At 69.9% G+C, this 57452-nt stretch carries 53 protein-coding genes and 3 tRNA genes (2 of these 56 running past the window's edge); 12 read left to right on the forward strand and 44 right to left on the reverse strand.

Going from position 1 to position 57452, the window contains the following annotated elements:
- Window positions 1-931, reverse strand: the 5' portion of a protein-coding gene (locus HW274_RS09940; protein WP_075254734.1) for a glycosyltransferase. The gene continues 224 nt to the left of window position 1, outside the view; the window shows 931 of its 1155 coding nt (coding positions 1-931); it begins with the start codon at window positions 929-931; its stop codon lies beyond the left edge, outside the window.
- Window positions 932-1221: 290 nt separating this feature from the next.
- Between HW274_RS09940 and wecB the strand changes: the two genes are divergently transcribed.
- Together wecB and HW274_RS09950 are read left to right on the forward strand one after the other, a co-directional pair.
- Window positions 1222-2304: a non-hydrolyzing UDP-N-acetylglucosamine 2-epimerase gene (gene wecB / locus HW274_RS09945; RefSeq protein ID WP_075254735.1), complete on the forward strand. Its 1083-nt coding sequence runs from the start codon at window positions 1222-1224 to the stop codon at window positions 2302-2304.
- Window positions 2305-2333: 29 nt separating this feature from the next.
- Window positions 2334-3452: a glycosyltransferase family 4 protein gene (locus tag HW274_RS09950; RefSeq protein ID WP_075254736.1), complete on the forward strand. Its 1119-nt coding sequence runs from the start codon at window positions 2334-2336 to the stop codon at window positions 3450-3452.
- Here the strand turns inward: HW274_RS09950 and HW274_RS09955 are convergent.
- From HW274_RS09955 to HW274_RS09975, 5 genes are all read right to left on the reverse strand, one after another.
- The gene (locus HW274_RS09955; protein WP_075254737.1) at window positions 3446-4795 is read right to left on the reverse strand and encodes a lipopolysaccharide biosynthesis protein; all 1350 of its coding nucleotides are present in this window, start codon (window positions 4793-4795) and stop codon (window positions 3446-3448) included. The genes HW274_RS09950 and HW274_RS09955 overlap by 7 nt on opposite strands.
- Before the next feature lie 26 nt (window positions 4796-4821).
- A complete protein-coding gene (locus tag HW274_RS09960) occupies window positions 4822-5889 on the reverse strand; it encodes a Gfo/Idh/MocA family protein (RefSeq protein WP_070510357.1) in 1068 nt (355 codons plus the stop codon).
- 1 nt (window position 5890) lies between these two features.
- Window positions 5891-7024: a DegT/DnrJ/EryC1/StrS aminotransferase family protein gene (locus HW274_RS09965; RefSeq protein ID WP_075254738.1), complete on the reverse strand. Its 1134-nt coding sequence runs from the start codon at window positions 7022-7024 to the stop codon at window positions 5891-5893.
- Window positions 7024-7680: an acyltransferase gene (locus HW274_RS09970; protein ID WP_185988729.1), complete on the reverse strand. Its 657-nt coding sequence runs from the start codon at window positions 7678-7680 to the stop codon at window positions 7024-7026. Before HW274_RS09970 ends, HW274_RS09965 begins: the two co-directional genes overlap by 1 nt.
- A gap of 220 nt (window positions 7681-7900) precedes the next feature.
- The gene (locus tag HW274_RS09975) at window positions 7901-9307 is read right to left on the reverse strand and encodes a glycosyltransferase (protein WP_081376275.1); all 1407 of its coding nucleotides are present in this window, start codon (window positions 9305-9307) and stop codon (window positions 7901-7903) included.
- Between the two features lie 253 nt (window positions 9308-9560).
- Between HW274_RS09975 and HW274_RS09980 the strand changes: the two genes are divergently transcribed.
- Window positions 9561-10277 (forward strand): glycosyltransferase family 2 protein, encoded by a 717-nt coding sequence (locus tag HW274_RS09980; protein WP_075254769.1) that lies wholly within the window; start codon window positions 9561-9563, stop codon window positions 10275-10277.
- 23 nt (window positions 10278-10300) lie between these two features.
- Window positions 10301-10714: a DUF2304 domain-containing protein gene (locus tag HW274_RS09985; RefSeq protein ID WP_075254740.1), complete on the forward strand. Its 414-nt coding sequence runs from the start codon at window positions 10301-10303 to the stop codon at window positions 10712-10714.
- 42 nt (window positions 10715-10756) lie between these two features.
- Here HW274_RS09985 and HW274_RS09990 read toward each other — a convergent pair whose 3' ends face one another.
- Entirely contained in the window at window positions 10757-11710 is a 954-nt protein-coding gene (locus HW274_RS09990) for a glycosyltransferase family 2 protein (RefSeq protein ID WP_256692519.1), read from the reverse strand.
- A gap of 119 nt (window positions 11711-11829) precedes the next feature.
- On the opposite strand from HW274_RS09990, the gene HW274_RS09995 reads away from it, so the two are divergent.
- Window positions 11830-13101, forward strand: a complete 1272-nt coding sequence (locus tag HW274_RS09995) for an LCP family protein (protein ID WP_075254771.1) — start codon at window positions 11830-11832, stop codon at window positions 13099-13101.
- A 15-nt stretch (window positions 13102-13116) separates the two neighbouring features.
- Window positions 13117-14613: an LCP family protein gene (locus HW274_RS10000; protein WP_185988730.1), complete on the forward strand. Its 1497-nt coding sequence runs from the start codon at window positions 13117-13119 to the stop codon at window positions 14611-14613.
- An 83-nt stretch (window positions 14614-14696) separates the two neighbouring features.
- Here HW274_RS10000 and galE read toward each other — a convergent pair whose 3' ends face one another.
- The 3 genes from galE to HW274_RS10015 form a co-directional block, all read right to left on the reverse strand.
- Window positions 14697-15686 carry a UDP-glucose 4-epimerase GalE gene (gene galE / locus HW274_RS10005; protein ID WP_075254742.1) on the reverse strand — a complete coding sequence of 330 codons (990 nt, stop codon included), beginning with the start codon at window positions 15684-15686 and terminating at the stop codon, window positions 14697-14699.
- A gap of 99 nt (window positions 15687-15785) precedes the next feature.
- Complete coding sequence (gene purE, locus HW274_RS10010; RefSeq protein ID WP_185988731.1) at window positions 15786-16337, reverse strand: 5-(carboxyamino)imidazole ribonucleotide mutase; 552 nt, start codon at window positions 16335-16337, stop codon at window positions 15786-15788.
- Window positions 16338-16411: 74 nt separating this feature from the next.
- Window positions 16412-17707 (reverse strand): 5-(carboxyamino)imidazole ribonucleotide synthase, encoded by a 1296-nt coding sequence (locus tag HW274_RS10015; protein WP_075254744.1) that lies wholly within the window; start codon window positions 17705-17707, stop codon window positions 16412-16414.
- Between the two features lie 66 nt (window positions 17708-17773).
- On the opposite strand from HW274_RS10015, the gene HW274_RS10020 reads away from it, so the two are divergent.
- Genes HW274_RS10020 through HW274_RS10030 form a run of 3 tightly spaced genes read left to right on the forward strand, consistent with a single transcriptional unit; the run spans window position 17774 to window position 20411 of the window.
- Complete coding sequence (locus tag HW274_RS10020; RefSeq protein ID WP_075254745.1) at window positions 17774-19045, forward strand: hypothetical protein; 1272 nt, start codon at window positions 17774-17776, stop codon at window positions 19043-19045.
- A gap of 40 nt (window positions 19046-19085) precedes the next feature.
- A complete protein-coding gene (locus HW274_RS10025; protein ID WP_260679055.1) occupies window positions 19086-19670 on the forward strand; it encodes a GtrA family protein in 585 nt (194 codons plus the stop codon).
- Between the two features lie 9 nt (window positions 19671-19679).
- Window positions 19680-20411 (forward strand): VTT domain-containing protein, encoded by a 732-nt coding sequence (locus tag HW274_RS10030; protein ID WP_075254746.1) that lies wholly within the window; start codon window positions 19680-19682, stop codon window positions 20409-20411.
- 58 nt (window positions 20412-20469) lie between these two features.
- Here the strand turns inward: HW274_RS10030 and HW274_RS10035 are convergent, their stop codons facing one another.
- The 4 genes from HW274_RS10035 to HW274_RS10050 all read right to left on the reverse strand — a co-directional run bounded on the left by HW274_RS10035 (window position 20470) and on the right by HW274_RS10050 (window position 24677).
- Complete coding sequence (locus HW274_RS10035) at window positions 20470-21546, reverse strand: sensor histidine kinase KdpD (RefSeq protein WP_075254747.1); 1077 nt, start codon at window positions 21544-21546, stop codon at window positions 20470-20472.
- A gap of 86 nt (window positions 21547-21632) precedes the next feature.
- Complete coding sequence (locus HW274_RS10040; RefSeq protein WP_075254748.1) at window positions 21633-22304, reverse strand: response regulator transcription factor; 672 nt, start codon at window positions 22302-22304, stop codon at window positions 21633-21635.
- Between the two features lie 217 nt (window positions 22305-22521).
- Window positions 22522-23670 (reverse strand): adenylate/guanylate cyclase domain-containing protein, encoded by a 1149-nt coding sequence (locus tag HW274_RS10045; protein WP_081376277.1) that lies wholly within the window; start codon window positions 23668-23670, stop codon window positions 22522-22524.
- An 89-nt stretch (window positions 23671-23759) separates the two neighbouring features.
- Window positions 23760-24677, reverse strand: a complete 918-nt coding sequence (locus tag HW274_RS10050; RefSeq protein WP_075254750.1) for a biotin--[acetyl-CoA-carboxylase] ligase — start codon at window positions 24675-24677, stop codon at window positions 23760-23762.
- Window positions 24678-24711: 34 nt separating this feature from the next.
- Between HW274_RS10050 and HW274_RS10055 the strand changes: the two genes are divergently transcribed.
- Entirely contained in the window at window positions 24712-25377 is a 666-nt protein-coding gene (locus HW274_RS10055) for a nucleoside triphosphate pyrophosphatase (protein WP_185988732.1), read from the forward strand.
- A gap of 24 nt (window positions 25378-25401) precedes the next feature.
- Here HW274_RS10055 and HW274_RS10060 read toward each other — a convergent pair whose 3' ends face one another.
- The 6 genes from HW274_RS10060 to HW274_RS10085 form a co-directional block, all read right to left on the reverse strand.
- The gene (locus tag HW274_RS10060; RefSeq protein ID WP_075254752.1) at window positions 25402-26073 is read right to left on the reverse strand and encodes a MarR family winged helix-turn-helix transcriptional regulator; all 672 of its coding nucleotides are present in this window, start codon (window positions 26071-26073) and stop codon (window positions 25402-25404) included.
- A 507-nt stretch (window positions 26074-26580) separates the two neighbouring features.
- Window positions 26581-27393, reverse strand: a complete 813-nt coding sequence (locus HW274_RS10065) for a MaoC/PaaZ C-terminal domain-containing protein (protein WP_075254772.1) — start codon at window positions 27391-27393, stop codon at window positions 26581-26583.
- Window positions 27394-27490: 97 nt separating this feature from the next.
- Complete coding sequence (gene rpmG / locus HW274_RS10070) at window positions 27491-27661, reverse strand: 50S ribosomal protein L33 (RefSeq protein WP_003779904.1); 171 nt, start codon at window positions 27659-27661, stop codon at window positions 27491-27493.
- A 60-nt stretch (window positions 27662-27721) separates the two neighbouring features.
- Window positions 27722-27795, reverse strand: a tRNA-Met gene (locus tag HW274_RS10075).
- A gap of 38 nt (window positions 27796-27833) precedes the next feature.
- Window positions 27834-27906 (reverse strand) — tRNA-Thr (locus HW274_RS10080).
- A 110-nt stretch (window positions 27907-28016) separates the two neighbouring features.
- A tRNA-Tyr gene (locus HW274_RS10085) sits at window positions 28017-28098 on the reverse strand.
- 159 nt (window positions 28099-28257) lie between these two features.
- On the opposite strand from HW274_RS10085, the gene HW274_RS10090 reads away from it, so the two are divergent.
- The gene (locus tag HW274_RS10090; RefSeq protein ID WP_075254753.1) at window positions 28258-28755 is read left to right on the forward strand and encodes a YajQ family cyclic di-GMP-binding protein; all 498 of its coding nucleotides are present in this window, start codon (window positions 28258-28260) and stop codon (window positions 28753-28755) included.
- 20 nt (window positions 28756-28775) lie between these two features.
- Here the strand turns inward: HW274_RS10090 and HW274_RS10095 are convergent, their stop codons facing one another.
- The 24 genes from HW274_RS10095 to HW274_RS10210 all read right to left on the reverse strand — a co-directional run bounded on the left by HW274_RS10095 (window position 28776) and on the right by HW274_RS10210 (window position 56877).
- Complete coding sequence (locus tag HW274_RS10095; RefSeq protein WP_075254754.1) at window positions 28776-29420, reverse strand: response regulator transcription factor; 645 nt, start codon at window positions 29418-29420, stop codon at window positions 28776-28778.
- Window positions 29408-30673 (reverse strand): sensor domain-containing protein, encoded by a 1266-nt coding sequence (locus tag HW274_RS10100; RefSeq protein ID WP_075254755.1) that lies wholly within the window; start codon window positions 30671-30673, stop codon window positions 29408-29410. Before HW274_RS10100 ends, HW274_RS10095 begins: the two co-directional genes overlap by 13 nt.
- Window positions 30674-30768: 95 nt before the next feature.
- Window positions 30769-31785 carry a phosphotransferase family protein gene (locus HW274_RS10105; protein ID WP_256692520.1) on the reverse strand — a complete coding sequence of 339 codons (1017 nt, stop codon included), beginning with the start codon at window positions 31783-31785 and terminating at the stop codon, window positions 30769-30771.
- Window positions 31786-31799: 14 nt separating this feature from the next.
- Entirely contained in the window at window positions 31800-32342 is a 543-nt protein-coding gene (locus HW274_RS10110; RefSeq protein WP_075254757.1) for an AAA family ATPase, read from the reverse strand.
- Between the two features lie 4 nt (window positions 32343-32346).
- Window positions 32347-33216, reverse strand: a complete 870-nt coding sequence (gene htpX, locus HW274_RS10115; protein ID WP_075254758.1) for a zinc metalloprotease HtpX — start codon at window positions 33214-33216, stop codon at window positions 32347-32349.
- Between the two features lie 96 nt (window positions 33217-33312).
- Window positions 33313-33891, reverse strand: coding sequence for an N-acetyltransferase (locus HW274_RS10120; protein WP_075254759.1), 579 nt, complete (start codon window positions 33889-33891; stop codon window positions 33313-33315).
- A gap of 114 nt (window positions 33892-34005) precedes the next feature.
- Complete coding sequence (locus HW274_RS10125; protein WP_075254760.1) at window positions 34006-35493, reverse strand: FAD-dependent oxidoreductase; 1488 nt, start codon at window positions 35491-35493, stop codon at window positions 34006-34008.
- 360 nt (window positions 35494-35853) lie between these two features.
- Window positions 35854-37152, reverse strand: a complete 1299-nt coding sequence (locus tag HW274_RS10130) for an OmpA family protein (protein ID WP_256692521.1) — start codon at window positions 37150-37152, stop codon at window positions 35854-35856.
- A gap of 400 nt (window positions 37153-37552) precedes the next feature.
- The gene (locus HW274_RS10135) at window positions 37553-38659 is read right to left on the reverse strand and encodes a polyprenyl synthetase family protein (RefSeq protein ID WP_075254762.1); all 1107 of its coding nucleotides are present in this window, start codon (window positions 38657-38659) and stop codon (window positions 37553-37555) included.
- Complete coding sequence (gene nuoN, locus HW274_RS10140; RefSeq protein ID WP_075254763.1) at window positions 38656-40269, reverse strand: NADH-quinone oxidoreductase subunit NuoN; 1614 nt, start codon at window positions 40267-40269, stop codon at window positions 38656-38658. The genes HW274_RS10135 and nuoN overlap by 4 nt, the downstream gene beginning before the upstream one ends.
- Window positions 40266-41870, reverse strand: coding sequence for an NADH-quinone oxidoreductase subunit M (locus HW274_RS10145; protein WP_185988733.1), 1605 nt, complete (start codon window positions 41868-41870; stop codon window positions 40266-40268). The genes nuoN and HW274_RS10145 overlap by 4 nt, the downstream gene beginning before the upstream one ends.
- A gap of 13 nt (window positions 41871-41883) precedes the next feature.
- Window positions 41884-43878 carry an NADH-quinone oxidoreductase subunit L gene (gene nuoL / locus HW274_RS10150; protein WP_075254765.1) on the reverse strand — a complete coding sequence of 665 codons (1995 nt, stop codon included), beginning with the start codon at window positions 43876-43878 and terminating at the stop codon, window positions 41884-41886.
- A gap of 17 nt (window positions 43879-43895) precedes the next feature.
- On the reverse strand, window positions 43896-44201 hold the full coding sequence (gene nuoK / locus HW274_RS10155) for an NADH-quinone oxidoreductase subunit NuoK (protein ID WP_003787144.1): 306 nt from the start codon (window positions 44199-44201) through the stop codon (window positions 43896-43898).
- Window positions 44198-45199 (reverse strand): NADH-quinone oxidoreductase subunit J, encoded by a 1002-nt coding sequence (locus tag HW274_RS10160; RefSeq protein WP_075254766.1) that lies wholly within the window; start codon window positions 45197-45199, stop codon window positions 44198-44200. The genes nuoK and HW274_RS10160 overlap by 4 nt, the downstream gene beginning before the upstream one ends.
- A complete protein-coding gene (gene nuoI / locus HW274_RS10165) occupies window positions 45196-45906 on the reverse strand; it encodes an NADH-quinone oxidoreductase subunit NuoI (RefSeq protein WP_185988734.1) in 711 nt (236 codons plus the stop codon). Before nuoI ends, HW274_RS10160 begins: the two co-directional genes overlap by 4 nt.
- On the reverse strand, window positions 45899-47533 hold the full coding sequence (gene nuoH, locus HW274_RS10170) for an NADH-quinone oxidoreductase subunit NuoH (RefSeq protein WP_075254320.1): 1635 nt from the start codon (window positions 47531-47533) through the stop codon (window positions 45899-45901). Before nuoH ends, nuoI begins: the two co-directional genes overlap by 8 nt.
- A complete protein-coding gene (locus HW274_RS10175; RefSeq protein ID WP_075254321.1) occupies window positions 47530-50280 on the reverse strand; it encodes an NADH-quinone oxidoreductase subunit G in 2751 nt (916 codons plus the stop codon). The genes nuoH and HW274_RS10175 overlap by 4 nt, the downstream gene beginning before the upstream one ends.
- A 3-nt stretch (window positions 50281-50283) precedes the next feature.
- Window positions 50284-51615 (reverse strand): NADH-quinone oxidoreductase subunit NuoF, encoded by a 1332-nt coding sequence (gene nuoF, locus HW274_RS10180; protein WP_075254322.1) that lies wholly within the window; start codon window positions 51613-51615, stop codon window positions 50284-50286.
- Window positions 51612-52382, reverse strand: a complete 771-nt coding sequence (nuoE, locus tag HW274_RS10185; RefSeq protein WP_075248452.1) for an NADH-quinone oxidoreductase subunit NuoE — start codon at window positions 52380-52382, stop codon at window positions 51612-51614. Before nuoE ends, nuoF begins: the two co-directional genes overlap by 4 nt.
- Window positions 52382-53770, reverse strand: a complete 1389-nt coding sequence (locus tag HW274_RS10190) for an NADH-quinone oxidoreductase subunit D (protein ID WP_075254323.1) — start codon at window positions 53768-53770, stop codon at window positions 52382-52384. The genes nuoE and HW274_RS10190 overlap by 1 nt, the downstream gene beginning before the upstream one ends.
- Entirely contained in the window at window positions 53770-54546 is a 777-nt protein-coding gene (locus HW274_RS10195; protein ID WP_075254324.1) for an NADH-quinone oxidoreductase subunit C, read from the reverse strand. Before HW274_RS10195 ends, HW274_RS10190 begins: the two co-directional genes overlap by 1 nt.
- Complete coding sequence (locus tag HW274_RS10200; RefSeq protein WP_178385014.1) at window positions 54543-55157, reverse strand: NADH-quinone oxidoreductase subunit B; 615 nt, start codon at window positions 55155-55157, stop codon at window positions 54543-54545. Before HW274_RS10200 ends, HW274_RS10195 begins: the two co-directional genes overlap by 4 nt.
- Window positions 55158-55219: 62 nt before the next feature.
- The gene (gene ndhC, locus HW274_RS10205) at window positions 55220-55579 is read right to left on the reverse strand and encodes an NADH-quinone oxidoreductase subunit A (RefSeq protein ID WP_003787163.1); all 360 of its coding nucleotides are present in this window, start codon (window positions 55577-55579) and stop codon (window positions 55220-55222) included.
- The gene (locus HW274_RS10210) at window positions 55576-56877 is read right to left on the reverse strand and encodes a geranylgeranyl reductase family protein (protein ID WP_075254325.1); all 1302 of its coding nucleotides are present in this window, start codon (window positions 56875-56877) and stop codon (window positions 55576-55578) included. Before HW274_RS10210 ends, ndhC begins: the two co-directional genes overlap by 4 nt.
- 377 nt (window positions 56878-57254) lie before the next feature.
- Here HW274_RS10210 and HW274_RS10215 point away from each other — a divergent pair, with 377 nt between their 5' ends.
- On the forward strand, window positions 57255-57452 hold the beginning of the coding sequence (locus tag HW274_RS10215) for a demethylmenaquinone methyltransferase (protein WP_075254326.1). 528 nt of this gene lie beyond the right edge of the window; the window shows 198 of its 726 coding nt (coding positions 1-198); the start codon lies at window positions 57255-57257; its stop codon lies off the right edge, out of view.

The following is a 57452-nucleotide window of genomic DNA, read 5'->3' on the forward strand; positions in this document are numbered from 1 at the left end:
CGGCGGCGCCCACGACCTCGGCGGCCAGGGTCCCTTGGGAGGCGATGACCGGTTTGCCGCGTCCGAGGTACTCGTAGAGCTTGACCGGGGAGGCGAACTCCCGATACGGGTCCGGCTCGACGAACAGGACGCACAGGTCGGCGCGCTCGTAGAGGGCGGCGAGCTCCTCCCCGGAACGGTGCACGACCTCGATCCGGCCGCCGGCGGCCTCCACCAGGTCGGCGTACTGGCCGCCGGCCGTCTCCCACTGGTCGGGGCGGGTGCAGATGGTCAGGCTGGTGCCGGGCACGTCGACGACGGCGCGCAGGCACTCCTGGAGCCGGTAGTGGCCGCCCAGCCCGCCGATGTAGAGCAGGTGGAGCTCGCCGTCAGGGCGGGAGGAGGGCGCCTCGTCAACGATCTCGCAGCCCGGGGGCAGCGGCGCCATGCGCTCCTCGGGGAACCCCGGGACGTGGGCGCCCATACGCATTGAGGGCAGGTAGAGGCGGTCGATGTAGCGCGAGTACCAGGCCAGGTCGTATCGGTAGACGCAGCCCATGGCCGTGGCCAGCGCGGCCCCGACCCGCTCGCGGTAGTCGGGGAAGGCCCAGTAGATGTCCCGGTAGAACAGGGACGTGGGTACGCCGTGCCGGTGCATCAGCCCCATGAGCGCCGGGTCGACGAAGGGGTGGGGCGGGAGGTGGCGCGGCTCGGTCAGCATGGTGGGGATGGTCGCGCACTCGGAGTAGAGGAACTCGATGCGCTCCCCTCCCTGGAGGCGGTCCTTCAGGGCACGCAGGCGGCGGGACCGCTCTCGGGCCGAGCCGGTCACGTCCAGCACGGTGTAACCGAGCTCCCGGAAGGCGTCGAGCATGCGCACAGGCCGGATACCGGACGCCGACGACGCCTCCCGATCCAGGGGGAAAGGGGCGTGGTAGACGATCGCAGCCATACGGTGCCTCGCCTCCTTTAGGGGGTATCTCAGGAACCAGGCGCGGCCGCACCAGGCAGACAGACTCGAGCGCGAATGATAGTACCATCGGCCGATCACAGTTATGACACGACGTCGGCGGTCCGGCACCTCGCGGCGGCGGTCAGTGGCCGGGGGCGACCTCCGAGGAAGCGCCGCCCTTTCAGCGCCGCCCCAACGATGTTCACGACCGTTCGAAAAGGCCTCCGCGTCCTTGACTCCCTAGTGCGCGGTGGCACCGGGGCCCGGGCAGTCACGGTAGAGTCTCAACCATGCGTGTCATGTCAGTGGTGGGCGCCCGGCCCCAGTTCGTCAAGCTAGCCCCGATCGACGCCGCTTTCCGAGAGGCCGGCATCGACCATGTGATTGTTCACACCGGGCAGCACTACGACCCGATGCTCTCCGACGTCTTCTTCAGCGACCTGGGGATCTCTGCCCCGGACGTCCACCTCGGGGTCGGCTCGGGGTCGCACGGGGTGCAGACCGGCACGATGCTCGCGGCCATGGACGAGACCATCGAGACTCATCGCCCCGACTGGGTCCTGGTCTACGGGGACACGAACTCCACGCTGGCCGGGGCGCTGTCCGCCGTCAAGCTCCACGTGCCCATCGCCCACCTGGAGGCGGGCCTGCGCTCCTTCAACCGGGCCATGCCCGAGGAGATCAACCGGATCCTGACCGACCACGCCGCCGACCTGCTGCTGGCACCGACCGAGGTGGGGGCCGCCCACCTGGCGGACGAGGGCCTGGCCGAGCGCACCGTCGTCGTGGGCGACGTGATGACCGACATCCTGTTCTCGGTGCGCGACTCCGTCATCGACACCCCCTCCCCCGTCATGACCGAGCTGGACCTGCCCGAGGGCGGCTACTCGCTGGCCACCATCCACCGGGCGGAGAACACCGACGACCCCGAACGCCTGCGCTCCATCCTGGAGTCGCTGGCGGCGGTCGATCACCCGGTGGTGCTCCTGGCCCACCCGCGCCTGGTGGCCAAGTGCGCCGAGCACGGCATCACTCTGGGCGACTCGGGCAACCTGCGGATGCACCCGCCACTGGCCTACCCCGAGCTCGTCGCCTCGACCCTGCACGCCCGCGGCGTGGTCACCGACTCCGGCGGCCTGCAGAAGGAGGCCTTCCTCCTGCGGGCGCCGTGCACCACGGTGCGCCCCCAGACCGAGTGGGTCGAGACCGTCGACCTGGGCTGGAACGTCCTGGTCGAGCCCGGTCAGGCCCTGGTCGATGCCGCCTCCCGTGCCAGGCCGACCGAGCCCGCCGACGCCGACGCCCACCCCTACGGGGACGGCAACGCCGCCGCTCGAGTGATCCAGGCCCTCACCGAGCACCTGCCCGGCTGATCGCCCCGACCGGATCCCTGGGCAGCATCATGCGCGTCACCATCGTCACCACCTGGTTCCCCACGCACCGCTCACCGGGTCTGGGGGTCTTCGTGGCACGCCACGCCGCCTCCATGGCGGCGGCCGGTCACGACATTCGTGTCGTCCACCTCGCCTCGGCCTCCGTCGACGACGGGGTGCGCCACGACCGGGTGATGGGGCTGCCCGTGGTGCGCCTGCCCATGTCGCTGTCGCGGCCCCACGAGGTGCTTGCGGCCAGGCAGGAGCTGACGGCGCTGACTCACGGCAGCGACGTCGTCCACACCCACGCGGTCTCCACCCTCCTGCCCTACGCCCTGGGCCGGCCCCGTCAGCCGTGGCTCCACACGGAGCACTGGTCGGGGATCGCCCAGCGCGGCGCCGAGCTCGGCTCCCTGGCACAGGCGGGGGCTCAGGTGGTCCTGCGCCTGGAGCGCCGGCCCGACGTCGTCACCACCGTCTCCGACCCGCTCGCCACCGACCTGCGGGCCTACCGCCCCGAGGGCGAGATTCTGACGGTCCCCAACGAGGTCACCATGCCTGAGGAGCCGGCACCGCGCCGCAGCGTCGAGCTGGGTCGTGACACGCTGCGGATCGTCGGCATCGGGGGGCTCATCGAGCGCAAGCGCCCGGACCTGGCCGTAGAAGCGGTTGCGGCGCTGGCACAGCAGGGGGTTCCGGCCCGGCTGACCTGGGTGGGTGGCGGTCCCCTGGCCGATCGCTGCACGGATCTCGCGACCGACCTGGGCGTCGACCTGGAGCTGACCGGTCAGCTGCCGGGCGATCAGGTGCAGCAGGTCCTGGCCGACAGCGACCTCTTCCTCGTGCCCACACTCGCCGAGACCTTCTTCCTGGGTGCAGCCGAGGCCGTTGCCGCCGGCCGCCCGGTGGTCACCAGTGACCGGGGGGCGCACACCAGCTTCCTGGAACCCTCAGTGAGCGAGATCGTCTCTCAGGACGACCCCGCCGCGTGGGCCAGGGCCGTCATCGAGGTCATGGGACGGTGCACGGACCTCACGGCGCGCGACATCCAGAACACGTTGCCGCGGGCCTTCTCCCCCAGCCAGGTGGCGCGCTCCTACGGCCGCGCCTACGAGGCCGCCATCGCCCAGTACTCGAGATCCTACTGATCCTCGGGCGTGCCGGCTGCGGCCCCGGAGTCGTCAGCGGCTTCGTAGTGGCCCTCGTCGGCCTCACTGGCGGGGGGCCTGGCGTCGAAGCGGCGGGCGGCGGCGTCGGCCATGAGGATCTGCACCACCAGGATGAGGCACATGAGGGCGCCCAGGACGTAGGTGGTCGTCAGCAGCGAGTACGGGCTGAACCAGAGCCAGGCCAGGGGGACGGCGGCGTAGACCACCGAGAACAGGAGCAGCCAGTCCTGGTTCTCGGTGACGACGAAGAGAGTCGACAGCGGGGAGGTGACCAGGAGGATGAACAGCCAGGGGGTCAGGGCCCTGGCGAAGCTGCCGGCCTCGGTCCAGCCGCTGCCGAAGAGCAGGGGGAAGAGCCAGGGCGACAGGATGTAGAGCAGGACGAACGGCGCGGTCCCGATGATGAGGACCCGCTTGGTGACCTGGCGGACCAGGGGGCGCATCTGCCCGGGACGCAGAGTGGCGAGCTTGTGGAAGAAGACCTGCCCCACGGCGGCGTTGATGAGAGCCAGCGGAACCTCCAGGCAGCGCCAGGCCAGGTTGAACTGCCCCAGGCTGGCCACCGAGTAGGAGCCCACGAGCAGGTTGATGCCGTTGAGCCGCACGGCGTCGACGAAGGCGTTGAGTCCGTTGAGCAGGGGCATGCGCCGGTAGCGGCGGGCGACCTGCCACAGGGTGGGCGCCTCCGGCGGCAGCGGCCGGTGCAAGGGCTTGGCCTTGCGCCCCAGGTTGACGAAGGCCCAGGCCTGCCCGATCGTCTGACCGATCAGCAGGCCTCCGACACTGACCATCCCCGCCATTCCCAGGACGAGCTGGCCGAGGGACTGTCCGACCTGCTGCTCGACCCGGTTGATTGAGATCGTCCGGTAGTCCGACTGACGGTTGTACCAGTACTGGAGGAGCTGGACCGTCGACAGCAGCAGCGTGGTCACGCCCAGCAGCGGCATCCAGGCGGCGATATCAGCCCCCCAGTACCGGGTGACCAGCGGCTTGAGGAGGAGGGCCACGACGCTGGAGATGATCGAGACCACCACGATGCACACCATTCCCAGGCGGGCGCAGGCCAGGGCCCAGGCGTCCTTCTTGGGAAGCATGATCGTCATGTCGTAGCGCAGGGCCGCCACGGCCGTGATGATCGAGACGACCGAGGTGTAGCGCGTCAGCTGGCCGAGGTCCGCGTCGGAGAAGATGCGGGTGAGGATCATCGTCATGCCGAAGACGATGGCCTGGGCGGTGGCCGTGCCGCTGACCAGCGTCAGGACGTGGCGCAGGAACGGGGAGGACTCCATGACCGAGCGGACCCGGGCGAGCGCTCCCGCCACGGGGCCGCTCGGTGCGGCTGAGCGGTTCAGAGCGCGACCGTCCGGTTCTCGCTCGCCGAGGTCAGAACCGCCTCGACGACGTCGAGCGTGGCCACGCCCTCGGCCATGGTGACGTGGCGCTGGGCCACGCCGCGCACGGCGTCGCGGAAGTTCTCCTGCTCCAGGGCCAGCGGCTCGCGCTTGGGGATCGCGTAGCGGATGACGTCGCCCTCGCTGACGCCCCGGAAGGCGGCGACCTGGTCCCAGGTGGAGGCCACGGTGCCGTTGGCGTGGAAGGTGAGGTCCCCGGTGAGGGTGTCCGCCACGAAGGCGCCCTTCTCGCCGGTGACGATCGTGACGCGCTCCTTGAAGGGGGTGAGCCAGTTGACCTGGTGGCTGACGACGATGCCGCCCTCCAGCAGGCCGGTGGCCACCATCATGTCCTCGGTCTGGCGGCCGGAGCGGTGCGTGACCTGCGCGGCCACGGAGGTGTATCGGGCGCCGGCGACCCAGGCGGTCAGGTCGATGTCATGGGTGGCCAGGTCCTTGACGACCCCGACGTCGCTGATGCGGGCCGGGAAGGGGCCCTGGCGGCGGGTGAGGACCTGGTAGACCTCGCCGAGCTCACCGGCGTCGAGGCGCTCGCGCAGGGCCCGCAGGGCCGGGTTGCAGCGCTCCACGTAGCCGACGGCGCCCACCAGGCCCCGCTCGGCGAAGGCGGCGGCCACGCGGCGGCCCGCGGCGGCGTCGTGGGCGATGGGCTTCTCCACCATGGTGTGCACGCCCGCCTCGGCCAGGGCCAGGGCGACGTCCTCGTGGTAGACGGTGGGGACAGCCACCATGGCGGCGTCGAGCCCGGCGTCAATGAGGGCGTGGACATCGGGCAGGACCGGCAGCTCGCCGGCCACGCCGAAGCGGTCGCCGCCGGGGTCGGCCACGGCCACGAGCTCCATGCCCTCGGTGGCGCGGATGACCCGGGCGTGGTGGCGTCCCATGGAGCCCAGGCCGATGAGGCCCACGCGCAGCGGGTTGTCCGCCGTGCCCTTGTCGGTGAGGTGGTGGACCTCGGGCAGCGCGGTGGTGGCCTGCCCGTCGAGAGCGACGTTCTCACCCATGTCAGGCACCTGCCTTGACGGTGGCGGCCACAGCCTGGCCGATGCGCTCCAGGTCCGCCTCGCTCAGGGAGGGGTGGACCGGCAGGGAGAGGCACTCGCGGGCGGCCTTCTCGGTTCCGGGCAGCTCGAGGCCCTCGGCGTAGTGGGCCAGGGAGGCCAGGCGGTGGTTGGGGATCGGGTAGTAGACGCCGCTGCCGACCTGCCACTCCTCGCGCAGGGCGGCCTGGACGGCGTCGCGCTCGGCGCCCGTGGCCCCCTCGAGGCGGATCGTGTACTGGTGGTAGACGTGCGTGTAGCCCTCGGGGACGAAGGGGGTGACGACGCCCTCGACGCCCGCCAGCAGCTCGTTGAGGCGCGCGGCGTTGGCCTGGCGGGCAGTGGTCCAGCCGGCCAGCTTGGTCAGCTGGACGCGGCCGACGGCGGCGGCCACGTCCGTCATGCGGTTGTTGAGGCCCACCAGCTCGTTGGCGTACTGCTGCTCCATGCCCTGGTTGCGGATGAGGCGGCAGCGGCGGGCCAGCTCGGCGTCGGCCGTGGTAATCATGCCGCCCTCGAGGCTGGTCATGTTCTTGGTGGGGTAGAAGGAGAAGGAGCCCCAGGCCCCGAAGGTGCCCACGGGCTTGCCCTCGATGGCGGCGCCGTGCGCCTGGGCGCAGTCCTCGAAGACGGCCAGGCCGTGACGCTCGGCGATGGCGAAGATCTCCGGCATGTTGGCGGGCAGACCGTAGAGGTGGACCACCTCGATGGCCGCCGTGCGCTCGGTGATGGAGGCCTCGACGCTGGCGGGGTCGAGGGTGAAGGTCACCGGGTCGATGTCGGCGAAGACCGGCACGGCACCGCTGATGGCCACCGAGTTGCCGGTGGCGGCGAAGGTGAAGGAGGGGACGATGACCTCCGGGGCCCCGCCGGCGCGCTCCTGGAGCTCGCTGGCCAGGGTGGCCACGTGCTGGGCCGAGGTGCCGGAGTTGACGGCCACGCAGTGGACGCCGTCGACGACCTGGGCGGAGAACTCCTCCTCGAAGGCCTTGACCTGGGGTCCCTGGACGACCATGCCCGAGGTGAGGACGGCATCGACGGCGTCGCGCTCCTCCTGCCCGATGATCGGCTTGGCTGCTGGGATGAACTCGCGTGACATCAGTGGGTGACCTCTCGGATGGTGGTGGATTCGGAGCTGGACTGCGAGCCGGACCCGGCAGCGGGCTCGGCGTCGAACTGCTCGTACAGGGTCCCGGTGACGGGGCAGCGCCAGCGCGGGGCGCCGTCGGGGCCGGGGTCGGAGGGAATGAGGGGCTCACCGGCGCACCCGACCCAGCCGATGCGGCGAGCGGGGACCCCGGCGACCAGGGCATGAGCGGGAACGTCCTTGGTGACCACGGCGCCGGCGGCCACCGTGGCCCAGGCCCCGATACGCACCGGAGCCACGCACACGGCGCGGGCGCCGATCGACGCGCCCTGCTCGATGGTGACTCCCACGGGCTCCCAGTCGGCGGCCGACTTGAGCGAGCCGTCGGGGTTGACGGCCCGAGGGAAGTGGTCGTTGGTCAGCGTGACCGCCGGGCCGATGAAGATCCCGTCGGCCAGGCGGGCCGGCTCGTAGACGAGGGCGTAGTTCTGCACCTTGCAGTTGTCTCCCATGACGACGCCCTCACCGATGTAGGCGCCGCGCCCCACGATGCAGTCCCGTCCGAGGACGGCGTGCTCACGGACCTGTGCGAGGTGCCAGATGCTGGTGCCCTCTCCGAGCACGGCTTCCTCGGAGACATCTGCGGACGGGGCGATGCGGGTGGCCACGGCGACTCCTGTGCGGGCGGCTCGCACCGCCCTGACGATCGAATGAGTCCGGGCAGCCTGGTGGCTGCCGGAAGCCGTGCTGCTCCGGTCGCCGGAGGCGGCGGCGCTGCACGACCGGCCCCATCCTAGGGGACTGACCCCCGCGAGACGACATCGCCGCCGCCTCTTCTCAGCGACGCCGCTGAGAAAACGCTGAGGAAGAAGTCCCCAGCGGATGACCTCAGCCCTCCAGGGCCACCAGGCCGTCGACGAACTCGCGGTACTGACGCTGCGCATCCGACATCCTCGCCCAGGTGGCGTGGGCCTGTGCACTCATGTCTGCGTACTGGGCGTCGCTGAGGTCCATCACGGACTCGACGGCGTCGGCCACCTGTGCGGCGGTGACCTCCACCGGGACGAGCCGGCCGTTCTCACCGTCGTGGACGATCTCACCGGTCCCGCCGGCGGCGGTGGCCACGACCGGCATGCCCGCCGCCTGGGCCTCCATGACGGCCACCGGGACGCCCTCACCGTCGGAGCAGTTGAGGAAGCAGGCGAAGTCGGTGGCGGCATAGAGCTCGCGCACCTCGCGGTTGGTCAGGTGCCCCGTGAAGGTCACCGGGGTCGAGTCGATCAGCTCCTCGGCCCGGGCCCGCATGGCGGCCAGCCGGTCGGCGTCGTTCTCACCGATATGGGTCCAGGCGACTCTCCGACCGCGTCGCTCCAGCTCGGCGACGGCCTCCACGATGAGGTGGACCCGCTTGTAGGGGGCCATGTGCGAGCAGGAGACCAGCTGGAAGGGCTCAGTCCGGTGACGCTCGTGGCGCGGAGCGGGCGGCACCCCCAGCCGGCGCACCTCGATGTTCCGGGCCTCGGGAAAGCGCCGGTGCAGGAAGGAGGCCGCGTAGTCCGAGATCGGATAGACCCGGTCCACGGCCCGCATGACAAAGGCGCGTGAGGGGATGTAGCCGCGGGGGGCGTCGGCCTCGTCAACGTCGTAGGCATGCGCTCGCGAGACCACCGTCACCCGGCGCCTTCTCAGCTCCCGACGCCGCAGCATGCCGCCCAGTGCCGCCCCGGTGAAGAACCAGTAGGAGTAGATGGTCAGGTGCCCCGTCCCCTCCAGCCCCAGGCTCGGCAGGAGCCGACGCATTCGTCCGTACGCGCTCAGGGCGATTGCTGCGAAGCGCACATCCATGCCGAAGCGGCCGAAGCTCTTCCACACCGGGGTCTCCACCATGCGCTCGCGGCCCAGCAGAATCTGCGGGGCGCGCAGGAGGGCCTGGAGGCGCCAGTCGGCCAGCCGCGAGGTGGGCAGCAGGGCGCAACGGGCATTGGCCGGCAGGTCGCGGGTCTGACGGGCGCCCTGGCTCAGGCGCATCGGGACGATGACGACCTCGTCGTATGCGGCGCACAGGGTCTCGATCTCCTGCTCGAGGAACTCCTCCCCCACCTCGTAGGGGAAGGCGTCGGTGAGCAGGAGCAGACTGCGCCGGCCCGCAGCCGACCCAGCGCCCCTCGGGGACGTGGCCGCCGCATCCGCACGGTCGGACGCACTGCCGGTGCCACCGGCGCCATGCGCGCCGTCACTCCCCTCCCGGCTGGAACCCGGAGAGACATCTGCGGACGGGGCGATGCGGGTGGCCACGGCGACTCCTGTGCGGACGGCTCGCACCGCCCTGACGATCGAACGAGTCCGAGCAGCCTGGTGGCTGCCGGAAGCCGTGCCGCTCCGGTCGCCGGAGGCGGCGGTCACTGCACGACCGGCCCCATCCTAGGGGACTGCCCCCCACCAGACGCCGCCCGGGCACGCCCCGAAGGAGACCTACCCCACCAAGGCCGACCGCCCCCGCCTCCCGCAAGAGGGCTGGCGGCCTCTGTTCGCGTGCAAGAATGCGGTGGTGACTACCTCCACCGCATCGCAGACCGGGGAGCCCACCCCGGTGCCCCCGGTCACCGACACCTGGCTCGTCATTCCCCTGTACAACGAGGCGACCGTCGTGCGCGAGGTCATCTCCCAGGCCCGCGCAGTCTTCCCCTATGTCGTTGTCGTCGACGACGGCTCCAAGGACGCCTCCGCCCGGGAGGCGGCCGCCGCGGGGGCCGTGGTCGTGCGTCACCCGATCAACCTCGGCCAGGGCGCAGCGCTGCAGACGGGCTTCTCCTACGTCCTGGAGAAGACCAATGCCGACTATGTCGTCACCTTCGACGCCGACGGCCAGCACTCCCCCGCCGACGCCGCCGCCATGGTCGCCGCGGCGCGCACCGAGGAGCTCGCCGTCGTCCTGGGCTCACGCTTCCTCGAGGGCCCGTCCCCGGTGGGCTGGCTCAAGCGCCTCGTCCTGCGCACGGCGGCGGCCGTCAGCTCGCACACCTCCGGCATGCGCCTGACCGACGCCCACAACGGCCTGCGGGTGATTCGCCGCGACGTTCTGGCGCAGATCGACCTCAAGCAGAACCGGATGGCGCACGCCAGCGAGATCATTCGCAATATCGGCGCCACCGGTATGCCCTGGCGCGAGTTCCCGGTGCACATCGTCTACACCGAGTACTCCCGCTCCAAGGGCCAGTCCCTGTGGAACTCGGTCAACATCCTGGTCGACCTGCTCTTCTCCTGAGCCCGGCACGGAAGGCACAGCCCATGATTCATCAGTTCGCCGCCCAGGTCGCGCCGATCACGAACCACCAGCTCTACATCCAGGCCGCCCTGATCCTGGCCGTGATCGCCGTCGGCTGGATGATGCTGCGCACCCCCGGCGGGGCCCGCCACATGGCCGCCCGCAGGCTGGTCACCCTGGCCTTCGTGGCCTTCGCCGTCTTCAACATCACCTTCCCCTGGGTGATGAGCTCGATCGCGCACCGGATGGGAGTCGGCCGAGGCACCGACTTCCTGCTCTACGCCCTGGTCATCGCCTTCCTGGCGCAGATCCTCTCCTCCTTCCGACGCAACAGCGCCAGGGAGCGGCAGATCACTCACCTGGCTCGGCGCATCGCCCTGGACAACGCCCCCGAGCCCCCCGCTGCCGCACGGCTCACCGCTGAGACCGACGACTGAGGACTGGCCCCGAGGCTTCCGGAGCGCACCGAGCACTCCCCCTCAGCGCCGGGAGGCGCGGACCTCGAGCTCCTCACGCAGGCGCAGCCCGCCGGTCAGCAGCCAGCGCATCGGTGCCTGCCAGGGGGCGTCGTAGACGCCGCTGAGGTAGTGCCGGGCCGAGGCGTGGTGCGCTCGGATCATCTTCTCGGGGCGGGCCTTCCAGCTGGCCCCCTGCTCGTGGACGACCACGGAGCCCGGCACCTGCACGTTGAGCCAGCCGGCGCGCCCGACCCGCTCCCCCAGGTCCACGTCCTCGAAGAACATGAAGTAGTCGTCATCGAAGCCCTTCAGGCGCCTCCAGACGGCAGCCGGCAGCACCAGGCAGGCTCCGGAGAGCCAACCCACCGTTCGGGTCCCGTCGGAAGTCCCCGGTCCGGCGGTGTGATAGGCGGCGGAGAAGGGGTTGCCCGGCCAGATCCTGCCCAGGACGGCGTGCCCGGCACCCTTGACCAGGGAGGGCAGGGCACGCCCGGAGGGGTAGACGGTGCCGTCGGGGTTGAGCAGGAGGGGCCCCAAGCAGCCGGCCGCCGGATTGGCCAGACCCGCATCGATGAGGGCATCCAGGCTCCCCGGTTTCCAGACGAGATCGGGATTGGCCACCACGATCCAGTCCTCCTCCAGGTCCGCTGCGGCGAGGTTGGCGCCCGCCCCGTAACCGAGGTTGGTGCCGTCCCCGACGACGCGCGCCCCGTGGCGCTGAGCGGCAGCAGTGACGACGTCGTGCTCGGTGCCGTTGTCCGCGATGACGACGACGAGCTTGCGCGCCGTTGCTGTGGCCAAGGAGGCCAGGAAGCGCTCCAGCTCCTCGCCCGGGTTGAAGGCGACCGTCACCACGCGCACGCTCTGCTCGTCGGGAGCGAGGGCCTGAGCCCCCGGGCTCTCCTCTACCTGATTCGAAGCACTGACGGGAGCGGCCGAGGCACTGGTCGGCGTGGGTTTGGCAACACTGGTCACGCGGAGAGCCTAGTCCCGTTATCCGTGTGAGGGGCTTCACCCCGCGTTGGGTAAATCTCATGTAACAGGTGTAGGGAGGCCCATATGGTTTAGCAGTCTCGTTCCCTATGATCGCTTCCGTGCCTCAGTTCAGTAAGCCGCACGCGCGGCACTCCTCCAAAGAACTCGGACGCCGTCTGGCCCGCCGAGCAGGGCTCAGCCTGCTCGCGGTGACGATCTTCGTCGTGTCCGCCGCGGGCTTCGCGTGGCACAACATCCAGTCGCGGATCACCTGGTTCAACGTCGACAGCCTTCTCTCCGAGGACGACCGGCCCGGCACCAAGCCGCCGGACAGCTACGAGGGTCGCGCCGTCAACCTCCTGATCCTGGGCACCGACTCCCGCGCGGGGAACAACAACGTGGACGGGTCACAGGGCAGCGAGGACGTCGCCTCGGCCCGCTCCGACACGGCGCTGGTCATGCACATCTCCGCCGACCGCAAGCGCGTCGACGCCGTGTCCATCCCTCGCGACACGCTGGTGGACATCCCCGAATGCAAAACTCTCGACGGGGAGAAGACCGAGTCCAGTGAGGACACACCGTTCAACTCCGCCTTCGCCAAGGGAGCAGGAGACAGCGACGACAAGAAGGCCGTTGCCTCCGGGGCCACCTGCACCTGGAAGACCGTGGAGACGCTGACACACGTGCGCATTGATGACTTCGTCGTCGTCGACTTCGCCGGTCTGTCCAAGGTGGTCGACTCCCTCGGGGGCGTCCACGTGCAGGTCGATGAGGCCATCGACGACACCGAGTACACCGGTTTCAAGCTCGATGAGGGCTGCCAGAAGCTGGACGGCCAGAATGCCCTGCAGTACGCCCGTGTCCGGCACGGGGTGAGTGACGGCTCGGATCTCTCCCGTATCGCCCGCCAGCAGAACCTCATGAGGGCCATGGCCTCCAAGGCCCTGTCCTCCAACCTCCTGACGCAGTCCGGCTTCCTGACGTCCACCCTGGAGACGCTCACCACGTCTGAGCACATCGGTCAGATCGGCAACCTCTCGGGCTTGGCCTACTCCATCCAGGGCGTGGGCATCGACAAGATCAACTTCATCACCATGCCGAACGAGCCCGCAGCTGACCCGAACCAGGTGGTCCCCGCCGAGGGCGCCAAGAAGGTCTGGAAGGCCCTCGAGGACGACAAGCCCATCCCCTCCGACACCTCGGCCCCGGCCTCGTCGGACTCGAGCGCCACCGCGGACGGCTCCGCCTCGGAGAACACTGACGAGTCCTCAGAGTCCTCCGAGTCCTCCCAGGCCACCCCGACGCCGGCTCCGGCCACCCAGGCCCCCAAGGCGAGCACCCCCCAGCAGCAACCCGCCGCGAAGCCGACCACCCCTGCCTGCCCCGCCTGAGGCAGAATCAGTGGTGTGACTCCGACAGACGACTCACTACCGCCCTCAATCACCCCCGGCTCCAGCGGAGGCAGGCCTCAACGCAGGCAGCGTCCCATCGATGCTGTCAACCAGCGCAGCCGCGAGCGCGGGGAGGCGTCCGGCGGCGAGGCAGTCGCCCAGCCCACTGACGTTGCCGGCGGCGCCCCGCGCCGCCCGTCATCAACCGCCGCCCGCCGCCCCCAGCGGCACTCGGTCCTGGGCCGTCAGGACGGCGACCAGCCGGCCTCGGCTCAGACCGCCTCCGCGCGCGAGGGGCAGGAGCCGCCTTCGGTCCGGCCCCGTCGCCCCTCCGCCCCATCTCAACGGGGCAGCCACGCCCGGGCCGGGTCGAGTGCGATCCCCCTGAAACCGGACACCGACGGAGGCAGCGGCGCAGCCGGGCCAGAGCGCACGCAGGCCTTGCCCGTGCGGCGCGGCACCTACCCCGTGGGCTCCGCGGGTCGGCAGTCGCCGCGGGAGCCCGCTGAGGGCGGCCCCTCACTCACGCCCCAGCGTCCGCAGCGACCGAAGCGCACCCGTCCGAGGTGGCGCCGGATCGTGGGCTGGACGGTCGTCGTCATCGTGGTTGTCCTGGCTCTCATTGCAGCGCGGGTCGCCTGGCTGTGGAATGACGTCTCCTCCCAGCTCCATCGCGTCGACGCCCTGTCCGGGGCAGCGGACACTCCGGGCGAGACCTGGCTCATCGTGGGTTCGGACGCGCGTGGCGGTGTCATCCAGGATGACACCGAAGGCGCCCGCGCCGACTCCGTCATGCTGCTGCACAAGGCGGTCAACGGGCAGACAAGCCTGACCTCCTTGCCGCGTGACACCTTCGTGGACATCCCCGAGTACGGGGAGAACAAGATCAACGCCGCCTACTCCTACGGCGGCCCCAAGCTGCTGGTCCAGACCGTGGAGAAGCTCTCCGGGCTGACCGTGGACCACTATGTGGAGGTCGGCATGACCGGGGTGTCCCAGACGGTCGACGCCGTCGGCGGAGTCAACGTCTGCCTGGACTACGACGTCGCCGACGAGGACTCGGGCCTGGTCTGGGACACCTCTCAGGGCACGTGTCAGACGGTAGACGGGACGAAGGCGCTGGCCTACTCCCGGATGCGCAAGTCGGACCCGACCGGTGACGTGGGTCGCGGTCAGCGCCAGCGCGCCGTCATCTCCGCAGTGGTCTCCAAGGCGGCGACGCCGTCCACCGCATTCTCCTTCTCCCGGCAGGACGCGCTGGTCGACGCCGGCACGAACGCACTCACGGTGGATCGCAGCGCCGGCACTATGAGCATCGCCCAGATGGTGCTGGCCTTCCGCTCCGCCTCAGATGGCGGCCTGACCGGGGCCCCGCCCATTGAGGATCCCGCCTACTCCCCCGAGGACGCCGACATCGGCGAAACGGTGCTGCTGCGGGACACGACCGCACCGGACTTCTTCTCCAAGCTGCGCGACGGGAAGCTGACGGCCGCGGACTTCAACCAGTCCTGACGCTCAGTCTCCGAAGACGCACACGTGCGGGCCGGTTCCCCGGGAAAGGGGAACCGGCCCGCACGCCGTGGTGTTGGGACCGCTCAGCCGAAGTGGGGGCGGTTGGGGTCGGCCTGCCAGGAGGTGTAGGAGGAGTCGACGATGTCATCCAGGTCGTGCTCGGCCTTCCATCCCAGGACCTCGCCGATGCGGGTGGCGTTGCCGATGAGCTGGGGCGGGTCGCCGGCGCGGCGGGCGAGCTCCTCGGGCTCCAGGTCCAGGCCCGTGGAGGCAATGACCTTGGAGACGACCTCACGCACCGAGGCGCCCTGACCCGTACCGACGTTGAAGACGTGCTCGGCCATCTCCTGGCCGCCGGCCAGGTAGTCCAGGGCGGCGATGTGGGCGACGGCCAGGTCCTTGACGTGGATGTAGTCGCGCACGCAGGTGCCGTCGGGGGTGGGGTAGTCGGTTCCGAAGATCTTGGGGGTCTCGCCCTTGGCGAGCCGGTCGAGGACCATGGGGATGAGGTTGAGGGTGGCCATGTCGCCCAGGTCGTCCCAGCCGGCTCCGGCGACGTTGAAGTAGCGCAGGCCTGCCCAGCGCAGTCCCCAGGCCTTCTCGGCGTCGGCCATCATCCACTCCCCGATGAGCTTGGTCTCACCGTAGGGGTTGATGGGGCGGCAGTCGATGTCCTCGGGAACAACCTCCACCGGGGGCATGCCGTAGACGGCGGCCGAGGAGGAGAAGATCATCTGCTTGACGCCGGCGGTCTCCATGGCCAGCAGCATGTTGGCCAGGCCGCCGACGTTCTGCTGGTAGTACCAGGCGGGGCGCTCGACGGACTCGCCCACCTGCTTGCGGGCGGCGAAGTGGATGACGGCGGTGACGCCGTGCGAGTCCATGACCTCGGCGAGGGTCTGGGGGGCCTGGCCGCTGGCGACGTCGAGCTCGACGAGGGAGGCCCCCTTGACTCGCTCCGGCGTCCCGTAGGACAGGTCATCGACGACGACGACCTCCTCCCCGCGCTCGAGGAGAAGTCGGACCACGTGCGCGCCGATGTAGCCGGCGCCTCCAGCAACGAGAATGCTCATGCCCACAGTCTACCCACACTCGCTCAGAAACGAACAGAAACGAACGCGAGATCCACGAGTCCTCTCCCCGTCATTCACGCGCCCCCTCGCAGCCCTGCCTCAGTGACTCAGCCGCTCGCGCAGGGCGGCGCCCTTGGCGTGGGCGACCTCGCTGAGGTCCGTCTGGAAGGCCCGCATGGCGGCGCCCAGGCGGGCCGCCTCCGGCCCCTGACCGGAGGCGAGGATACGCACCGCCAGCAACCCGGCATTGCGGGCCCCGCCGATGGAGACCGTGGCCACCGGGACCCCGGCGGGCATCTGCACGATGGACAGCAGGGAGTCCATACCGTCGAGGTACTTCAGCGGCACCGGCACCCCGATGACCGGCAGCTCGGTGACGGCCGCCAGCATCCCGGGAAGGTGGGCCGCTCCCCCGGCGCCTGCGATGATGACGCACAGCCCCCGCTCAGCAGCGGCGCGCCCGTAGTCGATCATCTCGGTGGGCATGCGGTGGGCGGAGACGACGTCGGCCTCATAGGCCACCTTGAACTCATCGAGGACCTCGGCGGCGGCCCCCATGACCGGCCAGTCCGAGTCCGACCCCATGACGATACCGACCACCGGCCGCCCTGCGTCCTGCGTGCCCGTCGTCGTTGCGCTGACCCCGTTCATCAACGTCCTCCCTGTCTTCGGTGTCCTGCCGTGTTCTGTCGTGTCCTGCGTGTTGTGGTCTGAATGCGTCCGACTCAGGCGTCCCCGCGCAGGATGGCGACGGCCCCGCGCGCCTGCTCGACGACCTCGGCGACCTCCTGGTGCGGACCGACCGTCATAGTGACGTGCCCGAGCTTGCGGCCCGCTCGCCACTGCTTGCCGTAGAGGTGGATGCGGGCCTCGGGGTGCGCAGCCATGGCCCGGGCCAGGGCATCGGGCCCCGGCTCACGCCGGCCGCCAATGAGGTTGACCATGACGGTGGTGGGCGCCGTGGCCTCCGTGGCGCCCAGCGGCAGGTCGAGAACCGCCCGCAGGTGCTGGGCGAACTGGCTGGTGACGGACCCGTCCTGGGTCCAGTGCCCGGAGTTGTGGGGACGCATCGCCAGCTCGTTGACGTACAGGCGCGTGGGCTCCCCGAAGGTCTCCACAGCGAAGAGCTCAACGGCGAGCACCCCGGTCACCCCGGCGCGCTCGGCGACCGTGCGGCCGATGAGCTCGGCCTCCTCGACGGCGGTCGAGTCGAGACCGGGTGCCGGCGCCAGGACCTCGGCGCACATGCCGTCCTCCTGGACCGTCTGGGCCACCGGCCACACCTCCACCTGCCCGCTGGGGGTGCGGGCCAGCAGGACGGCGAGCTCACGGGTGAAGGGGATCGCCTGCTCCACCAGGAGACTGGTCACCACCGCCCCTCCGAGGCTGCCTCCCCCACCGGCCCCGCGGCCGTCGCCCTGACCCGCTCGGGCACGGGCCACCGAGGCGATCCAGTCGGCCGCCTCGCCCTGGCGCAGGGACTCGGCGCTGCGCACCAGTAGCACCCCGTGGCCGTCATAGCCTCCACGCGGCGTCTTGAGGACCACGGGCCAGCCGTGCTCGGCGGCGAAGGCCTCGATGGCGTCGACCATCTGCTCGGCGTCCTCCTGCTGCGGCCCGCCGATCTCCGCCCAGGCGGGCTGCGGGAGCCCAGCCGCGCTCATCATCCGCCGCATGGCGAGCTTGTCGCGGGCCAGGGTCAGGGCCTGCGGGGTGGGCTGGACACTGACCCCCTCGGCCTGGAGCCTCTCCAGCAGGGCCGAATCCTGGTGCTCGTGCTCGAAGGTGAGGACCCAGGCCGGCCCGCCTGTGGGCCCGTCACTACCGTCCCCGGCGACGACGGCGCGCACGGCAGCCTCGTCGTCGGCGGCTCCGACGGGCGCGTCCGGGGTCACCTGTCCGGTGGACCCGTCCGCGGCCTCCACCAGCGCCCTGAGGTGAATCCCCAGAGCACTGGCCTCCTCCTGCATCATGCGGGCCAGCTGCCCGCCTCCGATCACGGCGACGATGGGTGCGCTCACACCCCAAGGCTACCCGCATGTCGCTCATCCTCACCGCACACGGGTCCAGACCGTAGGGTGGGGGCCGTGACCCCACCCGTCTCAGAGTCCTCCGCGTCCTCCAGCGCCCGGCACGCCCCGCCCTCGCCTTCGACACACGACGCCGCCTCGGGGTCGCGCCACTGGCTCCAGGTCCTGGTGGTCTGGGCCGCGGCGAGCGCTGTGTCCCTCCTCATCCTGCGGCTGGGCGCCCAGGACACGCCCGCCACCCCGTGGGCCGGGGCCGCACCGTCCTGGGAGGAGCACCTGCGCTTCTGGGACTCGGGCTGGTACAACCGGATCGTCGAGGAGGGCTACCCGGAACGGCTGCCCGTGGGCGGCGACGGACGGGTGGCCCAGAACACCTGGGCCTTCATGCCGCTGCTGAGCGCAGCGGCCTCCCTGCTGGGTTGGACCGGCTGGTCCTTCTACGTGCGCGCCGCCCTCGTATCGGTCCTGGCCTCGGCGTCGGCGGCGGTCGTCATGGACCGCTGGCTCTCACCGGTGACGGGCAGGCGGGCTTCCCTGTGGGCGGTGGCCCTGGTCTGGTCCTCGCCATGCGCCGCAGTTCTCCAGGTCCCCTACGCCGAGTCCCTGGGACTGGTACTGGTGGGGCTGACGCTGTGGCTGGCGAGCCGAGGGCGGTCACTGACGGCAATCCCCCTGGCGCTGGCCGGCTGCTTCGCCCGTCCCGTCGGAGTCCCGCTGGGGGCGGCGCTGGGGCTGTGGTGGGCTTGGGAGGTGGCCTGCGCCCGCGGCTGGGTCCCGCCGACCTGGTTCGCGCGTCTGGTGCCCGGCCACGCCCCGCAGGCGCCGGGCGCGCGCCTGCGACTGCTGGTGCTGGCCCTGCTCACCTGCTCGGCGGCCCTGAGCTGGCCGGTCATCGCCTGGCTGGTCACGGGCCGCCAGGACGCCTACACGGCCACTGAGACCTCCTGGCGCGGCGCGGACCTGGCGCCCGTCGTGCAGTGGGCGACCCGCCTGGGCGACTGGGTGGGCCCGCACCTGGGACTGGCCCTGCTGACCGTCGTGCTGGTCGCGGTGGGCCTGCTGCTGAGCGCGCCGAGCCTGCGGGCCCTGGGGCCCGCGACCTGGTTCTGGTGCCTGGGCTACCTGCTCTACCTCCTGGTCTTCTTCGACCCGACGACGTCGGTGCTGCGCCTCCTGCTTCCCCTGGCCCCGGTGGGCTGGGCGCTGGCCGTGGCGGCCGACACCACCCGCCGGCGGCTGGCCCTACTGGCGGCGGGCGTCGCCGGCCAGCTGCTGTGGGTCTCGTGGGTGTGGGACCTGGGCAGCGTCAGTGTTCACTGGGTGCCGTGAGCGGCCCCGGTTTGCGTGACCTGACTGTGATCGACATAGGATGCCCGCCATGACGCGCTCCTCCGGCAACTCCTTGACCCAGAGGCTCATCGCCCTCGTCAAGGAGTTCATGCAGTTCGGCATGGTGGGCGCTGCGGCCTACGTGATCGACGTCGGCCTGTTCAACCTGCTCCAGCACGGCCCCACCGGTGTCCTCTCCGGTCACCCAAACTCTGCCCAGCTGCTGGCCTCCTCGACCGCGACCGTCTTCTCGTGGATCGCGAACCGCTACTGGACCTACCGGGGCCGCACCCAGAAGAACGTCGCCCGCGAGGCCACGCTGTTCGTCCTGGCCAACCTGGGCGGCATCGCCATCACGCAGTTCTGCCTGCTCTTCACCCACCACGTCCTGGGGCTGACCTCCCCGCTGGCGGACAACGTCGCGGCCTACGTCGTCGGCTTCGGCCTGGGGACGGCATTCCGCTTCGTCTTCTACCACTACATCGTCTTCACCGGACACAAAGACCGCTCCCCCGGCGACGACACCGACAGCACCGACCCCCGGGGGCAGGCAGGCGGCGGGGTGCCCGATGCCACAGTCCAGAGGGGATCGCTCTCACGGCATGGCCGCCGGGGCACCGTTTAGCCTTGCACGGTGACTGCCCTGAACGCCTTGGCACCGGCGCTGAACCCGCCCACCGCCCTCCCCTTAGTCCACGCACCGATGCTCGGCCCCGAGTGGCTCGACGCCACCTTCATCATCAAAGCCTTCGTCGGCTGGATCGGCCCCTGGGCCATCCTCGGCGTCATGCTCGTCATCTTCGCCGAGACCGGCCTGCTCATCGGCTTCTTCCTGCCCGGTGACTCGTTGCTGTTCACCCTGGGGATGTTCGTGGCCATCGGCGAGACCAACCCGGCCCAAGGAGTTCCCGTCCCCATCTGGGTGGCGGCCCCCCTCGTGTGGCTCGCGGCCGTCGCCGGCAACCAGACCGGCTACCTCATCGGCCGTAAGGCGGGACCCGCGATCTTCAACAAGCCCGACTCCCGTCTGTTCAAGCAGGAGTACGTGGACCGCACCTCGGACTTCTTCGAGCGCCACGGTGGCAAGGCCGTCACCCTGGCCCAGTTCGTACCGATCGTGCGTACCTTCACGCCCGTCATCGCCGGTGTCGGCAAGATGCACTACCGCCACTTCATCACCTTCAACATCCTGGGCGCCACCTTCTGGGCCTTCGGCATCACCTGGCTGGGCTACTTCCTGGGAACGATCACGTGGATTCAGGACAACATTGACGCCATGATCCTGGTGATCGTCTTCATCTCGGTGGCGCCGATGCTCGTCTCCGGCATCTCGCAGTTCATCAAGTCCCGCCGCCAGAAGTCCTGACGCCCCGCCCCTCCCCTCAGCCCTCACCTTCGCCGTCGCGCGAGGGTTCAGGGGCGACTCAGAAGCGACGACGCCGGCCCACCGAGACCAGCGCGCCCTGCGGCAGGACGTTATTGGGGTCCAGGGACTTGGGGACGGCGTTGAGCAGGATGGAGAAGACGGCCGGACTGCGCTGCGACAGCTCGATGCGGCCGCCGTCGGCCTCGACGAGGTCCTTGGCCAGGGCCAGCCCGACGCCGGTGGAGCCGTAGCCGGAGACGTGCCGCTCGAAGACGTGCGGTGCGATGTCCTCGGCCACGCCCTCGCCCTCGTCGGCGATGTCGATGAAGACCGCGTGACCGCCGTTGGCCCCGCGCACGCTCACCGAGGTCGTCCCGGCCCCGTAGCGCAGGGAGTTCTCAATGACGGTGGCCAGCACCTGGGCCAGGGACCCCGGCGTGGCCAGGACCGGGTGGCTGATCTCGTCGGAGAAGGTGATGGCGCGCCCGGCCTGCTCGAAGGCCGGCTCCCACTCCTCGCGCTGCTGAGCGAAGATGTCCTTGAGGTGTAGCGCCTCCGTGGTCCCGCCCCCGGAGCGGCGCGAGACCTTGAGCAGGTCCTCGACGACGCCGGTGAGCCTCTCGACCTGCTCCAGGCAGGCGTGCGCCTCGGCACGCACCTCCTCCTCGCCTGCGAGCAGCTCGATCTCCTCCAGGCGCAGCGACAGGCTGGTCAGCGGTGTGCGCAGCTGGTGGGAGGCGTCGGAGGCGAACTGCCGCTCGGCGGCAATGCGTCCGGCCACGCGCTCGGCCGAGCGCACGAGCTCGGCCTGGACCAGGTCGATCTCCTCGATCCCCGAGGAGCGCAGCCTCGGACGGACCTGGCCGCTGCCGAGCTGCTCGGCCTCGGCGGCCAGGTAGATGAGCGGAGCGGAGATGCGCCTGGACACCCGGGAGGCCACCACGGAGGCCGCCGTGAGCGCGGTGCCGGTGAGCACCAGAACCGTGAGGATGACTGTGCCGATGATGATGACCCGGTCACCGCTCCCGGCCGAGCGCAACGCGCTGGCGATCCAGGCGCCCCCCAGCGGCAGTCCCAGCAGGAGGACGGCCACGGACACCGCCGACATCGTCATCGTCATGGCGTAACGACGCATGGCAAGCCCTCCTTCAGCCCCGATCAGCTCATCGAGGCGCCTTGGGAACCCAGCACTCCTCCCGGGAGGCCCTCCCGGTCAGCGAGTCAGCCGGCGGTCAGGAGGTAACCGTCCTCCTGGGCCAGCAGAAGCGCGGGCCGCTCCTCATCGTCACCGAGCTTGCGACGCAGCCAGGTCACGTGCATCTGGAGGGTCTGGGGACTCCCGGTGGGGTCCTCACCCCAGACCTCCTTGAGGATGTCCTCACCGGAGGTGACCTTGCCGCCGGCGCGCACCAGGACCCGGAGCAGCTCGAACTCCCGGGTCGTCAGCTGCAGCTCGCGCGAGCCGACGAAGGCCCGGTGAGCGGCCACGTCGACCCGGATCTCCCCGACGCTCAGCTCATCCTCGGTGGCCTCCCCCGAGGCGCGGCGGACCTGTGCCCGCACGCGAGCCAACAGCTCAGCCAGGCGGAAGGGCTTGGTGACGTAGTCATCAGCCCCGGCGTCCAGACCGACGACGAGGTCGGAGTCCTCACTGCGGGCGGTGAGCATGAGGATCGGGATCGTCAGCCCCTGGGCCCGCACCTGACGGGCCACGTCCAGGCCGTCGATGTCCGGCAGCCCCAGGTCCAGGACGATGATGTCGGCGGCCGAGACCTCCTCAAGGGCGCCTTTACCGGTGCCATGGGTCAGGACCTCGTAGCCCTCGCGTCCGAAGGCACGGGCGAGGGGCTCGGAGATGGCAGGATCGTCTTCGACGAGCAGAACAGTTGTCACATCCGCGATGTTATGTGACGACGCACCCCTCCGCCATCGTCCCAGAGGTGGAGAAGATATCAAGACGTGACCACCTCCGGGCCGGCAGCCTCCCGCCCCTCTCACAGCCAGAACATGTTTCGGCGAGGATACTGCGGAAAACCCCGGGATCGAGCGGCCCCTTCACGAGCCGAAGGGATAGAAAATCACGAGATGGTAACGGAACGAGGGGTTCGACTCAGGGGCGGGTCGGCGAGGTCCGCTCCAGCGACCAGGGCACGATCTGCCCCAGCCCCTTGGCCACGACCTCGTGGCACTGCCCCACCCGGTACCGTCCTGCTTCGGGCGAGCGGAGGATGGCCATGGCGGTGGACTCGTCCAGGCGGATGCCGCCGGGCTCGGCCGCGTCCACGAGCCGGGAGGCCAGGTTGACGGTGGGACCGAAGACGTCCCCGGAGCGGGAGATGACCCGCCCCTCGACGAGGCTGGCCCGCACCCGGATCGCATCCGGTCCCTTCTGGAGCTCTTCGACCAGGGCGGTGACGACGTCGGCGGCGATCAGCAGGTCGTCGGAGATGTACATGACGGCATCCCCGATCGTCTTGACCACCCGCGCGCCCCGCGAGGTGATGACGTCCCGGGCCGTGTTCTCGAAGTCCTCGAGCATGTGGGTCAGGGCGGCCTTGCTCATGCCCTGAGCGCGCTGAGTGAAGGAGACGATGTCGACGAAGCCCAGGGAGCGGATGAGCGGGTAGAGGTCGGGGCCGGTGTCCTCCCTGCCCCGGGTCGACACCTCCGCATCGGTGCGCCCCAGGATGGAGGCCATGTGGCGGCGCCACACGTAGGTCAGCTGGCGCGACAAGAGCTCCACGAGGCCGTCGATGCGGTCGAGGGCCACCAGCCGTGCGGCGGTGTCATCCAGCCCGAGACGCTCACTGAGGTCCGTGACGAAGGTCTCCAGCTCCCACAGGACCAGGCGGTCCATGGTGTAGGACTGGGCCCTGAGAAGCTCGAGCACGCTGGCCGAGGCCAGGGAGGAGTCACTGGTCTCATCCAGCAGCGCCACCGTGTCTTGAAGTGCGGCAACATCCTGGTCAGTGAAGCGGACCTCATCGGGTTGGACATCGGCGAAGCCCATGGCGCGCCAGAACTTCTGCGCCACCTCCACGCTGGTTCCAGCTCGCTGAGCCAGCTCGGTCAGGGTCAGGCTGGGGGGCGTCCCCAACAGCAGGCTCTCGTGTCCCGCCAGGGTGGTTCTCTCCGTGGGGTCCACCTCAGCAGCGGCCTCACCCTCGACACGATGCGCGCCCTGGTGAGCCTTCTGCTGGGGGACGCCCCCACGGGAGTCCGGTGCGAGCCCCTCGCTCGCTTGGCTGTCTAATGTCACCCTGCCACAGTAGCGCAGATCACACGCTCATGCCCATTGGGTAACAGACCGCATTCACCAGCAACGAGTTCATGATTCTCACGACCCCCTCAGCCCTCCATTCGCACGAGGGTCACATCGCCGGCGCAAACCTCGGTGTCACCGGCCTGGGTGCGCAGTACGAGGGCGGGGGTGACGTCAATAGCCAGCCCGCCGAGCTCACCGTCAGGAGCCTGGACACTGACCTGCTTGCCCAGGGTGGTCAGCGCCTCGCGCAGCCGGCGCCCGAGCGCGCCGCCCGCGGCGTCGACATTCCCGCCGGCCTCCTCCCACTGCCCGACGAGCCGGGCCAGCTGGTGGCCGATCGCCGTAAGAACGCTCTCCGCCACGTCTTCCGACTCGGGTCCGTTTCCCGTACCGACCGCGCCGAGCGTGCGCAGGGAGCCGGCCCAGGGCACCGGCAGCTCCTCAGCCCTCTGCCCGATGTTGACGCCGATTCCGAGGATGACCATGGGTGCCTCATCGCGGTCAGCTGGAACCGTGTCGGCAGTAAGGACGCCGGCGGCGCCCCCTGCGGCGGCTTCGGGCATGACGAGCTCACTGAGGACGCCGGTGATCTTGCGCGTGCCGGCCCAGCCAGGCACTGCGGGCACGGCCGCCGGGTCATCGGGCAGGGCGACGACGTCGTTGGGCCACTTGGTTCCCACGCGCCAGGGCAGGTCCTCAACGAGAGGGGCCAGGGCGTCACGGACTGCCAGGCCGCCCAACAGCGGCAGCCAGCCCAGGCACTGGGCGGGGACGAGGGGCCTGAGCACCACGGAGACCAGGAGGGCGCCTCCGTCGTCGGGGGTGACCCAGGCGCGCCCGGACCTCCCTCTGCCGGCGGTCTGAGCAAGCGCTCGCAGTGCCGACAGGTGCGGCCAGGACGCGCGCTCAGGTCCCGTGAGGGCTGCGCGCAGGTCGTCCTGGGTGGATCCGGTGACGGGAACGGTGTCGAGACGCGAGAAGGGGCTGCCGCCTGAGATCATGATCCGAGACTACCGGCCCGTATAGTCTGGCGACGTGATTCTCCTGGCCTCGAAGTCATCCGGCCGCTTGGCCACCCTGCGAGCCGCAGGGGTCGAGCCGTTGGTGCGGGTCTCCGACGTCGACGAGGAGGCCGTGCTCGACGAGCTGATCCGACGGCGCCGCGAGGCCGGTCTAGCGGCCCCGACCGCCGCCGAGCAGGTCCAGGCCCTGGCTCGGGCCAAGGCCCTCGACGTTGCGGCCTCCACCGACCCACAGGAGGCCGAGGTGGTCGTGGGCTGCGACTCCATGCTGGAGATCTCCGGCCAGGTCGTCGGAAAGCCCACCGACGCCGCCGATGCTCGTGAGCGCTGGCGGTTGATGAGCGGGGGCACCGGCACCCTGCACACGGGGCACTTCCTGGTGCGCGCCGCCGACGGCGCCATCGCCGAGGGGGTCAGCTCGGCCACCATCCGTTTCGGCTCCCCGTCCCAGGCCGAGATCGAGGCCTACGTCGCCAGTGGGGAACCGCTGTGGTGCGCCGGAGCCTTCACCATTGACGGCCTGGGCGGCGCCTTCATCGAGGGGATCGACGGCGACCCTCACGGAGTCGTCGGCATCTCCCTGCCGTTGCTGCGCCGCCTTCTGGCGGACCTGGACGTGGTCTGGACAGACTTGTGGGCGCCGCCACCGGTGACGAGACCGGCTGACGACGCCCACTGATCGCGCAGGCGGCGCGCGGGAGCCTCAGGAGGCCGAGGCCGCCGAGAGCCCGCAGGAGGAGTCCGGGGCCTGGGCGATGACCCTCATGAGCTCGGCCAAGGCGACTTGCTGCTCACGACTGAGACGGTCGACGACATGGCGGCGTACGCCGTCGAGGTGTACCGGAGCCGCCTCGCGCAGGAAGCTGAGGCCCTGCGGTGTCAGCGTGCAGTTGACGCCGCGACGGTCGGAGTCGCAGGAGCTGCGCTCGACGTACCCCACGTTCTCCAGGCGCCGGACCGTGTGGGTCAGCCGTGAGCGGGAGTGCGAGACGTGCTCGGCCAGAGTGGACATGCGCAGAGTCTGGTCGGGAGCCTCAGACAGGCGCACCAGGATCTCGTACTCGTGCATGGAGATGCCGCACCCTGCCTCGAGCTCACGGTTGAGACGGGCGGTGACGGAGGTGGAGGCCGCCAGGAAGGAACGCCAGGCATCCATCTCGATCTCGTCGAGCCGACGGAAGCCCTTCTGCTCCGAGGAGTCGCTCTGCCCACAGCCACCGGTCGGCTTCAGACCATCCTCGGGAGATCCCGCAGCCCCGGCCAGCTCTTGGCCGTAGGTGGCCTCAACGGCTTCCTGATCGCTCTGAGTCCACGTCATCTCGACATCCTCGGCGCAGGCCGTCGGCTCCACCATCGTCCGCTCTGCGGTAATCACCTTTATCGACTCCTCTCAGCACCGACCTGTGGCAGGTCGCGAACCCTCGAGCACGAACTTGTTGATCGCCTTTGGCTTTCATACAAGCACGACTCCACTTCTTTTTTATCACACTCGGTCGGAGCCTCAGCACTCCACCACAGTGACCCACAGCATCAGGCAACCTTGGAAACATTAGGCACCCCCTCCACTTTTCGTTGGTACTGAGCGGATCTTGGAGATCCACTTCCGTGCAGGAAAACAATTCAGGCACTGACTTCATGTCACCTGACATACATCAGTTTGACATCCTGAATACCCACCTTTGTCACGTTATCATCCCCATCTACCGATGATTGGGCGGGGGTCGATAATTCATTTTCACGTCCTCGTGTCACTTCCTTCAAGGCAGTAATGAATCTCCGTCAGAATTCTCTCCAGTAAGCGATCACTATTCCTTCATGTATTGATAGGACGACGGCTGGCTTCCGCACCATCTTCGGGTGGCGTTGACGGGGGTGGATGGGGTCACTGGCGTCGCAGGACGGGACGCCGGCCCTGAGCGATGTCCCCACTGACGGGATCGACGGCGAGCGTCGCCCACGACTCCTCCGCGCCACACTCGGAGGCCGGGACATCAGCAGAACCAATGAATACGAGGCCATTATGCCGTGAAGGCGAAGGCTGGACCAGGGCGAGACTGATCGCTCCGAGTAGCAGGCCGTGAGCGACGACCTCGCCGGGGCCTGCCGACAGACCCGCCTCGGCCGCCCTTCCGGGCAGGAGATGGATGGGGTTCCGGTCTCCGCTGGCCTGCGCCCAGGAGCCCACATCAGTGTCAGTGAGCCGGTAGAACACGCAGCCCGATGGCGTATCAAATCCGGTCCCCGGGGGCGTGAGTTTCCCGTTTTCGACGGCGCCCGGCCCGGGCGGCGACGTCCGGCGGGCGAGTTCATGGGTCACCCGCCAGTACTGCCCCTCCACCGGCGCCTCGACCGTCGCCTGGATGAGCTCCCACCCGGCGCGCTCGACCTGCCGGATCGAGACTCCCTCGGCCGCGGCCGGCCCCGGGGCGGCCGCGCCTCCCGTTGGGCTCGGGCTCATCCGGCATCGGCGGTGCACCAGTCCCTCCCAGGCGGTCTCCCCCCGGCAGTCCCACAGCCAGTCCTGGATCCGGCGCATGGCCTGCACAGCGGGGAGGATCGCCGTCGCTCCCCGCCTGGCCTGGCGGTGAGCCTCGCGGTCGGACAGTCCGGAGGAGCCGGTTGAGAGCACCCCGCTCAGGACTGCTGCGAGCCGCTCGACGGCGTCGTCACAGGAGCTGAGACCGTTCACCCTCATGATGCTAGGCACCCGCCTCGAGGAGACGACGAAGCCCCGCCGACGTCATGTCGACGGGGCTCGCTATCCGGCCGAGAGCGGGATCGCTGTGCGATGCTCAGCGGGTCTCGCGGTGCTCGGTGTGCTTGCCGCAGCGAGCGCAGAACTTGGCGATGCTGAGACGGTCGGGGGTGTTCCGACGGTTCTTCTTGGTGATGTAGTTGCGCTCCTTGCACTCCGAGCAGGCCAGAGTGATCTTGGGGCGAACGTCGGCGGACTTGCTGGCCACGTTTGTCTCCTCGTGTCGATCCTCGAGCATGCGATGGAACGCTGTACTCGAAAGCTTGCGTAGCGGGGGAGGGACTCGAACCCTCGACCTCACGATTATGAGTCGTGCGCTCTAACCAGCTGAGCTACCTCGCCATAGGAACACAATGGGGGCCATTGGCCCCCGCTGTGAGAGCCCCGAAAGGGAATCGAACCCTTGACCTTCTCCTTACCATGGAGACGCTCTGCCGACTGAGCTATCGGGGCAACGAGCCGAATCCTAGGCAGATTCGAATCGCTCTGGCAATTCGTTCCGCCGTGGCTTCGCTCACTGCGGTCCTCGCCGGGCGGCGAGGTGCGATCACGAGTGATCGCCGTGGCGGGTGAGGGATTCGAACCCCCGTAGCATTACGCGGCTGATTTACAGTCAGCTCCCATTGGCCGCTCGGGCAACCCGCCTTGGCTCCGCGCTCCAACCTCTCGGTCATCGCTTGGCGCCGTGGAAGAATAGCAAGGCAGCGGCGCGAAACGCCAATCGCCCCCGTAGGACCCTCCTCACAGAACAACCCACCTAGACTCGGGGCGACTGAGGTCCCCACCCCGGAAAGGACTGCCGCCATGGCCAACGACTCCTCCTTCGACGTCGTCTCCCGCCTCGACCGCCAGGAGGTGGACAACGCCGTCAACCAGTGCGCCAAGGAGATCTCCCAGCGCTACGACTTCCGCGGCGTTGACGCCTCCGTGAGCCTGTCAGGCGACACCATCACCCTGGAGGCCAACACGGCCGAGCGGGTCCTGGCGATCCTGGACGTCCTGGAGTCCAAGCTCTTCCGCCGCGGCGTCTCCCTCAAGGCCCTGGATCTCGGGGACAAGGAGCCGCGCCCCTCGGGCAAGATCTACCGCCTGGCCTGCCCGCTGCGCGAAGGACTGACCCAGGAGGTGGCCAAGAAGATCACCAAGGCGATCCGCGACGAGGGCCCCAAGAGCGTCAAGGCCACGATCCAGGGCGACGAGGTGCGCGTGGCCTCCAAGTCCCGCGACGATCTCCAGACGGCGATCGCTCTGCTGAAGAACCTCGACGTCGACGCCGCCCTCCAGTTCGTCAACTACCGCTGAGCGGCGCTCGTCCCCGGCAGCTAGGCCGACAGCAGTGTCAGGACGGCCTTGACGCGGCGGTGGACGGCGGCGTCGGGCAGCAGGCCGAGCTTGGCGAAGATCCGCTGGGTGTGCTTCTCCACGGCCCCCTCGGTGACCACCATGATCTTGGCGATGCCGGCGTTGGTGTGGCCCTCGGCCATGAGGGCCAGGACCTCCCGCTCGCGGGGCGTGAGCTCGGTGAGCGGGTCGTCGCGCCGGCCTCGCTGGAGGACCTGGGAGACGACGTCGGGGTCCAGGACGAGCTCGCCGCGCGCCACCCGCTCGACCGCGCCGAGGAAGGCGTCGATGTCGCCGACCCGGTCCTTGAGGAGGTAGCCCAGGGCGCCGCCGCCGTCGGCCAGGAGCTCGGGCAGGTAGCCGGCGACGACGTACTGGCTCAGCAGCAGGATGGGAGCCTCCGGCCACTGGGCGCGGATACGGGTGGTGGCCCGCAGTCCCTCGTCGGTGTGGGAGGGCGGCATGCGGATGTCGGCGACGACGACGTCGGGCCGCAGCCGCAGGGCATCGCTCACGAGGGCCTCGCCGTCTCCCACTCCCCCGACGACCTCGTGGCCGCCGTCGGCCAGGATGAGTGCCAGCCCCTCGCGCAGGAGGACGGAGTCATCAGCGATTAGAACGCGCACGGGATTCTCGCCTCCAGTGTGGTCGGTCCGCCGGCCGGGGACGTGATGAAGAGCCTACCGTCGACCCCGTTGAGGCGCTCGACCAGGCCGGCCAGGCCGTGTCCCTTGGCGGTCGAGGCCCCACCGATGCCGTTGTCACTGATCCTCACGAGCAGGGCGCCGTCGACGACGCGGGCATCGACGCCGGCGGCTGTGGCCCCGGAGTGCTTGTTGAGGTTGGCCAGCGCCTCGCTGACCACGAAGTAGGCGGCCTGGGAGACGTGGTCGGGCAGGTCGGGCAGCTCAGTGCTCACGGTGACGGGGACGGAGGAGCGGGTGGCGGCCTCGGTGATGGCGGCCGCCAGGCCGCGGTCGATGAGGACGGGTGGGGCGATACCGCGGGAGAGCTGACGCAGCTCGTCGAGGGTCTGCTGTGTCTGCTCCATGGCACCCTGGATGATGGCCGACGCGGCCGCCGGGTCCTTCTCGGCCTGCCGGTGGGCACGGGCCAGGTCCATGCGCAGGCGCACGAGGCGCTGCTGGGGGCCGTCGTGGATGTCGCGCTCCAAGCGGCGGCGAGTGTCGGCCTCGGCGCGCTGAACGGCGGCCCGGGAGGTCTGGAGGCGGCTGACCTCGCTGCGCCAGGAGAGCATGGCTCGGGTGAGACCCGTCTGCATGGCGGCCAGGCCCCGCAGGACGGCGGGGGCGGTCAGGGAGAAGACAATACCGCAGGTGAGGTTGAAACCGATGTCCCAGAGCAGCTCCGGCTGCAGGCCCAGAAGATGAGCCAGCCCCTGGCGCTGCCCCACGGCCGGATCGAGGACCAGGTCAAGGATGATATCGGCGATGGGGGCGAGGAGACCTGCCACGGCCAGGGCCAGCCACACGACGCTGATGATCCAGGTGATGAGGGAGACCGGGAAGTAGATGACGGCCCACAGCAGGTCCATCCAGCGCTGGGGGTCGCGCAAGCGCCGGAAGAGCCGACGGCGCGCGGAGGCTCCCGGCTCGGGCTCGAGGTAGCCGCCGGGTACCGGCTCGCGCCCGTCCACGCGCGCTACGGCGAGGCGGGCGAAGTTGGCGAAGCCCCCGGCGATGCTCAGGTCGATGATGAGCAGCAGCAGCCCCACCCAGATGATGGTGGTGACCACACCGAGGGCGGTCAGTGGCACAAGCAGGTAGAAGGCGAGCAGGCTCAGTGGCCCGCTGAGGAGGAGGAAGGCGGCGTCCCTGCCAAGCTGGCGGTAGCGCGCGGCCCATGCTGATCGGTTCATGCCTCATATCCTCCTCAGGGCCGGAATCACGCCCAATCCTGCCACCTGGCGGAGCCGTGGTGGGGCTAGCCCGACACTGACTTGCAGCGGACGGCTCAGCCACCGAGTCGGGCGGTCAGGCTGCGGGCGAGCTCGTCGGCCCATCTGCCGTAGTGGGCCTCGCCGGGGCGGCTGAGGCAGTACAGGAGGTTGCCCAGGCGGTCGAGGAGCTCGTAGGCGTCGCGGCGCTCCAGCAGCCGTTGCGGGTCGGTGGTACCGGTGTCCTGCGCGAGCCGCGAGCGCCGCGAGTACCGCGCGTACTCAGTGACGAAGACGGTGACGTCGTCGGGGGTCATGGGCAGGTACCAGGGCCCGCCGGTCACCCGGCCCCCGATGAGGGCCAGGTCCTTGGCGGTGTCGCCGGGCCCGGACCACTCGAAGTCGATGAGTCGTGGCAGGCCGTCGGGGCCGAGGATGACATTGGGGGCGACGGCGTCGCCGTGGATGAGCCGGTGGGTGGGGACCGCCTCGAAGGCCGGGGCGAGGCGGTCAAGCTCGCGGCGCCAGGCGGGCAGGAGCGCGCGGACGCGGGGGTCGGTGAGGGCCTGCGGATGGTGCTCTCCCCACCAGGTCGCCAGCTCCTCCCCCTGCTCTCGGGCGCTCGGCACAAAGGCGGTCGACAGCGCGGCGGCGGGGGCGGTGGCGGTGGCGGTGGCGAGAGCCTCGTGCAGGCGGGCGATCTGGTGGGCGAGGGCGGTGGCGAGCCGTGGGTTCCAGTCGGTGGCGCGCAGGGCCCGACCGGGGACGTGGGTGGTCACCATGTAGGGGGTGCCCAGCGGGTTATCGCTACTGGACTCCAGAGCAACGGCGCTGGTTCCCAGCCCGGGCGGGACGCGCCTGAGGACCTCGTACTCGGTCTCCATGGGGCGGGGCAGGTCATGGGGCGGGAGTCGCGGAAGGCGCAGGACCCGGGCCTGCTCCCCCGAGCCGATTCTCCAGGCGGTGTAGCTCTCGCCGGCCCCCAGCCGCTCGACCGGCCCACCCGTCACGCCGCCCAGCTCACCGGCGTCGACGGCGGCCCTGATGCGTGGGGCGATGTCGTCGTCGGTTCCAGTGGGAGGTGGAGTGTCCATTCCCCTATCCACCGTCATCGGGTTCCATCCGCGAGGTGCAGGCCGATGATGGCCCGGGCGGCCTCCGTGGCGGTGAGACGGGCGGTGTCGAGGCGGAGGTCGGCCTCGGGCCAGGGGGCGTAGTCGCGGCGGGTAATCTCCTGCCACCCTGGAAGCTCGAGTCCCTTGATGTCGCTGACCCGCTGCTGGGCGCGGCGCCGGTGCTCGGCCGCATTGGAGCAGATGAGCTCGACGGAGAGAAACCGGGCACCCGCGGCTGAGGCCGTCTCCTCCCACAGGCGGCGGGTGAGGGGCAGTGGGTTGACGCACTCGACCAGGACCTCCCCGCCCGAGGCCAGGACGTCCCGGGCCACAGCGGCAGCCACGTAGTATCCGGCGCCCGCGGGCATGCCAGGGAGCATCTCGCCGCTGCCCCTCAGGGCCTGCTCAATAGTGTCAATGCGCAGCCAGGTCGGCGGCTGGCTCTGCGGCTGCACCTCGGCCTGCAGGCGCAGGATCTCCCGGCAGACGGAGGTCTTGCCGACTGCTGGTAGTCCGCCGACGACGGTCAGGGGCATCCCGTCAGTACCCGGCCATCTGCTCGAGGCGGGCGATGCGCTTGTCCATCGGCGGGTGGGTGGAGAAGAGGTTGCGCAGGCTCCCAAAGGGGTTGGCGATCATCATGGAGGAGACCGGTTCGAGGCGCGGGTCCTGCCCCATGGGCACGCGTGAGATGCCGGACTCGAGCTTGCTGAGCGCGCTGGCCAGGGCGAGCGGGTCCTGGGTGAGCTCGGCGCCGTCGTGGTCGGCGTCGTACTCGCGGGTCCGGGAGACGGCGAACTGGGTGATGGCGGCGGCCAGGGGCGCCAGGAGGGCCAGCAGCAGGACGGCGATGATGTTGCCGCCGTCCCGGTCGCGCCGGTTGCCGCCGCCGAACCACATGGCCATGGTGACCATGGAGGAGATGACGCCGGCGATGCCCGCAGCCACCGAGGAGGTGAGGATGTCGCGGTTGTAGACGTGGGAGAGCTCGTGGCCCAGGACGCCGCGCAGCTCGCGCTCGTTGAGGAGCTGGAGGATGCCCTGCGTGCAGCACACGGCGGCGTGCGAGGGGCTGCGGCCGGTGGCGAAGGCGTTGGGGCTCATCGTGGGGGCCACGTAGAGGCGCGGCATGGGCTGGCCGGCAGCGGCGGAGAGCTCACGCACGATGGCGTACATCTGGGGCTGCTGGGCCTCGGTGACCTCGATGGCGCCCATGGAGCGCACGGCGATCTTGTCGGAGTTCCAAAAGCCGTAGGCGGTCTGCACCAGGCCGATGACCGGCGCGATGACCAGCCAGATGGCGGAGCCGGTCCCCCGGGCCAGCACGTAGCCAAGCAGAAGAAGCAGGCTCCACATGCCGCCCAGGAGGACGGCGGTCTTGAGACCGTTGTAGTGGTGAGTCCTTGTCATGGCTGGAGACTATGGGATGAACCTGTGTCTGACCTATGTCCATCGGCACGTGCAGCCATTGACGGATCGAGGAATAACGGGACGGCTCCGCACGGCTCAGTCGCGCGGGACCACTCGCGCGGTGATGAGGCCCCAGTCCAGCCAGTGCAGGGTATCGCGGAAGTCGTCGGGGTCGAAGGTGGTTCCCGGCGCCTCACGCACGAGGGTCCAGTACTCCTCCGTCGAGTCCAGGACCGAGTACCCGGTGTCGCGGAAACCGGAGCGCTCGTAGAAGGAGAACCGACGGCGGCGCTGCTCGGCGTTGTCGGCCTCGGCAATGACGGGCTCGATGTCCAGGACGATGGTGCAGCCGGGGTGACGGCGCTCGAGCTCGGCCAGGAGGCGGGTGCCCACGCCGCGGCCGCGGGCATCGTCGTCGACGGCGAGGTAGAAGAGGTAGAGCAGACGGGAGCCGGGGCGGCGCACGGTCCAGGTCAGGGCGATGGGATCCGGGCGGGCCGCACGGGTCGGTCCGGCGGGCTGGTCCCACCAGGCGACGAGGTCGACGCCGCGCCGCAGGCTGAGCAGGCGGATGAGTGCCCAGGAAAGGCGCTCCTCCTCGGGGAAGGCACGCAGGTAGAGGTCATGCGCCCAGCGGTCGGTTCCGCTGGCTAAGCGGACGCGACGGGTTCTCATCGGGCTTCTTCCTCTCCGTGTCGGTGGCGACGCCCGTCCGGCACCGGCCGCGGGGACCGGTGCCGGACGGGTGATGCGATGTCGGCTGCGGTTGAGCCTGAGACAGCGCTCGGTTCAGTCGGCCAGGCGGTGGGCGACGCGCTCGGGGACGCGGCCCGCCTCGGGCTGGCCGATGAGGTCCTCGGGAACCTCGGTGGAGCGGGAGATCGCGGTCATGGCGTCACGGGAGACGACCTTGACGCGCTCGCGCGGCTTGGAGGCCCCTCCGGTGACGACGACCTCGCCGTAGCCCTCACCGAGCTCGCGCTCGTAGGCGTCCAGCAGCTCCCAGCCCTCCCAGTTGGTGAAGGGGATGCCACGGGACTCCAGCAGGGCGATGATGGCGTCGTGACCGACCTGGGCCTCGTCGCTGGTCTCGGCGTGCAGCAGGCCGGCGTTGGCGTCGGCCACGAGGTTGGTGATGGTCTCCTGCGCGTCGGACTTGGTGGAGCCGATGAGGCCCACGGGGCCGCGGCGGATCCAGCCGGTGGCGTACAGGCCGGTCAGGGGCTTGCCGTCCTCACCGAGAACGCGGCCGCCCTCGTTGGGGACGACGTGCCGCTCGGCATCGAAGGGCAGGCCCTCGATGGCGCTGGAGGCGTATCCGACGGCGCGGTAGACGGCCTGGACGGGCCAGTCACGGAACTCGCCGGTGCCGGTGACGTTGCCGTCGCCGGTCAGGCGGGTGCGCTCGGTGCGCAGACCGACGACATGGCCGTCGTCGTCGGTGAGGACCTCGTGAGGCGCCGAGAAGAGGTGGATGTGGATGCGGTGGGAGGCGGTGAGATCCTCCGGCTCCTGCATCGCGTATCCCTCAAGGGCCTTGACGACCTGTCGCTGCTGGTTGGAGGAGGCCAGGGCCGCCTGCGAGCCCTCGTCGTACTCGAAGTCCTCCTCGTCGACGAGGACGTCGACGTCGGCCTGCTTACCGAGCTCGCGCAGCTCCAGCGGGGTGAACTTCACCTGAGCCGGACCGCGGCGACCGAAGACGTGCACGTCGGTGACCGGGGACTGCTGAAGGGTGGCGGCCACGTTCGCGGGGATCTCGGTGGTCATGAGGTCGTCGGCGTGCTTGGCCAGGACGCGGGCGATGTCCAGCGCGACATTGCCGACGCCGATGACGGCGACCTCCTTGGCACTCAGGTCCCAGGTACGCGGGTGGTCGGGGTGACCGTCGTACCACGAGACGAAGTCGGCGCCGCCGTAGCACTCGGGGGCGTCGACGCCGGGGATGTCGAGGGGGGCGTCGGTGTCGGCTCCGGTGGAGAAGATGATGGCGTCATAGTGCTCCTGGAGCTCGGCCACCGAGATGTCACGGCCGACCTCGACGTTGCCGATGAGCCGGATGTCCCCGCGCTGGAGGATCTTGTAGAGGGCCACGATGATCTGCTTGATGCGCGGGTGGTCGGGGGCGACGCCGTAGCGCACCAGCCCATATGGCGCAGGAAGCCGCTCGAACAGGTCGATACAGACCTCCATGCCCGACTTCGAGAGGATGTCCGAGGCGTAGATGCCTGCGGGGCCTGCTCCGATGACGGCGACATTGAGAGGACGTGCGTTCACTGTTCTTCGTTCCTGTTTCAGGGGACGTGGACGTGGCACCCGCGTTCCCGCTGCCGGGAGAACCGGTTGTTCCGGTCCGGGGCGACGGCGACGGGGTACCGCGCCACAGTCTATGGAGGAAGACGGGGACTCCCCCAGGGCGCGGGCAACATCGCGGCTTTGAGCCACGTCACGTCGGGGAGGGGTGGGGTTGGGTGAGCGGGTTCGGGCGGGCTGGTTGAGAAGGGTGGGTTGGGCCTTGGCCCCCAACCCGGCCACAAACCCGGAGCCCTTGAGACCACCCCCTACCCCAAAGCCGCCCACACCCTCCAACTCACACCCCTCATCGACGCGGCCCCACCCTTCTAAGGGACCGGGCCACTACGCGTTGACAACCGGGATGTCGGTAAGGCGGGCGACAACTCGCTCTTTCGTATAAAGGTACTCACCTGCGGGCATATCGATCATGACACTATCCCCACCGACATCTGGCCACACGACCGGAAGGGACTGGGAAGCTCCAGGCTCAAGATTGTACACAAAGCTATTCGCTAAAGGATATCTACTTCCATCGGAATAAGTATAGTCGGCCTCCAGATACCTCAACCCTCCGCTCAGGATGGTCAAGCTACTTACATAGAACACTCCAGACAGGCCACGCATATCCATCATTTTGCCCGGCAACGCGAAGGGAGCAACCGGCATACTAACTGTCTCGCTAGACGTAAGCACCACCGTTCCCGCCAAGTAGCTACCGGCTCGAACCACGTGGTCGATGACCATGCGCACAGTTTTACCGTTGACCTTCACATCGACACCCTCAGGTCCTTTACCCACAGGCCCTGCGGCTTTCGGCATCGCGGACGACGACGGTGCCGTACTCGCGCTCGGCGCCGCGTTGGCCTCGGCGGCTTTCGAGGGCGTTAGCGCAATCTCAACACGACGGTTGATCTGCCTGTGCTCATCAGTGTCATTCGCAACCCGCGGCGAGGACTCCCCCTTACCTGAGACCGACTCCTTCCACGCAGACAAGTCCGTCAGCTTCTTGAGCCGCTCCGACACCGCCTTGGCCCGCCGCTCCGACAGATCCTGGTTGTGTGCATCATCAGCCACATCATCGGTATGACCCGTGATCGTCAGATCCCCACCAGAGGGAAACTTCTTGATCTGCTCCACCACAGTCGCCAGCACACCGTCAGCCTGAGCCGAGAGCTGATCGGAGTCGGTCGCGAACGTGACATCCCCAGCCACCGTCACCGTCGTCGACTTCTCATCCTGCTTCGTATCCGACGAATCATCAGCAGCCAGCGACATGGTCTCAATCTTCAACGGCCCTGCCTCCGACTCGTCGAGCTTAGCCTTCGACACCACATCATTCACCGAGAAATCAGCCTCGGTATCCTTCAAAACCGGAATGCCTGTAGCGATACCCACATAAGAAAGGAACAGGTCCACGGCGCTAACATCCTCGGGCGGCGCATGAAACACTGGAAATACTTCCAGAGGCTTATCATTTTCGACGTCATCATATAAATGACGCGCTTCCTCATCCAGCTCACGATAGACCAGACCCTTATCCAGAGAGAGCATCCTGATCGCAACCATCGTCCCCGGACGATACGTGGAGCCGAATGCCTGATACAGGCTTACTTTGTCACCAGAGGTCGTTGTGAACTCCATGCGCACGACAGCGTACTTGCCGTCGACTGCGGCGGGCCCCACCTCAACCGAGAGCGGAGCCCCTTTCCACTCCGCCTCTATCATCACCCCGCCATGAGGACCAGTCGCGGTCGCAACAGCACGTGGGGACGCAGCCCCCGAACTCCTCCCCGAGGAGGCAGAACCGCCCTTCTTGAGCATCCCACACCCCGATAGGACGGCACCCGCACCGGCCAGAGCGGGCAGTGCCAGGACACCACGTCGAGACAGTCGGGCACAGGCTTCAGAAGACATCGGCGTGGAGGACGGCATGTCGGGGACCTTTCAGCGCATTGGGAACACGTACTTGGTACCCTATGCACCGCAATCCACTACCCACGATGGGGAGTTGCGAAGCCTCGTCAGCCCCCAGGCCGACTGCTCAGGCGGCCCGGTCCACGAGGATGCGGGCGAAGTCCTCCATGGCCGCACGCACCTGCGACACCCGCTCACCGGCGTCGGCCACAGCCGCCGTGGCGGCCTCACCCTCAATGCCGGCCTGGGCCAGACGCTGCCGGGTTCCGTCGAGAACGGCCTCCTCCAGGCCCTCCAGACCCTCCACTGCCTGAGCGGCCCAGTCCATGGCCATCTCGCGGGTACGGGCCAGGACGGGGTGCTCGCGCAGGCGAGCGACGACGTCGGCCAGGAAGGCGTCATCGGAGAGGTCGCCGGTGGACAGGCGCGAGAGGATGGCCTGGCCGGCGGCGTCGAGCTCGCCGGCCGCCAGGGCCTTGCGCAGAAGGAGGACCGGCATGGTGTCCACGCCTTCGCGCAGGTCGGTGCCGGGGGTCTTACCGGTGGTGGCCGAGTCGCTCATGAGGTCGATGACGTCATCGGCCAGCTGGAAGGCCACACCGATCCGCTCGCCGAACTCCTCCACGATCTGCTCGGTGCGCGCCCCGGCACCGGTGAGCATCGCCCCGTAGCGGGCGGACACCGCGATGAGGGAGCCGGTCTTGTCCGCCAGGACCTGGATGTAGTGGTCCACCGGATCGGTACCTGCCGGGCGTGGCAGGGTCTCGTGAAGCTGGCCCATGCACAGGCGCTCGAAGGTCTTGGCGTGGGCCATGACGGCCTCCGGGCCGAGGGCCGCCACCAGCTGGGAGGCTCGGGCCACGAGGACGTCGCCGGTGAGGATGGCGGCGGAGTTGCCCCACACGGTCTGGGCGCTCGGGGCGCCACGGCGCAGCGGGGCCTCATCCATGACGTCGTCGTGGTAGAGGGTGGCGATGTGGGTCAGCTCCACGGCCACCCCAGCGTCGCGGATCTCCTCGCCGGTGGCCAGGGCCGGGTCGCCGAGCTGGGCGGTCAGCAGGGCCAGGACCGGGCGCAGGCGCTTGCCCCCGGCCTCGGCCAGGTGCGAGGTCGGCGGGTTGATGGTCTCGTCGGCGCTGGTGACCACCTCCATGAGGCGGTCCTCAATGGTCTGGAGGGCGGGGATGATGCGCGACTCCAGCTCGGGGGCGCTCAGCGGCAGTGATCCGATCACGGAAGGAGCATAGCCGTCTGGTCGAACAGGTCGAAGGCGGTCTGCGGCAAAATGCCCAGCCCGATTGTGGCCATCACCGCAACGCTGACCGCCAGGATGATCGGGCCGCGGCTGCCCACGACCACGGCGCGCTCGCCGTCGGGCTCATAAAAGAACATGAGCACGATGAGCCTCATGTAGAAGAAGGCGGTCACGGCCGAGCAGACGACGGCGAGAATGACGAAGGGCATCCCGCTGCCGCTCAGGCCGGTGGCGAAGAGCCGGAACTTGGCCATGAAGCCGGCCGTCAGGGGCACTCCGGCGAAGGACAGCAGGAAGACGGTCATGGCACCGGCCGCCCAAGGGCTGCGGCGTCCCAGGCCCTTGAAGGCATCCAGGTCGCCGTCCTCACCGCCCACCGAGCCGTCGCGGTGGGAGCGCACCAGGGTGATGATGCCGAAGGCTCCCACGGTGGCGATCCCGTAGGTCAGGGCGTAGAAGCTGAGCGCGGAGATCGCCGCCTTGGAGTAGGCCCCGATCCCGATGAGCATGAAGCCGGCGTGGGCGATGGCCGAGTAGGCGAGCATGCGCTTGACGTCGCGCTGGACCACCCCGACGACGGTGCCCAGGAGCATGGTCAGTGCCGCCACGGCCCACAGGGCGGGGGCCAGATCCCAGCCCATGGCTCCGGCGATCAGGTAGTAGAAGCGCACCAGGGCCAGGAAGGCGGCGGCCTTGACCCCGGCGGCCATGAACCCGGTGACCGGGGTGGGGGCGCCCTGGTAGACGTCCGGGCTCCAGGCGTGGAAGGGCACGGCCGCCACCTTGAACAGCAGGCCGACGATCACCAGCATGAGGCCGGCCAGGATGAGCCAGTCCTGCCCCGCCGCGCTGCTCACGGCCTCGCCCAGGGACTTGTAGTCGACGGCGCCGGCCACCCCGTAGAGCAGGGCCGAGCCCATGAGGAGAAAGGCGGAGGCGAAGGCCCCCAGCACGAAGTACTTCAGCGCCGCCTCCTGGCTGAGGAGCCGGCGGTGGCGGGCGGTGGCCGCCAGGATGTACAGCGGCAGGGAGATCATCTCCAGGATGACGAACAGCGTGATGAGGTCGCTGCTGGCTCCGAAGAGCATCATGCCGCCCAGTGAGAACAGGGTCAGGGGGAAGATCTCGGTCGTGGTCCACCCGGCCAGGATGGACTCGCTCTCCTCCGCGCTGCCGGGCCGGTCGGCGGCCTGGGCCGCGAAGGCCCCGTCGCCGACAGAGGTGCGGTCGGCCATCACCAGGACGGCCAGCAGCCCGATGACCAGGAGGATTCCCTGGGCGGCGATGGAGAAGGGGTCCTCGGTCAGGCCCGCGGACATGCGGGCGCCCGGCAGGAAGCCCTTAGGGAGCTGGAACTGGGGCAGAGCCGCGGCGGCGGCCCCGGCGGCCTTGACCTCGCCCCAGCGCAGGAACAGGGCGACCCCGGAGGCCAGGATGGCCAGGAAGCTCAGCGTGGACTGGATGGCCAGGCGGGCGGGACGGGCGATGAAGGCCTCCACGAGGACACCCAGGACACCGGCGCCCAGGATGATGAGGACCGGCGTCAGGGCGTCCCAGTTGACGATCGGGGCAGTGGCTGAGGGGCTCACTTGGTGTTCCCTTCCGTAGCGGTGGAGGCGGCGGGAGCGTCAGTCGCGCCGCCGGCATCGGGGCTGTCGCCGGCGCCGCGGGCTGAGGTCTCAGCCTGCGAGGAGGTGGTCACCGTGAGCGCGACCTGCCGGGCGACGTCGTCGAAGGCGGACGTCAGGACGCCCGGGGCCAGTCCGAGCGCGAGCATCGCGGCGATGACGGGGACGACGACGAGGCGCTCGCGCCCGTCGAGGTCGGGGCTGCCCACGCGCTCGGGGGCGGGCGCCCCGGTGAAGACCCGCTGGTAGGGCAGCAGCATGTAGACGGCGGCGATGACGACGCCGACGACGGCCGCACCGCCCAGGGCCAGCGAGACCGAGAAGGTGCCGGTGAGCACCATCCACTCGGGCACGAACCCGCTCAGGCCCGGCAGGGCGATGGAGGCCAGCCCGCTGACCAGGAAGGTGCCGGCCACCAGCGGCATGACCCGGGCGATGCCGCCGAGCTCGCTGATGGCGACCGTCCCGGTGCGCCGGGCCATGAAGCCGGTGACCAGGTAGAGGCCGGCGATGGACAGCCCGTGAGCCACCATGTAGACCATGGCGCCGTTGGCGGCCACCTGGTTGCCGATGAAGATCCCCAGGACCATGAAGCCGAAGTGGCTCACGGAGGTGTAGGAGATGAGGCGGTAGAGGTTGTCCTGGGCGATAGCCGCCAGGCCGCCGTAGATGATGGAGACGACCGCCAGGACCAGGATCACCGGGGCGGCCCAGCGGGAGGCCTCCGGGAAGATCGGCAGGACCAGGGTGATCATCCCGAAGGTGCCGATCTTGTCCAGGATGCCGATGAGCAGCACCGAGGTGCCCGGGGTGGCCTGCTCGGCGGTGTCGGGCAGCCAGGTGTGGACCGGGACCAGCGGTGCCTTGATGGCGAAGGCGATGAAGAAGGTCAGGAAGATCCAGTGACCGGCGGAGGTGGACACGTGCAGGTTGGCGGCCACCGAGTCGATGAGGAAGCTGGGGGTGCCGTTCTTGCCGGAGTGCAGGTAGACGGCGATGACGCCGATGAGCATGATGAGCCCGCCTGCCAGGGAGTACAGGAGGAACTTCAGGGCGGCGCGCTGGCGATTCCGCCCGCCGAAGCAGCCGATGAGGAAGTACACCGGGATGAGCATCGCCTCGAAGCACAGGTAGAACAGCAGCAGGTCCCGGGCCGAGAAGATGACGACGACGAAGAACTCCAGCGTCAGGACGAGCCCGGTGAACAGGCCCTGCCGGTCGGCGGGGACCTCACCCCAGGAGGCGAGCAGCACCAGGGGCGTGACGAAGGCGCCCAGCAGCACCATGGACAGGCCCAGGCCGTTGACGCCCAGGGCCCAGGAGGCGCCGATGGCGGGGATCCAGGAGTGGGTGTCGGTCAGCTGGACGGTGCTGGCTTGAGCCAGGTCGAAGGCGCTCAGCGCCCACAGGCCCAGGGCGAGGACCGCCAGGGAGAACACGAGGCCCACGGCGCGGGCGTGGAGCCGGCGCAGCGGCGGGACCAGCCACAGCAGGAGCGCCCCGGCCAGCGGCGTGACCGCCATGACGGTCAGGACGGGCAGCGATGCGGGAAGAGTCGGCATGTGTCGTGTCCTCTCAGAACCTGGCGGCCAGGACGGCGATGAGTACGAGGACCGTTCCGGCCAGCATGTAGCCGGCGTAGGAGCGCACGTACCCGGACTCGGTGCGGCGGGTCAGGCGCCCCAGGGCGCCGGTGCCCGCGGCGGCACCCTCGATGGCGCCATCGACGACGTAGCGCTCGACGGCGTCGGTGGCCAGGACCAGTCCCTGGCCGGTGCGCATGGCCAGGGCCTCGTTGATGGCGTCCTGGTACATGTCCTTGCGGGCGGCCTCCACCAGGGGGTTGGCCGGCTGGAGGACGACGGGCACCGGGCGGCGCACGTACATCCACCAGGCCACGAGAACCCCGACGACGACCAGGGCGAGGGTGGCGCCCATGATGACGGTGGCCGGCAGGACCGGCTCGCCGTGCTCGGCGTGACCGGTGACCGGCTCCAGCCAGGTGACGAACATGTTGTTGTAGGTCAGCAGCCCGCCCAAGCCGGCGGAGAACACGGACAGCACGATCAGCGGCAGGGTCATGAGCCAGCCGGACTCGTGGGGGTGGACCTCGCCCTCCAGGTCGTCCTTAGTGGTCCAGCGCTGCTTGCCGTGGAAGATCATGAAGAACAGGCGGGACATGTAGAAGGCGGTCAGGCCCGCGCCCAGCAGGGCGATGGTGCCCAGGATCCAGGGCTTGGCGCCCTCACCGACGAAGGCGGCCTCGATGAGGCGGTCCTTGGACCAGAAGCCGGAGAAGGGCGGCACCCCCAGGATGGCGAGCCAGCCGATGCCCATGGTGGCCCAGGTGATCGCCATGGCTCCGCGCAGGCCGCCGAAGCGGCGCATGTTGACCTGGTCGCCCATGGCGTGCATGACCGAGCCGGCCCCCAGGAAGAGCTGGGCCTTGAAGAAGCCGTGGGTGAGCAGGTGGAAGATGGCGAAGGCGTAGCCGACCGGGCCCAGGCCCGCGCCCAGCATCATGTAGCCGATCTGGCTCATGGTGGAGGCGGCCAGGACCTTCTTCATGTCGTCCTTCGCGCTTCCGATAACGGCACCCAGCAGCAGGGTGATGGCGCCGATGACGGCCACGGCCGTCTGGGCGCTCGGGGCGCCCTCGAAGACGGCGGCGGAGCGGACCATGAGGTACACACCCGCGGTGACCATGGTGGCGGCGTGGATGAGGGCCGAGACCGGCGTGGGGCCGGCCATGGCGTCACCCAGCCAGGCCTGGAGGGGGAACTGTGCGGACTTACCACAGGCCGCCAGGAGCAGGAAGAAGCCGATGGCGGTGAGCCAGCCGGTGCTCACCGAGCCGTCGAGGGAGGCGGCGGAGACGGCGTCGAAGGAGACCGAGCCGATCTGGCCGACCATCGTCATCATGGCCAGCAGGAGGCCGACGTCGCCCACGCGGTTCATGATGAAGGCCTTCTTGGCGGCGGCGGCGTTCTCACGGCTGGTGGCCTGCTCGCCCTGGGGGGCGTCGGCGTCGGCGGTGTTCCAGAAGCCGATGAGCAGGTAGGAGGCCAGGCCCACGCCCTCCCAGCCGACGAAGAGCACGATGTAGGAGTCGCCCAGGACCAGGGTGAGCATCGCGGCGATGAAGAGGTTGAGGTAGGCGAAGAAGCGGCGCCGGTCGCGGTCGTGGGCCATGTAGGCCACCGAGTACAGGTGGATGAGGAAGCCGACGCAGGTGACCAGGGTGACGAAGGTCAGCGACAGCGGGTCCAGGCGCAGTCCGACGTCGACGCTCAGGTTCCCGGCGGAGAACCAGTGGTAGAGGGGCAGGCCGATGACGCGTTCCTCAGCGGGCAGGCCCAGGACCTGCACGAGGATGCCCACGCCCAGGCAGGCGGAGGCGAACGAGGCGGCCAGGCCCAGCCAGTGGCCCCAGGCGTTGGAGCGGCGGCCGGCCAGCAGCAGGAAGGCGGCGGAGGCCGCGGGGACGGCGATGAGCAGCCAGGCCCAGGAGGCCAGGCCGGTGGCCTCGGTCAGGGGCGTCACGACGGCGGTGACAGGAGCGGGAAGCATGTCGGTGGTCTCTCCCCTCAGTTCTTGAGCAGGTTCTCGTCGTCGACCGACGTGGACCTGCGGGTGCGGAAGATGGATACGACGATGCTCAGACCCACCACAACCTCGGCGGCGGCCACCACCATGACGAAGAAGGCGAAGACCTGGCCGGTGAGGTTGCCGTGGATCCGGGAGAAGGTGACCAGGACGAGGTTGACGGAGTTGAGCATGAGCTCAACCCCCATGAGCTCGATGATGGCGTTGCGGCGCAGCAGCACCGTGAGTGCCCCCAGGGTGAACAGCACCCCGGCCAGGATGAGGTAGACGGTGATGGGGAGACTCACTTCTCCTCCTTCTGCTCCGGGACGGCCGAGTCGGCTGCCCCGTCATCGCTGAGAACGGGCTGCTTGACGGTGGGGGCGGCGGCGCCGGGCATGGAGGGCATTCCGGAGCGGCGGGCGTCCCGATGGCCGTCGGCCTGACCGGTCTGGCTGGCCCCGGCCAGGCGGGAGACGATCGTGCCCGAGCGCTGGGCCAGTCCCATCTCCGGGGAGACGTCGGACAGCTCCAGGCCCTGGCCACGGGCCCGTAGGACCCGGGGCACCGACTCCTCGACGGCCTCGCCCTGGGCGTCCAGAGCCGGGGCGGCGGCGGAGTTGGTGGAGGCGTAGACGCCGGGCATGGGCTTCTGGCCCGGGTGGGCGCCCTTGGCGGCGTAGTCCTGCATCTTGCCCGCGGCCACCGCCCGCTGGCTGAGCCGGGCCCGGATGCGCTGGCGGTGGGTGAGGGTCAGGGCGCCGACGGCGGCGACGATGAGCAGGATGGCGGTCAGCTCCATGGTGACGACGTGGTCGTGGTAGAGCGTGACGGCCAGCAGGTCGGGGGCGGCCTTGGCGCTGTCCTTGAGCCCGGCCGGCGTCGGCAGGGTGGAGCGCCATACGACGGCGGTCAGGGCTCCTGCCAGTCCCAGTCCCAGGAGGATGAGGACCGGGCGCCTCATGACGGTACCGGCGGCACCCACCGGCTCGTCACCGCCGACACCCACCAGCATGATGACGAACAGGACGAGGGTCATGACGGCACCGGTGTAGACCACGACCTGGGTGATGCCCATGAAGGGCGACTCGTTGACGATGTAGAGGACGGCCAGCGAGATCATGATGCCGATCATGTTGATGGCGGCGTTCACGGCTCGCTTGGCGGTCAGGACGCCGATGCCGCAGGCCACGGTGACCAGGGCGACGACGCCGAAGACGATGGCCTCGCCCAGTCCCAGGTGACCGTCCTGAGTCAGGGCGGTCGGGGCGACGGCGGGGGCGCCGGTCATCAGCAGGGTGCTCATCGCAGGGCTCCCTTCACGGTGTGGCGGTTGCCCCGGCCGGAGGCGGTGGGGGCGGCCTTGGCGCGGGCGGACTCCAGGCTGGGGTCCTCGGGCCGGTGGCTCCGCACCCAGTCGATCTGGGCCTGGGTGGAGCCGACGACCTTCCCGCGGTAGTAGTCGCCGTCCTCGGTGCCCTCGACCATGGGGTGGGGCGCGGACACGGCGCCCTCGGGCACGGGGGCCAGCAGGTCCTCCTTCTCGTAGATGAGACCCTCGCGGCCGGGGCCGACGAGCTCATCGAAGTCGGTGGACATGGTCAGAGCCCGAGTGGGGCAGGCCTCGATGCACATGCCGCAGAAGATGCAGCGCAGGTAGTTGATCTGGTAGACGCGCCCGTAGCGCTCGCCGGGCGAGTACTGGGCGCCGGGCTCGTTGGAGGCGGCCTCGACGTAGATCGCGTCGGCGGGGCAGGCCCAGGCGCACAGCTCGCAGCCGATGCACTTCTCCAGGCCGTCGTCGTAGCGGTTGAGCTGGTGGCGGCCGTGGTAGCGGGGCATCACCTGCGGCGGCTCGAAGGGGTACTGCTCGGTGACCACCGGGCGGAACATCGAGGAGATGGTGACCCCGTAGCCGGCCACGGGCGCGAAGGCGCGGGCCAGGGCGGAGGGAGCGTCACGCAGCCACTTATCGTGCTGCGAGCCCCGGGAACGGTGGGGGCGATCAGTCATCTTTTCCCTCCTGGGGTGCCTCAGCGGCCGTGTCTGTGTCCTTGCCGCCGGCCGGGTCGGCCTTGAGGTCAAGGGTGAAGGTGGGCAGGGCGGTGGCTGCGTCCTTACCGGCAGGAGCTGCCGTGCCGGCCACACCTGCCGAGTCGGGGGACTCGGCGGAGTCTGCGGAACCGGTCGCGTCGTCGTCCTCGACGTCGGCGTCCTCCAGGAGGCCGACGGCGGTGGCCGCCCCGGTCTCGGAGTCACCGGCCGCGTCGGTCGCCTGCGCTGCCAGGGCGGTGCGGCGGGCGCGCGGTGAGGGCGGCAGGGACGTGCCCGGAGGCGGCGGGACCGGGAAGCCCTCGAGGAAGGCGACGTGGTCGTCCTCGGCGTCCAGGATCTCGACGTCCTCGTCGTCGGCGTCCTCCTCGTCGTCGTCCTCATAGTCCTCGTAGAGCTCCTCCTCTTCCTCCTTGTCGGGAATGAGGAAGAGGATGAACATGATGACGCAGAAGACGACGGCCATCGGCAGCAGCAGGGCCTGCACGGAGGCCCCCGAGAAGGTGCGGAAGGCGCGCACCACCGCCACCAGCACGAACCAGACCAGGGAGATCGGGATGAGGACCTTCCAGCCCAGCTTCATGAAGTGGTCGTAGCGGATGCGCACGAGGGTTCCGCGGGTCCAGATCATGAAGAACATGACGGCCCAGACCTTGGCGACGAACCACAGCATCGGCCACCAGCCGGAGTTGGCGCCCTCCCAGAACAGGCTGAGGATCGCCGAGCGCCAGCCGCCCAGGAACAGGGTGACGCACACGGCCGAGACGTTGAACATGTTGATGTACTCGGCCAGGAAGTACCAGGCGAACTTCATCGAGGAGTACTCGACCATGTGGCCGGCGACGAGCTCTCCCTCGGCCTCGGGCAGGTCGAAGGGGAGGCGGTTGACCTCACCGACCATGGAGATGACGTAGATGATGAAGCTGGGCACCATCGCCACGGCCCACCAGATGCGCTCCTGGGCGGTCACGATCCCGGAGGTGGACATGGTCCCCGAGGCCAGGAAGACCGTGAGGATGGACAGGCTCATGCTCAACTCGTAGGAGATGACCTGAGCGGCGCTGCGCACGGCGCCGAAGAGCGGGTAGGTGGAGTGCGTGGACCAGCCGCCCAGGATGATCCCGTAGACGCCGAAGGCGGTGATGGCCAGGATGTAGAGGACCGCCACTGGGAAGTCGGTCAGCTGCAGGGGCGTGGAGTGGCCGAAGATGCTCACCTGCGGCCCGAAGGGGATGACCGCGTAGACCATGAAGGCGCTGAAGGCGGCGATGAGCGGCGCCAGGAGGTAGATGACCTTCTCGGCCCCCTTGAGCCAGAAGTCCTCCTTCATGATGAGCTTGCCGGCGTCTGCGACCGCCTGGAGCAGGCCGAGGGGGCCGTTGACGTTGGGGCCCAGGCGGGTCTGCATGCGGGCCAGGCCGCGCCGCTCCACCCACAGCGCCATCATGACGCTGACGATGAGGAAGGCGACGATGAAGACGGCCTTGATGAGGGTCAGCCACCAGGTCTCGGCGGAGAAGTCGGCGGTCACTCCCCCGTTGGGGAGGGCGTCGTCGGCAGCGGCCTGAGCCGCGTAGATCGGGTTCACCTCAGTACCTCCGCTGCATGGGTCACGGTGACCTGGGAGCCGTGCCCGGCGCCCAGGGTCTGGTGGACGGTGGAGCCGGCCGAGCACTCGGGCAGCCACACGGTGCCGTCGCTGACGCCGCCGATGACGGCCGGCAGGGTGATCGATCCGGCGGCGGTCGCCACGGTCACCTCCTGACCGGCTGCCAGCGACAGGCGCTGGGCGAGGTCGGTGCCCACCCGGGCGATGGGGCGCAGGGCGGTGGCGGCCAGGAAGGGCTCACCGTCCTGGAGGCGCCCGGCGTCGAGCATGGGCTTGTGAGTGGTCAGGCGGGCCTCCACGCCGTCGTCGGCGGGGACGGGGGAGCCGGCGCAGACCGCCGGGGCGGGCCCGAAGGCGACCGACGGGCGCTGCCCGCGCCACAGGCCCAGGTCGGCGAGCTGCTCGTGCAGGACGACGAGGTCGTCGACCTGCAGATCGACTCCCATCTCGTCGGCGAGCATGCCCAGGACCTGGCGGTCGGTGCGGGAGCGTGAGACGTGGGCCTGGCCGAAGGGGCGCACGCGCCCCTCCCAGTTGACGAAGGTGCCGTTCTTCTCCACGGCCGGGGCCACGGGCAGGACGACGTCGGCGTGCTCGCTGACCTCGCTGCGGCGCACCTCGAGCTGGACGGTGAAGCCGCTGGCGGCCAGGGCCGCTCGGGCCAGACCCGGGTCGGGGAAGTCGCGCAGGTCGATGCCGCCGACGACCGCGCCGCCCAGGCTCCCCTCCAGGAGGGCCGAGAGGATGGCGGTGGCGTCACGGCCCGGCGTTGCAGGCAGGAGGTTCTTGGGGCCCAGGTTCCAGGCCTGCTCGACCTGGGCGCGGGCCTCGGGGTCGGCCACGGGGCGACCGCCGGGCAGGAGGCCGGGCAGCAGGCCCGCCTCGATGCCTCCGCGCTCGCCGCTGCGGCGCGGCACCCAGGCCAGGTGTGCGCCGGTGGCGCTGGCCAGGGCGTCGGCGACGCTCAGCAGGCCGGGGACGCGGGCGGCACGCTCACCAATGAGGATGGTGGCGCCGTCGGCCCGCAGGGCCTCGACGAGCTCGGGGTGGGTCTGGCTGAGGTGGGCGACGACGCGGGCCTCCTCACCGGGCGGGGTGAGGATGGCCTGGGCGGAGAGCTTGCGGCTGCCGGCGCTCAGGCAGGTAGTCACGGTGGCCACCTTGACGCCGCCGGCGCGCACGCCCTTGCGCAGGCGCAGGAACACCGAGCCGCACTCGTCCTCGGGCTCCAGGCCCAGGAGCAGGACCTGTCCGGCCCGCTCCAGGTGACGGTAGGTGACGGCGCCCAGTCCGGTGCCGGCCACGCGGGCGGCCAGGAAGGAGTCCTCCTCCTGGCTGTGGCTGCGCACGCGCTGGTCGATGTCGTTGGTGCCCAGGACGGTGCGGGCGAAGCGGGACCAGGCCCAGGCGTCCTCCAGGGTGAGGCGGCCGCCGGGCAGGAGCCCCACTCCCCCGTCTGCGGCGGCGCGGGCCAGCCCCTGGGCGGCCACGTCCAGGGCGTCGGACCAGGAGGTGGTGACGAGCTCGCCGGTCTCCTCGTCGCGCACGAGCGGGACGGTGAGGCGGTCGGGCTGGGAGGACCAGGTGAAGGCGAAGCGGTCCTTGTCAGTGATCCACTCCTCGTTGACCTCGGGGTCGTTGCCGGCGAGGTGGCGCAGGACGACGCCGCGGCGCATGTCGACGCGGATGGCGGAGCCGGAGGCGTCGTGCTCGGTGACGGAGTCGGTGGAGACCAGGTCCATGGGGCGGGCCCGGAAGCGGTACTTCGCGGAGGTCAGGGCGCCCACGGGGCAGATCTGGATGATGTTGCCCGAGAAGTAGGAGGCGAAGGGGCGCCCGGAGGCGTCCAGGTCCTCGCGGCCGGCGCCCAGGTCGGGGCCGTAGTCGGTGCCGTCGGAGGCGCCGGGCTCGCCGCCGGGGCCGGTCAGGTCTCCCAGGGCGCTCAGGGAGGGCACGCCGCGGATCGTCTGGAGGTCGGCGTCGAGCCCCTCCTGGGGCTCCTCGGTGTAGAAGTCCAGGACGCGGGCGTCGAAGCGCCCGATCTGCTCGGAGTACAGGCCCCCGGTGTGCTCGGGCTCACCGTCCATGTCGAAGGAGGGGTGCCCGCCGCCGCGGCCCTGGAGGGCGATGAAGGGGTCGCCGGGGATCTGGTCGGCGAAGCGCACGCAGCGCTGGCACAGGATGCACCGGTCGCGGTCCAGGAGGATGTTGCTGGTCAGGCGCAGTGGCTTGGGGAAGGTGCGCTTGACGTCGGTGAAGCGGGTGGCGGACTGGGCGCCGGAGGCCATGAGCTCCAGGGCCTGGTTCTGCAGGGGGCACTCGCCACCCTTGTCGCACACCGGGCAGTCCAGCGGGTGGTTGATGAGGAGGAACTCCATGGTGCCGGCCTGAGCCTTGGCGGCGACCTCGCTGGTGGCCTGGGTGGAGATCTCCATGCCCTCCATGGCGGTCATGGCGCAGGAGGGCTGGGGCTTGGGCATGGGCCGCACGACGCCGTCGCGCCCCGGCATGGCCACCTCCACCAGGCACTGGCGGCAGTTGGCCGACGGCGCGAGCAGCGGGTGGTCGCAGAAGCGCGGGATGCGCACGCCGACCTGCTCGGCGGCGCGGATGAGGAGGGTCCCCTTCTCGACCTCGACGGGCAGCCCGTCGATGGTCATGTGGACCATCTCGGGGGCCGGGGGCGCCGCGGGTGCGGAGCTCTTGGTGGTCGTCTCAGCAGTCATGGCTCACCGTGCGCTTTCGAAGACGGAGGAGGCGGCGTAGGGGAAGAGCTCGCCGGCGGCGGCGGTGTAGCCGGCCTCGAACTCTTCGCGGAACCGCTTGATGCCGGTCAGCACCGGGGTGGCGGAGGCGTCACCCAGGGCGCAGAAGGAGCGTCCGGCGATGTTGGAGGCGATGGACTCGAGCTTCTCGACGTCGCCGGGCAGACCGCGCCCCGCCTCCAGGCGCAGCATGATCTGGCGCATCCAGTAGGTGCCCTCACGGCAGGGGGTGCACTTGCCGCAGGACTCGTGCTGGTAGAACTCGGTCCACCGGGTGACCACACGCACCACGGAGACGGTCTCGTCGAAGACCTGCAGGGCGCGGGTGCCCAGCATGGAGCCGGCCTCGGCCACGGACTCGTAGTCCAGGGGGACGTCGAGCTCGTCGGGACCGAAGATCGGCGTCGAGGAGCCTCCCGGCACCCAGAACTTCAGCTCGTGGCCGGGGCGGATGCCGCCGGAGAGCTCGATGAGCTCGCGCATGGTGATGCCGAAGGGGGCCTCGTACTGGCCGGGGTGGGCCACGTGGCCGGAGACGGAGAAGATGCCGTGGCCCTTGGACTTCTCGGTGCCCATAGTGGAGTACCACTGGGCGCCGCGGGCCAGGATCGCCGGGACCGAGGCGATGGTCTCAACGTTGTTGACCACCGTGGGCCGGGCGTAGAGGCCGGCGACGGCGGGGAAGGGCGGCTTGAGGCGGGGGTGGCCGCGGCGGCCCTCCAGGGAGTCCAGCAGGGCGGTCTCCTCACCGCAGATGTAGGCGCCGGCCCCGGCGTGGGCGGTGATGCGCAGCCGCTGCTGGCCGTCGAGGCCGAAGCCGGTGTCCAGCAGGCCGGACTCGGTGGCCTCGCGCACGGCGCTGAGCAGGCGGCGGTAGACGTGGGGGACCTCGCCGCGCAGGTAGACGAAGGCGTGGTCGCCGCCGATGGCGCGCGAGGTGATGGCGATGCCCTCGATGAGCGCCTGCGGGTTGGACATGATCGTGGGAATGTCCTTGCAGGTGCCCGGCTCGGACTCGTCGGCGTTGACCACGAGGTAGCGCGGGCCGCCGTCAACCGGGGGCAGGAAGGACCACTTCAGGCCGGTGGGGAAGCCGGCGCCGCCGCGTCCGCGCAGGCCGGAGTCCTTGATGAGGCCGATGAGCTCCTCGCAGCTGAGGGTCTTGGCCTTCTTGAGGCCCTCGTAGCCGCCGTGGTCGAGGTAGGTCTGCAGGGTCCAGGAGCGCTCCTGGTCCCACAGGTCGCTCAGGACCGGGCTGAGGGTCCCCGGCGCGGTGTAGGTGGCGGTGTCACTCACTTGGTCTCCTCCTTCGGCGCGGTCCAGCCCTGCTCGCGGGCGATGCGCAGGCCGCGCAGGGTCGGCTCGCCGGGGCCGCGTCCCTCGTCGGTGCGGCCGTCCTCGAAGCCGGCCAGCAGGCGCTCGTTCTCCCGGAAGGTGGGGACGGTCTCGGGGCCGCGGGTGGGGGCGACGTCCTCGCCGCGCTCGAGGGCCTTAATCATGGCGACGGCGGAGTCGGGGGTCTGGTTGTCGAAGAACTCCCAGTTGACCATGACGACGGGGGCGTAGTCGCAGGCGGCGTTGCACTCGACGCGCTCGAGGCTGATGGTGCCGTCCTCGCTGGTCTCCTCGGCGCCCAGGCCGGTGTGCTCGGTGACCGCCTTCCAGATCTCGTCCCCGCCCATGACGGCGCACAGGGCGTTGGTGCACACGCCCACGTGGTAGGTGCCCACCGGGTGGCGGCGGAACTGGCTGTAGAAGGTGGCCACGGCGCTGACCTCGGCCCGTTCCAGGCCGAGCCGGGCGGCGCACAGGGCGATGCCGGCCGGGGAGACGTAGCCGTCCACGGACTGGATGAGGTGGAGCATCGGGATGAGGGCGCTGCGCTCCTTGCCCGCCGGGTAGCGGGCGATGATCCGCTCGATGTCGACCTGGAGGCCCTGGGCGACCTCGGTGCTGTATCCGGCGGCCACGGCGGCTTGCGCGACGGTGCCCACCGGGCCGACCGCGCTGACGGTGGCGATGGTCTCGACGGCCGGGTTGACTGCGTTCTCGGTGGTGCTCATCAGCGGTCCACGCCTCCCAGGACGGGGTCGATGGAGGCCAGGGTGGGCACGAGGTCGGCGATCATGCCGCCCTCCCCCATCATGGCCAGCGACTGCAGGTTGGAGAAGGAGGGGTCGCGGAAGTGGACCCGGTAGGGGCGGGTGCCGCCGTCGGAGACGGCGTGGACGCCCAGGATCCCCTTGGCGTGCTCAACGGTCTGGTAGACCTGCCCGGCCGGGACCCGGAAGCCCTGGGTCACCAGCTTGAAGTGGTGGATGAGGGACTCCATGGAGCTGCCCATGATCTCGCGCACGTGCTCCAGGGACTGCCCCTGGCCGTCGGTGGCGATGGACATGCGGGCGGGCCAGGCGATGGTCGGGTCGGCCACCATCGTAGTGTTGGAGGGGTCGTCGCCGCGGGCGGCGATCTCCTCGAGGCGGTCCAGGCACTGGGAGACGATCTTGAGGGACTCGTAGGCCTCGTCCAGGCGGATGCGCAGGCGGTTGTAGCAGTCGGAGACCTTGTAGGTGGGGACCCGGAAGTCGTAGGTCTCGTAGCCGCAGTAGGGGTTGGTGCGCCGCAGGTCCAGCGGGTAGCCGGCCGCGCGCAGGCAGGGCCCGGTCAGGCCCAGGGCGAGCCCTCCGGCCAGGCTGATCTCCCCCACGCCGATGAAGCGGGACTTGAGGATCGGGTTCTCCAGGAGCAGCAGCTCGAGCTCGTGGATGTCCTTCTTGATGTCCGGCATGACCGAGCGCACGAACTCGGTGAAGCCCTCGGGGATGTCCTGGGCCAGGCCCCCGGGGCGGATGTAGGCGTGGTTCATGCGCAGCCCGGAGACCATCTCGAAGGCCTTGAGGATGTTCTCGCGGCAGCGGAAGGCGATGGTCATGAGCGTGGTGCCGCCCATCTCGTTGCCCCCGGTGCCCACGGCCACGACGTGGGAGGCGATGCGGTTGAGCTCCATGAGCAGCACGCGGGTGACGGTGGCCTTCTCGGGGACGTCGTCGGTGATGCCCAGGAGCTTCTCGACGGCGAGCGCGTAGGCGACCTCCTGGAAGAAGGGGGCCACGTAGTCCATGCGGGTCACGAAGGTCTCGCCCTGCACCCAGGTGCGGTACTCCATGTTCTTCTCGATACCGGTGTGCAGGTAGCCGGTACCGACACGGACCTCGGTGACGACCTCGCCGTCGGCCTCCAGGACCAGGCGCAGCACGCCGTGGGTGGAGGGGTGGACCGGGCCCATGTTGAGGACGATCCGGTCGTTGCGCAGGCGGTCGGCCTCGTCGCGCTCGGCGATCTGGGCGACGACGTCGTCCCAGTCCCCGCCGCTGACGGTGAACTGCTCGGCGCCGGCGGACAGCTCATCCGTGGCGGGGCCGGAGGCGCGGAAGGTGCTTGCGGTGCTCATCAGCGGTAGGACCTCCGGGTGTCGGCGGGCGGGGTCTGGGCGCCCTTGTACTCGACGGGAATACCGCCCAGCGGGTAGTCCTTGCGCTGGGGGTGGCCCACCCAGTCGTCGGGCATGGCGGTGCGGGTCAGGTGGGGGTGGCCGTCGAAGACGATGCCCATGAGGTCCCAGGTCTCGCGCTCGTGCCAGTCGTTGCCGGGGTAGAGCGAGACGAGGGAGGGCACGTGCGGGTCGGTCTCGGGACAGGCGACCTGCAGGCGCAGCTGACGTCCGCCGTGGGTCAGGCTCATGAGCTGGATGCAGGCGTGCAGCTCGCGCCCGGCCAGCTCGGGGTAGTGGACGCCGCTGACGCCCAAGCACAGCTCGAAGCGCAGGTCCTGGTCGTCGCGCAGGGGGCGGGCGACGTCGAGCAGGTGCTCGCGGGCGATGAACAGGGTGAGCTCGTCGTGCTCGATGACGACCTTCTCGATGGCGACGGCCGGGTCGATGCCGGCCTCCTGGAGGTCCTCGATGAGGGCGTCGACGACGTCGTCGAACCAGCCGCCGTAGGGGCGCGCGGCGGCGGGGGCGAGGGTGACGACGCTGCGGTGCTCGCCGTAGCCGGTGGTGTCACCGGCGTCGGAGGCACCGAACTGGCCGGTGGGGGCGGCGATGACCTCCAGGCGCAGCTCGGGGCGCACGGGGGTGCCGGCGACCTCGGGAACGGCGGGGACCTCGGGGGTCTCGGTCAGGGCCTCGGAGCCCGAGTCGTGTCCCGGGGCGTTCTTCTCACTCATGCCAGCAGGCCCTTCATCTCATGGGTGGGGGTGGCCGACAGCGCGGCGGCCTCGACGGCGCGGGCGATCTCCTCGCGGTGCTTGAACAGTGGCTTCTTCTCGATCTGGCGGGTTAACTCGAGCATGGCGTTGAGGAGCATCTCGGGGCGCGGCGGGCAGCCCGGCAGGTAGATGTCCACCGGGACGATGTGGTCGCAGCCCTGGACGACGGCGTAGTTGTTGAAGATGCCTCCCGAGGAGGCGCAGGCGCCCATGGAGATGACCCACTTGGGCTCGGGCATCGAGTCGTAGACGTTGCGCACGATGGGGGCCATCTTGTGGGAGACGCGGCCCGAGACGATCATGACGTCGGCGTGGCGCGGGGAGGCGCGGAAGACCTCCCAGCCGAAGCGGGCCATGTCGAAGCGGGGGGTGCCGGCGGCCATCATCTCGATGGCGCAGCAGGCCAGGCCCATGGTGACGGGCCACATGGAGCGGGCCTGGGCCAGGCCCGCGAGCTTCTCGACGGTGGTCAGCAGGAAGCCCGGGCTGTCCACCTCGGCGGCAGCGGCGGCGTAAGGGTCATGGCGCTTGGAGGGGATGGACGCCATGTAGGCGTTGTGCTTCTTCATGCTCTTCACTGCTGTGTTCTCCTTGGGATCGTCGGGCTGGGTCCTGGCCGGTCAGAGCGGCTTCAGTCCCAGTCCAGTCCGCCGCGACGCCACTCGAGGATGTAGGGCACGGTGATGAGGCCGATGAACAGGACGGCCGCCCCCAGCCCGAAGAAGCCCAGGCGCCCGAAGGCCGTGGCCCAGGGGTAGAGGAAGACCACCTCGACGTCGAAGATGATGAAGGTCATGCCCACCAGGTAGAAGGAGACGGGGAAGCGCCCGTGCTCGGTGTTGGCGGGGGTGGGGTCGATGCCGCACTCGTAGTTGGCGACCTTGACCCGGTTGCGCCGGGCGGGGCTGATGATGGCGCTCATGGCCAGACCGCCGACGGCCACCAGGAGGGCCAGCGCGGCCATGATGAGCAGGGAGGCGTAGGGGTTCATGCTTCCGGCACCATCCTTGTCAGGAGCTGGATGAAGTGGTCGATTCCGTCGCCGCCGCGGCGCTCCCACCCGTCGGACAGGAGCTTGGTGACGAGCTTCATGAGGCGCTTGCGCGGCAGCCCGTAGCGGGTGCACAGGCGCATGACCTCGGGGTGCTCGATGAGGGCGACGAAGACACGGCCGAGCGTGTAGTAGCCGCCCATCTCGGAGCTGAGGGCCTTGGGGTACTGGGCCAGGACCTGCTCACGGCCGGAGGTGGTCGTGCGGGCGGTTGCCTGGGCGGCGGCCTGGGCGGCCAGGCGGCCGGACATGAGGGCCTGGGCGATACCCTCGCCGTTGAAGGGCGAGACCATGCCTCCGGCGTCGCCCAGCAGCATGAGGCCGTCGGCGTAGTGCGGCTTGCGGTTGAAGGCCATGGGCAGGGCGGCGCTGACCAGGCCGCCGACCTGGTTCTCCTTGGTGAAGCCCCAGGATGCCGGGACGTTGTCCATCCAGCGGTTGAACACGGCGCGGTAGTCGATGGCGGTGGCCTGGGCGCGCGAGGAGACCGAGCCGAGTCCGACGTTGACCAGCCCCTCCCCCACGGACCAGATCCAGCCGTAGCCGGGCAGGAGGTCGGACTTGCCGGGCGCGCCGTCCCACAGCTCGAGGCGGGACTCCATCCAGGCGTCCTGGGCGCGCGGGGAGCGGAAGTAGGCGCGCACGGCCACGCCCATGGGGCGCCGCTCGTTCTTGGTACGCCCGACGGCGGTGGCCAGGCGGGCCGAGACGCCTCCGGCGTCGATGACCAGCGGGGCGGTAAAGGTGGTGGGCCCCTCGATGCCGGGGTAGGCGACCCGGTTGGTGGGGCGGGCCTCGACACCGGTGACGCGGCCGGTGGGAGAGGTGACGGGGGCGGTGACGGTGACGCCGGTGAGCAGGCGGGCTCCGGCTGCGGCGGCGTGCTCGGCCAGGTCGCGGTCGAGCAGGGCGCGGGGGCGGGCCATCCCGTAGGAGGGGAAGGATGCCTGCTCCGGCCAGGGGAAGTGGAGGAGGTGCCCGCCGCCGATGACGCGCAGGCCGCGGTTGCGCTGCCAGCCGGTGGTGTCCATCCCCATGGAGACCAGCTCGCGTACGGCCGAAGGGGTCAGGCCGTCCCCGCAGACCTTGTCCCGGCCGAGCTCCTGCTTCTCCAGGAGGATGACGTCGAGGCCGAGAGTGGCCATGTGGTAGGCCGCCGAGGATCCGGCCGGGCCGGCCCCGACGACGATGACGTCGGCAGCGGCGGAGGCGCTGGAATGGGCGGCTGCCTGGGTCACTCGGGCCTCCCTCCTCGGCACGTCTGGTACAGCGGGCGTTGTCATAGGCATCACAGTTGGCACCGTAATGCAGGCCCCACACGGGGCGGAGCCTGTGCCGACTGTACCCAGGCGGCCGACACCTCCATGACGAGAGCGTCGAGACGGGCGGTGAACCGCGGTTTTCGTTGACATGACGGCGTTCCTCTGAGAACTCCCCGCCTCAACGACAGATGGCGGCACCCCAGAATTACGCTGCAAGTGAGTGACGAATTTCAACAGTGTCGGACGGGACCTGCGTCCTAGAGCGCTGCCGGCGCGGTCGGAGGTCGGCTGGGAGCGGTCTGCAGCACGCCTCGGCGGCCAGACCGCGGTCGGGATTTGCGATGATGAGCCCCATGAGCCGATCCCCCCTTCGAGCCAGCCTCGCCAAGGACCCGCGCGAGGTCGCCGGGATGTTCGACGCCGTCGCGCGCCGCTACGACCTGTCCAATGACGTGATGAGCCTGTTCCAGGTGCACATGTGGCGCCGGGTGACGCGTGCGGCCGTCGCCGCGCGGCCGGGGACGCGCGTCCTGGACCTGGCCGCGGGGACC

Source organism: Actinomyces sp. oral taxon 169, assembly GCF_013394715.1.
GTDB lineage: Bacteria > Actinomycetota > Actinomycetes > Actinomycetales > Actinomycetaceae > Actinomyces.

Coding starts and splice junctions, on each gene's coding strand:
- HW274_RS10065 (WP_075254772.1), bottom strand. CDS start 27,393: ATGAGGGTGAACGGTCTCAGCTCCTGTGACGACGCCGTCGAGCGGCTC.
- htpX (WP_075254758.1), bottom strand. CDS start 33,216: ATGACAAGGACTCACCACTACAACGGTCTCAAGACCGCCGTCCTCCTG.
- ndhC (WP_003787163.1), bottom strand. CDS start 55,579: ATGAACCCCTACGCCTCCCTGCTCATCATGGCCGCGCTGGCCCTCCTG.
- HW274_RS10175 (WP_075254321.1), bottom strand. CDS start 50,280: ATGACTGCTGAGACGACCACCAAGAGCTCCGCACCCGCGGCGCCCCCG.
- nuoE (WP_075248452.1), bottom strand. CDS start 52,382: ATGAGCACCACCGAGAACGCAGTCAACCCGGCCGTCGAGACCATCGCC.
- HW274_RS10105 (WP_256692520.1), bottom strand. CDS start 31,785: ATGGACACTCCACCTCCCACTGGAACCGACGACGACATCGCCCCACGC.
- wecB (WP_075254735.1), top strand. CDS start 1,222: ATGCGTGTCATGTCAGTGGTGGGCGCCCGGCCCCAGTTCGTCAAGCTA.
- HW274_RS09965 (WP_075254738.1), bottom strand. CDS start 7,024: ATGTCACGCGAGTTCATCCCAGCAGCCAAGCCGATCATCGGGCAGGAG.
- HW274_RS09985 (WP_075254740.1), top strand. CDS start 10,301: ATGATTCATCAGTTCGCCGCCCAGGTCGCGCCGATCACGAACCACCAG.
- HW274_RS10050 (WP_075254750.1), bottom strand. CDS start 24,677: ATGATCTCAGGCGGCAGCCCCTTCTCGCGTCTCGACACCGTTCCCGTC.
- HW274_RS10110 (WP_075254757.1), bottom strand. CDS start 32,342: ATGCCCCTGACCGTCGTCGGCGGACTACCAGCAGTCGGCAAGACCTCC.
- HW274_RS10195 (WP_075254324.1), bottom strand. CDS start 54,546: ATGAGTGAGAAGAACGCCCCGGGACACGACTCGGGCTCCGAGGCCCTG.
- HW274_RS10035 (WP_075254747.1), bottom strand. CDS start 21,546: ATGCGTCGTTACGCCATGACGATGACGATGTCGGCGGTGTCCGTGGCC.
- HW274_RS10200 (WP_178385014.1), bottom strand. CDS start 55,157: ATGAAGAAGCACAACGCCTACATGGCGTCCATCCCCTCCAAGCGCCAT.
- HW274_RS10120 (WP_075254759.1), bottom strand. CDS start 33,891: ATGAGAACCCGTCGCGTCCGCTTAGCCAGCGGAACCGACCGCTGGGCG.
- HW274_RS10100 (WP_075254755.1), bottom strand. CDS start 30,673: ATGAACCGATCAGCATGGGCCGCGCGCTACCGCCAGCTTGGCAGGGAC.
- HW274_RS10190 (WP_075254323.1), bottom strand. CDS start 53,770: ATGAGCACCGCAAGCACCTTCCGCGCCTCCGGCCCCGCCACGGATGAG.
- nuoL (WP_075254765.1), bottom strand. CDS start 43,878: ATGCTTCCCGCTCCTGTCACCGCCGTCGTGACGCCCCTGACCGAGGCC.
- HW274_RS09960 (WP_070510357.1), bottom strand. CDS start 5,889: ATGGGTGAGAACGTCGCTCTCGACGGGCAGGCCACCACCGCGCTGCCC.
- HW274_RS10160 (WP_075254766.1), bottom strand. CDS start 45,199: ATGAGCACCCTGCTGATGACCGGCGCCCCCGCCGTCGCCCCGACCGCC.
- HW274_RS09950 (WP_075254736.1), top strand. CDS start 2,334: ATGCGCGTCACCATCGTCACCACCTGGTTCCCCACGCACCGCTCACCG.
- galE (WP_075254742.1), bottom strand. CDS start 15,686: ATGAGCATTCTCGTTGCTGGAGGCGCCGGCTACATCGGCGCGCACGTG.
- HW274_RS10145 (WP_185988733.1), bottom strand. CDS start 41,870: ATGCCGACTCTTCCCGCATCGCTGCCCGTCCTGACCGTCATGGCGGTC.
- HW274_RS10090 (WP_075254753.1), top strand. CDS start 28,258: ATGGCCAACGACTCCTCCTTCGACGTCGTCTCCCGCCTCGACCGCCAG.
- purE (WP_185988731.1), bottom strand. CDS start 16,337: ATGAACGGGGTCAGCGCAACGACGACGGGCACGCAGGACGCAGGGCGG.
- HW274_RS10025 (WP_260679055.1), top strand. CDS start 19,086: ATGCCCGCCATGACGCGCTCCTCCGGCAACTCCTTGACCCAGAGGCTC.
- nuoI (WP_185988734.1), bottom strand. CDS start 45,906: ATGACTGATCGCCCCCACCGTTCCCGGGGCTCGCAGCACGATAAGTGG.
- HW274_RS10130 (WP_256692521.1), bottom strand. CDS start 37,152: ATGGAGTTCACAACGACCTCTGGTGACAAAGTAAGCCTGTATCAGGCA.